This is a genomic window from Streptomyces sp. NPDC028419, from assembly GCF_055565515.1.
This window is the reverse complement of record NZ_JBVHUE010000012.1, coordinates 1-42913: the sequence shown is the minus strand read 5'-3', so window position 1 is coordinate 42913 and position 42913 is coordinate 1. Positions and strand designations below refer to the sequence as shown.

Here is a 42913-nt window from a genome sequence, read left to right as displayed (position 1 = left end):
CTCGGGTAGGGGGGGGATGGGTTCTATGCTTTTTCCCCTTTGTCTTTTCTCTCCCCCCCCCCCCCCCCCCCCCCCCCCCCCCCCCCCCCCCCCCCCCCGCCGTGGAGTTCCTCCCGGCGCAGCTGATGGGCGTCCTGCGGATCCGCCCCGTCCTGGAGGGCCGCTACGCCGACGCCGACTACCTCGTCCGCTTCGTCGACGCCGCGCTGCTCCCCGCCCTGGGCCTGGCTCCGGTCCCCTGAAGACCGGCGGGCGGCCGTCTTTCGATGACCGGACGGCCCGCCTGCCCGCGCTGCCTCGTGGGGACGGTGGCAGCGCACCCCGCGGACCGGGTGGCGGACGCTCCAACAGGAGCGGCCGCCACCCGGTCCGCGCTCGTTTCAGCCGCCGGCCCCGGGGGTGTCGCCCATGGTCCGGAGGTACTCCTCCGGACCGGCCGTCGAGCCGTGCACGGCCGCGTCCAGGGACCACGCGCCCCCCGCGTCCCGCGTGAACACCGCGACCGTGGCCGCCGTCGCGCCGGCCACGCCCGCGACCGGGCCCTCGGCGACGAGGTCGACGTACCCCTCGCGGATCCGCAGGGCCATGCCGCCGATGTCACCGAAGGTCTTCGAGCCGTCGTCGTCCTGGATGACCACGCCCACGACCACGCGGCGCAGCCGCTCCGACATCCGGTCGAGTTCGAGGGTCATCACCTCGTCGAAGCCGAACCCCTGGCCGGTGCGGCTGTCCCGGTTCAGGGTGACGGTGCCGTCGGGGGCCCGATGGTCGAAGTGGACGACGTACTCGGGCGTGCCCCGCAGGTCACCCTCCGCGTACACCGCCGCGATGATGTCGAGGTCGTTCGCGGGCTCACCGGACGCGCTGGGGTCCCATTTCAGCGCCACCTCCACCCGGGCCAGACTCTTGCGTACTCCACTCACCGAACTCCCCCTCCAGGTCATGTGCGTTGCCCCCGTACCCCTTCATGCTGTCACGGGGATCTTCGCGCCCGACCGGATCGTTATCCTCAAGTTTCGCTCAGATGTAGTGACGCTGTGCTCACGGGCTTTCTAGCTTCTCCAAGCAAGCCGTTACCATCGGAGAGAGTCCAGCATGAAGGTTTCCCAGGCCGGTGCGGTCGCCGCAACGATCGCCCTAGCCCTGACCACCTCCGGGTGCGGCGGGAACGACGACGCCAAACACACGATCCCGATCGGGATCAAGTTCGATCAGCCGGGCCTCGGGTACCGGGCGGCGGACGGTACGTTCTCCGGGTTCGACGTGGACGTCGCCCGCTACGTGGCCAAGGAGCTGGGCTACAAGCCCAGCGAGATCGAGTTCAAGCAGGTCTTCAGCGCCGACCGGGAACTGCTGATCCAGTTCAACGAGGTCAAGTTCGTCGCGGCGAGCTATTCGATCAACGACAAGCGCAAGGCCAAGGTCGACTTCGCCGGCCCGTACTTCCTGGCCCACCAGGACCTGCTGGTCCGCTCCTCCCAGGCCGACATCACCAAGGCCGAGGACCTCAACCACAAGAAGCTCTGCTCGGTGACCGGCTCCACCTCCGCCGAGAACATCAAGGGCAGCCTCGCCCCCAAGGCGGAGCTGCTGGAGCTGCCGGGCTACTCCGAGTGCCTCGTCGCCCTCCAGGACAGCCAGCTCGACGCGCTGACCACGGACAACACCATCCTCGCCGGCTACGCCGCGCAGGAGGGCAACCAGGGCAAGTTCAAGCTGGCCGGATTGAACCTGAGCAAGGAGAACTACGGTATCGGGATCAAGAAGGGCGACAAGGACCTCCAGAAGAAGATCAACGCCGCGCTGCGCAAGATGGAGCAGGACGGGTCCTGGGAGAAGTTCGTCAAGGCCAACTTCGGGGCGGCCAACTACAAGAACGAGCCCGCCCCGGCGATCACCGAAGGCAGCTGACCCGACCGTCGTCCCGATCGTCGCGACCGCCTAGGCGGTCGGGACCGGTCCCCGCATGTGCTGGCTGATCCACTGGATCAGGCCGCCGTCGTACATGCCGGGGACGTAGCTGTAGGCGTCGTGCCCGCCGCCCTCGTCGACCCGGAACTTCGTCCGGACCGGGCCGACCCCGTACTGCTTGATGAACTTCTCGATGGGCGGCCGGTTGCGGATGTCGCTGCCCTTGGTGCCGACCTGGAAGGCCAGGTAGACCTCGGGGCCCTGGCGGTCGAGCAGCTTCTGGGCGAGCTCCGGAGGGCTGTTCTGCGCCTTCTCCCGCGGGTGTCCGTTCCACAGTCGGGAGTCGGGAACGATGTCGGGTCCTCCAGCGATCACGGCCTTGAACTGGTCCGGCTTCTGCAGCACCGCCTTGAGCCCCGCGAAACCGCCCGAGGAACTGCCCATGAAGGCCCACCCGTCGCGCGAGGCGATGGTGCGGAAGGTGGCGCGGACCAGGTCCGGTACGTCCTCGGTCAGCCAGGTGCCCATCTTGGGCTGGCCGGGGATGTCGCTCCCGTCCCAGTAGAGGCCGTCCCTGTCGGTCTGCGGGTTCAGGACGGGCATGGCCAGGATGAAGGGCAGGCTGCTGCCCTCCCGCGACCACTTGGAGATGCTGGACTCCAGCTTGAGGTGCGGGTCCATCCAGTAGTTGTTCGGGTACCCGGGGCCGCCCGGCAGGGCGATCATCACGGGGAACCCGCTGTGCGCGTAACGGGGTTCCTTGTACTGCGGGGGCACCCACAGCCAGACCTTCCCGGTGAAACCGGACTTCTTCCCCTCCAAGGTCGTGACCATGACCTTGGTGCCGTCCTCGGGGACGGTGGCGGCGATCCGCAGCTCCGGTCGGGGTCCGGTCGGCATCAGGGTCAGCGGATCGGCGGGGGCGGCCGCCGGATTGCCGGCCCGGACCGGTGGCCGGCCCTGGGCCTGGCCTTGGTCCGGGCCCTGGCCCTCGCCCTGGTCCTGGTCGAAGCGGACGACGTCACCCGTGTCCGAGAACACGTCGTCGTACGCCAGCGCGCATCCGACCGCGCCGCCCACCAGCACGACCGCGGCCACGGCGCCGATCCAGCGACGCCGGAGCGTCCTGCGGGGCGACGGCTCCGGGGTCGGCTCCGGGTCCGGGTCCAGGTCCGGGGTCGGTGGTGTGCGGTGTTCCATGGGGCCGCTCCTGTTGCCTCGTCGCCGTGTTGGCTGCGTCGTCCGGTCCGGTCGTCACGGTAGGAGAGGCGGGGTCGAATGCCGCGGTTCGCCACCAACGGGTATGAACAGCGCGAACGGTGAGCCGTGTTCAGCCGGCAGGGCGTGCTCGAAGCTGCGCGATAATGCGTCACTTCGAGCATCTTCCTTCACGTGAACCTGTGGGCGCGCTATGTTGCCCGGTGCATGCCAAAGAGCTGTGTCCGTTTCCCGGACCGCACGAGGAGCTGCCCCATGAGACTCGCCCCCCACCTCCTGCCACCGCTCCCACCCCTGTTCCGGCGCTCCCGGCGCTCCGGCGGGACCCCGCCCCCGTCCCGGCGTCGCGCCCGCCTCGCCGCACTCCTGGCCGGCGCCCTCGCCGTGGCGGGCCTGGCCGCCGCGGGACCGGCGGCCTCCCTGGCGGAGGCCGCGCCCGCCGCCTCCGCCGCGGCCGCGTCCACGGCCGGCAACGCCACCGGAGTGAGCCAGTCCGCGAACACCTTCACCGTGACCTCCACCAGCGGCGCCAAGGTCCGCGTGGTGGTCGCGCGGGCCGATGTGTTCCGGCTCTGGCTCTCCCCGGACGGCGCCTTCACCAACGACCCCGCGGGCGCCGACCTGGCCCCCACCACCGACTTCGGCCCGGTGAACGCCGGATTCACCGACGCCGGCAGCTATTACAAGATCACCACGGGTTCCACCGCCGGCTCCGTCTCGATCCGCGTGAACAAGGCGCCGTTGCAGTTCTCCGTCTACCGGGCCGACAACGCCACCCTCGTCTGGCAGGAGTCCCAGCCGACCAGCTGGACCGCCGGTCAGACCACCCAGTACCTGGCCCGCGGCGCCGACGAGCAGTTCTACGGAACGGGCCTGCGGCTGGGGGAGTGGGCCCTGCGCGGCAAGACCGTGCCGGTGGCCGTGGACAACAAGTGGCGGGAGAACAACAACGCCAGCCCCGCCCCCTTCTACATGTCGACCAACAACTACGGCGTCATGCGCAACACCTGGGCCCCGGGCTCGTACGCCTTCAACGCCCCCAGCGCGCTGACCCACGACGAGAAGCGCTTCGACGCCTGGTACTTCACCGGCGATTCCCTCAAGTCCGTGCTCGACGCCTACACCGACGTCAGCGGCAAGCCGTTCATGGCCCCCCTGTGGGGCTTCGAACTCGGCAACGCCGACTGTTTCAACGCCTCCAACCCCGCATACCAAGGCGACCACGACCGGCTGCGCCACCAGACCACCCCGGACGTCGTCGGCTACGCGAGCGACGCCCGCGCCGCCGACATGCCCTCCGGCTGGTTCCTGCCCAACGACGGCTACGGCTGCGGCTACACCGCCCCCCTCAAGTCCACCGTCGACGCCCTGAAGGCCAAGGGCTTCCAGACCGGACTGTGGACCTCCACCGGCCTCGGCTCCATCAAGGACGAGGTGTCCGTGGCGGGCAGCCGGGGGGTCAAGACGGACGTCGCCTGGATCGGCGGCGGCTACAAGACCGCCTTCACCGGCGTCCAGCAGGCCGTCGACGGCATCGAGAAGAACTCCGACGCCCGCCGCTACGTGTGGACCGTCGACGGCTGGGCGGGCACCCAGCGCAACGCCGTCGTCTGGACCGGGGACACCAACGGCACCTGGGACGACATGCGCTGGCACGTCCCCGCCATCGCGGGCGCCGGCCTGTCCGGCCTGAACTACGCCTCGGGCGACATCGACGGCATCTTCGGCGGCAGCCCCAAGACCTACGCCCGCGACCTCCAGTGGAAGGCCTTCACCCCGGCCTTCATGACCATGTCCGGGTGGGGCGCGACCGGCCCGAGCGCCGGCTACCAGGACAAGCAGCCCTGGCGGTTCGCCGAGCCCTACCTGTCCATCAACCGCAAGTACCTCCAGCTCAAGATGCGACTGATGCCGTACCTCTACACGATGAGCTCCGTCGCCCACGACACCGGCGTCCCCAGCACCCGCGCCATGGTCCTGGACTATCCCGACGACCCGGTGGCCCGCGGCAACCTCACCAGCGGCCAGTTCATGGCGGGGGACTCCTTCCTCGTCGCCCCGGTCGTCTCCGACACCGCGGTCCGCGACGGGATCTACCTCCCCGCCGGGACCTGGACCGACTACTGGACGGGCAAGACCTACGCCGGACCGGGCTGGCTGAACGGCTACGCGGCCCCCCTCGACACCCTGCCCCTGTTCGTCAAGGGCGGAGCCATCGTGCCGATGTGGCCCCAGATGAACTACGCCGGCGAGAAGCCGGTCTCCACCCTCACCTACGACATCACCCCGCGCGGCGACTCCACCTTCTCCCTCTACGAGGACGACGGCCTCACCCGCGCCCACCAGAACGGCGCCTTCGCCCACCAGAAGGTCGACGTCAGCGCGCCGACCACCGGTTCCGGCACCGTCACGGTCTCCGTCGGCGCGCCCACCGGCAGCTACGCGGGCAAGCCCGCCTCCCGCGGCTACGAGTTCACCCTCCACGTCGCCTCGGCCCCCGCCACCGTCACCGCGGACGGCGCCGCCCTCACCCGCATCGGCTCCAAGAGCGCCTACGACGCGGCGACGACCGGATGGTTCTTCGACCCGGCGGACCGGGCGGGCGTGCTGTGGGTCAAGACCGGGACGAAGTCCGCGGCCTTCACCGTCTCCGCCACCGGTACGACGGTCCCCGCGGCCCAGCCGATCCCGACCACCGCCACCCCCGTCCCGCAGGCCGGCTGGTCCCTGGTCTCCGCGGACAGCCAGGAGACGAGCGGCGAGAACGGCGCCGCCACCAACGCCTTCGACGGCAACCCGGCCACCCTCTGGCACACCGCCTGGTCCTCCGGCACCCCGGCGGCGCTGCCGCACGAGATCAGCATCGACCTCGGCGCCCGCTACGCGGTGGACGGCCTCGGCTACCTGCCCCGCCAGGACGGCGGCAGCAACGGCCGGATCGGCGGCTACGAGGTGTACGTCTCCGACAGCACCACCGACTGGGGCTCCCCGGTGGCCACCGGGACGCTCGCCGACACCGCGGCGGCCAAGACCGTACCGCTGGCCGCGAAGACCGGCCGCTACCTGCGGCTGAAGGCGCTCACCGAAGCGGGCGGCCGCGGGCCCTGGACCAGTGCGGCCGAGATCACCCTCACCGGGCGGCCCGCGCCGCTGCCCACCGACGCCACCCTGGTCAACGGCGCCTCGGGCAGTTGCGCGGACCTGCCGCACAGCGCCACCGCACCGGGCACCGAACCCACGCTGTACACCTGCCACGGCGGGCCGAACCAACACTGGAGCCTGCAGGGCGACGGCCGGCTCACCGGGCTCGGCGGGGTCTGCCTCGACTCGACGGCCGGGGCCACCGGCGCCGTGACCGTACGGGCCTGCGCCCCCGCTCCGGTCCCGGCCGCGCAGAGCTGGCAACAGGGGCCGGACGGCAGCCTGCGCACCGCCGGTCAGTGCCTGGTCCCGACCGGCTCCGCCACGGCCAACGGGACCACGCTCCGGCTGGCCGCCTGCACGGGCGCCGCGGCGCAGCGCTGGACCTTCACCCCCTGACGGACACCGGGGCCGCCGCGGGGGGGGGGGGGGGCCCCCCCCCCCCCCCCCCCCCCCCCCCCCCCGCCCCCCCCCCCCCCCCCCCCCCCCACCCCTGTCCGCGCGGGCCTCGGCGACCAGCTCGGCGGTCAGCGCCTCGACGTAGGGCTGCGGCGCGCGCCAGCGCACCGCGATCACCCCGAGGTGCCGGGCGGGCCGCGGCGGTTCGACCTCGACCGCCACCGCTCCCGGCCCCGGGGCCAGCGACACCCGGGGCACGAGCGAGACTCCGACACCCGCCGTGACCAGCGACTGCGCGAAGAAGTAGTCGGTCGTGGAGGCGGCGACGCGCAGCTCGAAACCGGCCTGCGCCGCGTACCGCCGCAGGTACGCCTCCGTCTTCAGGCAGCCCAGCACCCACCGCTCGGCCGCCAGCTCGCCGAGCCCCAGCGAGCCCCGTTCCGCCAGCCGGTGGCCGCGCGGCAGCACCACCGACAGCGGATCGTCCATCAGCGGCGTCCAGTCCAGCGCGGGCCGGCTCCCGGGTCCCGATGGCCGGGGACCGTCGAAGTGGTAGGTCAGCGCCAGATCGGCCGTGCCCCGGCGGACCATCGTCAACGCCTCCTCCGGCTCGGCCTCCAGGACGGTCAGCTCGACCTCGGGGAGCACGGCCACGAAGCGCGCCAGCGCGCCGGGCAGCATGTGGCGGCCACCGCTGGTGAAGGTGGCCAGGGTCAGTCGGGGGCGCTCCGCGCCCAGCCGGTCGATCCGCCGCCGCACCCGATCGAGCTCGTCGGAGATCGACTCCGCCGCCTCGACCAGCAGCCGGCCGGGCTCGGTGAGGGTGACCCCGCGGGTGCTGCGCACCGCGACCGGGTGACCGAGCGTCCGTTCCAGCGCCGCGATGTGCTGCGAGACCGCCGACGGGGTGAGCAGCAGCGCCCCGGCGGCCCTGTTGAAGCTGCCGTGCTCGGCGACGGCCCGCAACACGCGCAGCCGCTGCACATCGATCATCAGTTTTCCTTCATACGGATTCAGTAAGTGGTCGGTTCCGCTGGGGACCGGCCGGCGGCAGAGTCGGGGGCATGCGAAACATATGCGTCATCGGCGGAAGCCGGTACTTCGGCAAGCACCTGGTCGCCCTGGAGCGGGACGCCGGCCATGCGGTCACCGTCATCAACCGCGGCTCCGCCGAGCCGCTGCCCGGCACCACCCGCCTCGTCGCCGACCGCGACGACGAGCGGCAGCTGCGCGAGGCCCTCGGCGAGCGCACCTTCGACGTGGTCATCGACCAGATCTGCTACACCCCGCGGCAGGCCGCCCTCGCCCGCCGGGTCTTCGCGGGTCGCACCGGGCGGTACGTCATGACCTCGACCATGGAGGTGTACGACCCCGCCACCTTCGCCGTCCCGCCCGCCCAGCCCGGCCCGACCGTCCCGAGCGCCGGCACGGACACGGGCGCCGTGCTCACCGAGGACCACCTCGACCTCGCCGCCCTGCCCCCGGCGCGGGGTGGCGGCGCGCCGGACCCCGCGACCGCCTACGCCGAGGGCAAGCGCCGGGCCGAAGCGGTGCTCCTGACCGACCCGGAGTTCGACACCGTGTCCGTCCGGACCGCCCACGTGCTCGGCGGCGGCGCCGCGGACTTCACCGGGCGGCTCGCCCACTACGTCGAGCGGATCGCCGCGGATCGCCCCCTGGACGTCCACCCCGACCCCCGCCCGACCTCCTTCGTGCACCACGAGGAGATCGCCCGCTTCCTGCACTGGGCGGCGGCCGGCACCTTCACCGGAGCCGTCAACGCCGCCTCCCACGGCGCGCTCGACGTGACCGGGCTGGCCGAGCTGATCGCCGCCGGGGGCGGCCCGCGCCCCCGCTACCGCACCGTGCGCGACGGCGCCGCCTCCCCGTTCTCCTTCGACCGTTCCTACGCGATGGACAACGGGCGGGCCGCCCGCCTCGGCTTCGCCTTCTCCCGGGTCGCCGACTGGCTGCCGGGGGCCGTCGCCGAGGCCCGTGCGCAGGCTGTCTGAAGAGGTGGTCCGACGGTCCGCTGCCGGCCACCCGGCAGCCCTCGTGACTGGGCCAATGGCCCAGTCGACGGAGGCTGAGTTGAGCCGTTGGGCCTCCGGGTGGTTATCTGTGCCGTATCCATGTACTTACGGCGCCGTGCAGCGCCGGACGGCGACGAGGCCGCTCCGGAGCACGGTGCCTTCGCCGTGTCCGCCCACGCCCACCACCCCGGGCCGTCGCGCGACCGGCGAGCGCAGCATCGCAAGGGGGGCGGCACACCGCCGTGAAGAGGATGTTCGTGGCTCCGGATCCGGGGCGTCTGAGACTGCGCAACTCACTGCGCGCCGTGGTCGGCATCGGCCTCGCCGTCACCGCTGCCGAACTGTGCGGCTTCTCCCTCACCGCCTCCATCACCGGAGGCCTGACCGCACTGCTCGCCCTGTTCACCGTGACGGACGCCAGCGTGCGCGCCCAGCGGGCGACCACCGCCCTGCTGCCGGTGGCCGGATTCCCGGTGCTGGCCCTGGCCACGTGCCTGCACGGCGTCCCGCTCGCCCGCGACGCGGCGTTCCTCGCCGTCGTCTTCTGCGGGGTCTACGCCCGCCGCTGGGGCCCGCGCGGCCATGCCCTCGGCATCTTCGCCTTCATGAGCTTCTTCGTCACCCAGTTCCTGCACGCCGTCCCCGCCCAGCTGCCCGAGCTCTACGCCGCCGTGGCGCTCGCCATGCTGGCCGCGGGCGCGGTGCGGTTCCTGCTGTGGCCCATCGAACGGCGCAACCCGCCCGCCGCCGTGCCCCCGGGGCTGCCCGGGCGCGGCTTCGCCCGGCCCACCACCCGCCAGGCGCTCCAGGCCACGGCCGCCTGCGCGGTCGCCCTGTCGCTGGGCCAGTTCTTCTCCGAGGACCGCTGGTACTGGGCCGTCGGCACCACGTGGTGGATCTTCGTCAACACCACCTCGCGGGGCGAGACGCTGGTCCGGGGCTTCCGCCGGGTGCTCGGTACGGTCATCGGCATCGTCGTCGGCCTGCTGATCGCGATCCCGCTGCACGGCGCGCCCGCGCCGACGGCCGCGCTGGTCGCCGTGTGCGTCTTCGGCATCTTCTACACCGCCCCCGTGTCCTACAGCTGGATGATGCTCGCCGTCACCGTGATGGCCGGGCTGCTCTACGGCCTCCTCGGCGTGCTGAACCCGGCTCTGCTGGTGCTGCGCCTGGTGGAGACCGGGGTCGGTGCGGTGTGCGCCGCGCTCGCCGTGGTCCTCGTCCTGCCCGTCACCACCCATGCCACCAACGACGCCTGGATCCAGCGCGCCCTGCGCTGCGTGCACGCCGCCACCGCGGCCGCCGCGGCCCGCCTCGCCGGCTCGCCGACCGCCGACCCGGCCCCGCACGCCGCGGAGCTGGAGCTGCTGCTGGCGCGCGTACGGATGGCGCTCGCGCCCCTCGTCCATCCGCTGAGCCCCTTCCGCGACCGCCGGGCCCGTGCCCGCCGGGTCATCGCGCTGCTGGACGACTGCGCCCGCGAGGTGCGCGGCCTCGCCGCCGTCGCGGCCGACCCCTCCGCCTCCCACGACGCCCGGCTCGCCGCCGCCTGCTGGCGGGTCGAGGCCGCCGTGGAGGCGCTGACCGCGCCCATCACCGACCTCGGTCAGGACCGGGAGCCCGCGGCCGCCGCCACGCCCCCGCCGCTGGCCGAGCCCGCGCTCGCCCACCTCCACGGCCTGGAGCGGGCGCTCTCCGAACTGGCGCACCCGCTGCGCTCGGACCGCCCCTCCCCGCTGGTCAGCGCTGGCTGAGGGGCGTCGTCCGGCGCGGCGCGGCGGCCCTGGCCGAAACCGGAATGCCCGAGGGGGGCGGCTGGACGCGCGCGGTGGTGCCCGTCGGGTCCGTCGACCACGCGCTCGGCACCTTGCCGGCCCTGGGCGCGGAGGTCGAAGCGCTCGCTCCGCCGGAGCGGCGGGCGAGGGGCGCCACCACCGTCGCGGAGCTGGTCCGGCGCTACGGAGCGTGGCCGAATACCGCTGGTTGAGCCTTCGTCGTGCCGCGGATCCTATGTCGGTGCCCCTGCTGGCGCAGCCATTCGCGCACATTTCACTCGAACGAGTGTTCCGGGGTCAGCTGTCTTACGTGGCTGACCTGCGGCCCGTACAAAGAGTGATGCCGCATCGCACATTCATCTGACATGTACAGGGTGGATCTGCCCGGACAGGGGGTAACCGCACGAAATGGAAATTCTGCATCAGACGCCGACGGCCCATCAGGTGTGGGAAGAGGCGCAGGAGTTCATCGAGCTGTTCCACCGGGAGAATCCGGAGGCGGGTGATCCGGCCAGGCGACTCGAAGCCGTACGGGCGGAGTTGGCGGAGACCGGAACCTACCGGCACACCCACGACGAGGTCGTCCACGGGGCCCGGGTCGCCTGGCGCAACAGTAATCGGTGCATAGGTCGGCTGTACTGGAACTCGCTGCGCGTGCGCGACCGCAGAGGGCTCACCGGGGCGGACGAGATAGCCGAGGAGTGCTTCGAGCACCTGCGGGACGCGACCAACGGCGGGCGGGTGCGCCCCACGATCACCGTCTTCGCCCCGGACGCCCCGCACCGCCCCGGGCCACGGATCTGGAGCGAGCAGCTGATCCGCTACGCCGGATACGGCGACGAGGACTCGATCCCGGTGGGCGACCCGCGCAACGCGTCCCTGACCCGGACCCTGTGCCGACTGGGCTGGACCGGCGCCCGCGGCGGCGCCTTCGACCTGCTGCCCCTCGTCGTGCAGGGCTGTGACGACAAGCCCCGCTGGTTCGAGCTCCCCGAGGACGCCGTGCTGGAGGTGCCCATCGAGCACCCGGAGGGCGACCACTGGGCGGACTGGGGGCTGCGCTGGCACGCGGTTCCGGCGATCTCCAACATGTGCCTGGAGATCGGCGGCATCCACTACCCGGCCGCCCCCTTCAACGGCTGGTACATGGGGACCGAGATCGGCTCCCGCAACCTCGGCGACGAGGACCGCTACAACCTGCTGCCCGAGGTGGCGCGCAGGATGCGTCTGGACACCTCCAGCGACCGCTCGCTGTGGAAGGACCGGGCGATGGTCGAGCTGAACCGGGCCGTGCTCGACTCCTTCGACCGCGCCGGGGTCACCATCGCCGACCACCACACCGAGTCCCGCCGCTTCCTCTCCCACATCGACCGGGAGGAGCGCAAGGGGCGCGAGGTGGGGGCGGACTGGTCCTGGATCGTGCCCCCGATGTCCGGCTCGGCGACCCCGGTCTTCCACCGCACCTACGAGGACCGCAAGCAGAGCCCGGCGTACGTCCAGCACGCCGGCGCGCGGGAACGCGCCCAAGGGCGAGATTTGGTCTAGACCCCTCTGTTACCGTCGGCCCCGGACGAACCGACGGAAAGGGGAAGACCGTGGGAAGTGCGGACCGGGGCGGCGAGCGGGCGGATGCGGGCGGGCACGGCGACGAGGGCGGGACGGCGGCCGGGCCCGCGGAGTCCGGGCCCGCGGAGTCCGGGCCCGCGGAGTCCGGGCCCGCGCGCGGACGGCGCGCGTACGTCGGCTCGTTCACCGCGACGGGCGGTCGCGGCATCACCACGGCGACCGTCGATCCGGTGAGCGGCGCCCTGACTCCGATCGCCACCACCGACGCCCTCGACGACCCCTCGTACCTGGTGCTCGGCGCGGGCGGTTCCGGCGCCGCGACGCTCTATGCGGTCAGCGAGACCAAGCGCGGCGCCGTCGGAGCCTTCCGGCCGACCGCCGCCGGGCTCGTGCCCCTGGGTTCCCCGGTCGCCGTGGACGCCTCCGGGCCCACGCACCTGAGCCTCGCCAGTGGCCACCTGGTCACCGCGAACTACACCTCGGGCAGCGTGAGTACGCTCGCCCGCGCCGCCGACGGGCGCCCGGTCGGCCCGGCTTCGGTGCTGCGCCACCACGGCTCCGGCCCCGACGCCGACCGGCAGCGGGAGCCGCACGCCCACCAGGTGCTGCCGGATCCGAGCGGGCGCTGGGTGCTCAGCGTGGACCTCGGCACCGACTCGGTCCGCGTGTGCGCCCTCGACCCGGCCACGGGCGCCCTGCGGGTGCACTCCGAAGCCCCGCTGACGCCGGGTCACGGTCCCCGGCACCTCGCCTTCCACCCCGGCGGAGCGCTGCTCTACGTACTGAACGAGCTGCGGCCGCTGCTGACCGTCTGCCGGTGGGACGCGACCGCCGGGACAGTGGAACCGGTCGCGGAGGTTCCGGTCGCCCCAGAGGGCGGCTCAGGGGTCGCACGGGCCTATCCCTCGGCCGTCGTCGTCTCGCCCGACGGCCGGTTCCTCTGGGCGGCCGTCCGCGGCATCGACGTGATCGCCGCCGTCGCCCTCCCCGGCGACGGCGCGCGCCCCCAGCTCACGGGCAGCGTGTCCTGCGGCGGTCGGTGGCCGCGCGACCTTGCCCTGGACCCGGCCGCGCGGCGGCTGTACGCCGCCAACGAGCACTCCGGGGACGTCACCTGGTTCGACGTGGACCCGCTGACCGGCTTGCCGCGGCGCGCGGGTTCCGTCCCGGTGCCCGCCGCCACCTGCGTCGTCTTCGACTGAGGGCCCGCCGGCGGGGTCCCGCACGCGAGAGGGCCCGCCCCCGGACCTGATGGTCCGGGGGCGGGCCCTCGTGCGGTGCGGGAACGGTTCAGTGCACCGGGGCGTCCAGGGCGATGCCGGCCGCGCGGCTGTACTGGGCGACGGCGAGCTTGCCGAGCGCCGGGTACGCGCCGAGGGCGTCGGCCGCGGCGCAGCCGGCCTCCTTGCACGCGGTGTCGACCAGACCGTCGGCGGCCTCCGGCCCGATCAGGTAGGGGGCCAGTGCCAGCTGGACGGCGCCGGAGGACTGGCGCAGCTCGTCGGCGACGGCGGCCACGGAACCCTCCTGGTCCAGGGCGGCGGCCATCACCGGCACCGCGAGGCGCGCGGCCAGCAGCATCCCGGTGATCCCGGCGGCCTGGACGGCCTCCGGGCCACCGGTGGTGGCCAGGATGATGCCGTCGGCGGCGGTGGTCACGGTGAACAGTCGGGCGCGGTCGGCACGGGCCAGGCCCGCCTCGGAGAGCCGTACGTGCACGGCCTCCGCCAGCAGCGGGTGCGGACCGAGCACGTCGGCCAGCTCGACGGCGGCGGCGCAGTCCATCATCGCCTGGCGGATCCGGCGCAGCAGGTCGCTGTCGGGGCCGACGAGCAGCGGGACCACCACGGCGTCCGGGCCGCTGGGCGGGGGCACCTCCTGGCCGCTCGCGCGGGCGAACTCGGCGCGCGCCGCGCGCTGGTGTCCGATCGCGGTCAGGACGCCCGACAGGGCGGGGAACTCGGCGCCCGGGGTGTCATCGCCGTCGAGGAAACCGATGTGCGCGTCCAGGCCGGGCAGCTCGGAGCGCCCGATGCTCAGGATCTCCTCCGCGTACCCCCGCGAGGCGGCCGAGGGCACACCGGGCACGGCGAGCACCAGCGCGGGAGCGCCCTCGGGCGCCACCGCGGGCTCGGGCCGGCGGTGCCGTCCGGTCTGGCGGGGTCGCGGCATTCGTACGGGCAGGCCATTCGCGGGCCCAGTGGGGGAGCTCATGGCGCCGCATGCTACTGGCTTTCCCGGACCGGGGGTTCGGGCAGGGCCCGGTCGAGCGGCATCTGTCCGTATTTATCCGGTGAAGTTCAGATACGATCAACTGACGGACGGCAAGCGCCAGTCCACTGGCTGTGACCCTTGGCGGACCAGCAGGTCGTTTGCCCTGCTGAAGGGCTTGGACCCGAAGAACCCGCGGTCCGCCGACATGGGGGAGGGGTGCGCCGCCTCCAGGGCCGGCAGCTCCCCCAGCAGGGGGCGCAGATTCCGGGCATCTCGGCCCCAGAGCACCGAAACCAGCGGCTTGCCGCGGGCCACCAGGGCCCGGATCGCCTGCTCCGTCACCGCTTCCCAGCCCTTGCCCCGATGGGCGGCGGGCTTGCGCGGGGCCGTCGTCAGGGCGCGGTTGAGCAGCAGGACGCCCTGGCGGGTCCAGGGGGTCAGGTCGCCGTTCGCGGGCCGGGGCACGCCGAGGTCGCTGTGCAGTTCCCGGAAGATGTTGTCGAGGCTGCCGGGCACCGGGCGCACGTCGGGGGCCACCGAGAAGGACAGCCCGACCGCGTGCCCCGGGGTGGGGTAGGGGTCCTGCCCGACGATGAGCACCTTCACCTCGTCGAAGGGCTGCTGGAAGGCGCGCAGGACGTTCGCCCCGCTCGGCAGGTACGTCCTGCCCGCCGCTATCTCGGCGCGCAGGAAGTCGCCCATCGCGGCGATCTGCTCCGCCACCGGTTCCAGAGCGCGGGCCCAGCCCGGCTCGACGATCTCGCTCAAAGGTCGTGCTGCCACGCTGCGCAACTGTAGTTGATGCGTGGCGGCGGTCGGTTCCCCGTCAGTCGATCACCGCGGCCCGTACGCACAGCACGTCGGGCAGGTGCCCGGCCAGCAGTCGCCAGGTGTCGCCGTCGTCGGCGCTGGCGTACAACTCGCCGTTGCGGTTGCCGAAGTAGATGCCCGCCGGGTCCGCGTCGTCCGTGCAGAGGGCGTCGCGCAGCACCGTTCCGTAGTGGTCGCCGGAGGGCAACCCGGCGCTGAGCGGCTCCCAGCTGGCCCCCGCGTCCCGGGTGCGGAAGACCCGGCAGCGGTGGTCGGCCGGGACCCGGTCGGAGTCGGCGTTGAGGGGGAAGACGTAGGCGGTGTCCGGCCGGTGGGGGTGGGCGGCCACCGCGAAACCGAAGTCGGACGGCAGGCCCGCGCCGATGTCCGTCCAGCGCGCCCCCGCGTCGTCGCTGCGGTAGACCCCCCAGTGGTTCTGCAGGTAGAGGCGGTCCCCGTCCCCCGCGTCCTGGGCGATCTTGTGGACGCACTGGCCGAACTCGGGCTGCGGATCGGGCAGGAAGACCGCGGAGACCCCCTGGTTGGAGGGGGCCCAGCTCGCCCCGCCGTCCTCCGTGCGGAAGACCCCGGCCGTGGAGACGGCGACGGTCACCGCCTCCGCGCGGGCCGGATCGGTGATCACGGTGTGCACGGCCTCCCCGCCGCCTCCGGGCACCCAGGCCGCGCGGGTGGGGTGCTCCCACAGCGGGCGCACCAGCTCGAAGGTCTCGCCCCGGTCGGCGGAGCGGAACAGTGCCGCCGGTTCGGTCCCGGCGTACACCACGCCCGGGGCCTCGGGGCCGGCCGGATGCAGTTGCCAGACCCGTTCCAGGGAGGCGCCGGTGTCCGGGGGGAACTTGACCGCGGGCGCGGCCGGCTCGTGCCAGGTCGCGCCGAGGTCGTCGGACCGGAAGACGGAGGGCCCCCAGTGCAGGCTGTCCGCGCCGACCAGCAGCCGGGGCGCGGGGCCGCGCCGGTCGATGGCCACGGCGTAGACCGCCTGCGCGTTGAAACGCGGTTCCTCGAACGCCCAGCGGTCGTCGGCCCCCCGGCGGCCGATGAAGAGCCCCTTGCGGGTTCCTGCGAGCAGTAGCACGTCGGACATGGCCGACACCTCCCGGACGTCGTTGTCCCTGGGACGATCCCTTCCGGCCAGTCTGCACCCGGCCACTGACAGTGACCCGGCAAGCACGCGGGGGAGCGCGGTCGCGCTGACCTGCTGATCGATCCTGATCGACAGATGGATCGAGCCAAGTGGTTACTTGATCGTACGGAGCCGGAAAGGGTTCACTTCTGCCTTCTGCTGACGTGTGAGAGGCGATCCGTGTCCACCGAGCACCTCCCCCCGCTCGACCTCGCCTTCTGGCGGATCGAATCCGCCTCCCATCCCATGCACCTCGGCGCCCTCGGCGTGTTCGAGGCCGCCGGTCCGGACGCGGCCGCCCGCGCCGCCGAGCTGATCGCCGAGCGCTGCGCCGACGTGCCCCGGCTGCGCCGCCGGATCCACGACGTCCTGCTGCCGGTGGGGGCGGCCGCCTGGTCGCCCGCCCGGGACTTCGACCCGGCCCGGCACGTGTCCCTCGTGCGGCACGCGCACGCGGACCCGCACGCCGCCGCCGGGCCGCTGATGGCCAGGCCGCTGGAGCGGGGGCTGCCGCCCTGGGAGGCCCACGTGCTGGCCGGGCCGGATCCGGCCACCTTCGCGGTGCTCTTCAAGTTCCACCACGCCCTCTCCGACGGGCTGGGCGTCCTCGCGCTGGCCGCCGGGCTGTTCGACGAGGGGCAGTCGGTACGGGGCTCCGCGCGCCCCCCGGGCCGCGCGGAGCGGCGGAGCGGCGACCGCCCGCCGGCCGGCTCCGGCTCGGCCCTGCGCCGGCTGCCCGGGGCGCTGGCGGCGCGGGTCCAGGACGTCGGACAGGCGCTGGAGATCGGCGCCGCGGTGGCCCGGTCGGGGTTGCCCTTCGGTGTGCCCGACGGGCTGAGCGCGGGCGGCGGCGCCGCGGCCGGCACCCGGGCGCTCGCCGGGGTCGCGCTCGACCTGGACGACGTGAACCGGATCCGCAAGGTCGCCGGGGGCACCGTCAACGACGTGCTCATCGCCCTGGTCGCGGGCGCCCTGCGGCGCTGGTTGCTCGGGCGCGGCGAACCTGTGCACGGCGGCAGCGGGCCGCGCGCCCTCATACCCGTCTCCCGCCGGCGCACCCGCGGCGGCTCCGACGGCGGGAACCGGCTCTCCGGTTACCTGCTGCGGCTCCCGGTCACCGAGGGGGAGCCGCTGCGGCGCTTGGACGCCGTGCGGGCGGACATGGACCGGAACAAGGAGGCCGGGCCGGCCCGGGGCGCGGGGGCGGTGGCGCTCCTCGCCGACCACGTGCACCCGCTCGGCCACCGGCTCGGCGGGCCGCTGCTGGCGCAGGCCGCGCGCCTGCTGTTCGACATCCTCGTCACCAGCGTGCCGCTGCCCGGGTTGGGCTTCTCGCTCGGCGGCAGCGCGGTCCGCGAGATCTACCCGCTGGCCCCGCTGGCCCAGGGGCACGCGTTGGCCGTCGCGGTCTCCAGCTATCGGGGGACGGTGCACTACGGCCTGGTGGCCGACGGGGCCGCGGTCCCGGACCTGGACGAGCTGGCGCTGGCGCTGCGGACCGAACTCGAAGAACTTGTACGAGAGGTCTCGTAGTACGAGGGATTCCGTAGTACGGTGTGTCTCGTACTTAGTCGTCGTGCCCGGCTCCCGCCGGCCGCATCCCGTGGAGAGTCCAGATGAGTACCACCCTGTTCGAGCCCTACACCCTCCGTTCTGTGACCGCGCCGAACCGCGTGTGGATGGCCCCGATGTGCCAGTACAGCGCGGAGCCCACGGGCCCGCGGGCGGGTGTGGCCCACGACTGGCACTTCGCGCACTACGCGGCCCGCGCGGTCGGGGGCACGGGGTTGATCCTCCAGGAGGCCACCGCCGTCTCCCCGGAGGGCCGGATCTCGCCCTACGACCTCGGCATCTGGAACGACACCCAGGTCGAGGCGCTGCGCCGGATCACCGACTTCCTCAAGGCCCAGGGCACCGTCCCCGGGATCCAGATCGCCCACGCGGGGCGCAAGGCGTCGACCGACGCGCCCTGGAAGGGCGGCGCCCCGATCGGCCCCGAGGGGCACGGCTGGCAGCCGAGCGCGCCGAGCGCGGTGCCCTTCGCCGAGGGTCACCCCGTGCCGCACGAGCTGACGGTGGAGGGGATCCAGGAGGTGGTCGAGCAGTTCGCGGCCGCCACCCGGCGCTCGCTGGCGGCCGGTTACCAGGTCGTGGAGATCCATGGCGCGCACGGCTATCTGATCGGGGAGTTCCTCTCCCCGCACAGCAACCGGCGCACCGACGAGTACGGCGGCTCCTTCGAGAACCGGATCCGCTTCCCCCTCGCCGTGGTGGATGCGGTGCGCGCCGAGTGGCCCGAGGAACTCCCGCTGTTCTTCCGGATCTCCGCCACCGACTGGCTCGAAGAGGGCGGGTGGACCGCCGATGAGACGGTCCGGCTGGCCGAGGTGCTCGAACGGCACGGGGTGGACCTGCTCGACGTCTCCACCGGTGGGCTCGCCCCGGACGTCCGCATACCCGTCGGCCCCGGCTACCAGGTGCCGTTCGCCGCGCGGGTCAAGGCGGAGGCCGGATTCCCGGCCGCGGCGGTGGGGTTGATCACCGAGCCGGCGCAGGCGGAGAAGATCGTGGCCAATGGCGAGGCGGATGCGGTGCTGCTCGGGCGTGAACTCCTGCGCGACCCGCACTGGGCGCGGCGCGCGGCGGGTGAGCTGGGGGCGGAGGTCCGTCGCCCGAACCAGTACCACCGCTCCTGACGGGGGTGCGTGCCGGGTCGCGGGTGTCGTCTTGCGCCGGATCCCCGGCGGGCGATGTACTACGATGGTTCTCGTACCATCGTGGTGTCCAGTGAGTGGAGGAGTACACATGACGGAGCCCAGCGCCACCGCCCGTTCCCTCGACCACCCGTCTCCCGCCGAGATCCGGTTGGAGAGCGTGCTGCACGCCCTCTCCGATCCGGTGCGGCTGTCCATCGTCCGCGAGTTGGCGGGCGGAGGCGGTGAACTGGCCTGCTCGTACTTCGAGTTGCCGGTGACCAAGTCGACGAGCACGCACCACTTCCGGGTGCTGCGCGAGAGCGGGGTCGTGCGCCAGACCTACCGCGGCACCACCAAGCTCAACGACCTGCGCCGGGATGACCTGGAAGCCCTCTTCCCGGGCCTCCTCGACGGCATCCTGACGGCCGCCTCCGCCGAGGCGGAGCGCGCGGCCGACTGACACGAAAGCCCGCCCGGGGGCGCCGCCCGCGCCCCCGTGGAGCCCCTCGGCGGGCCCTTCAGCGGCCGTGCGCGCGGGGGCCGGTCGGGGAGCGTCGGTCCTCGTGGCGCCGCTCGCCAGAGGGGCGGTCAGGGCTTCGGTGTACCCCGCCTGACCTGGCCTTTCGCCAAGATGCGGCCTAGGGTTTCCCTATAGGGGAAGGGGGCCGGATGGACCGGAACATCCGCACCATCGACGACGTACTCCAGCTCATGGACGGGCTGTTCGCGCCCGAAGCCGACCGCTGGACGGCCGGGGCGGCCGACTGGTGGGACGGCTTCTACGCGGACCGGAGCAGAGCCGTGCCGTTCTTCGTGGCGAAACCGGACGAGCACCTGGCCGAGGCGCTCGACCGGGGCGTGATCGCGCCGGGCCGCGCGCTCGAACTCGGCTGCGGGCCCGGCCGTAACGCCCTCCACCTCGCCTCGCTCGGCTTCGAGGTGGACGCGGTCGACCTGTCCCCGGCGGCCCTCGCCTGGGCGGGGGAGCGCGCGGCGGAAGCGGGCCTCGACGTCCGCTTCCACCACGGCGACATCTTCGACCCGGCCGCGGCGACGGCCTGGAGCGGCCCGTACGACCTCATCCTCGACTCCGGCTGCTTCCACCACCTGCCACCGCACCGCCGGATCAGCTACCTGGCCCTGCTGGAGCGGTCGTTGGCCCCCGGCGGCCACTTCTCGCTCACCTGCTTCGCGGCGGGGGAAGCGGGCATGGGCTCCGAGCTCCCCGACGCCGAGTTCTACGGCCAGGCGCGCCTCCACGGTGGCCTCGCCTACACGGCGCAGTCGCTCCGCGCGATCTTCGCCGACCTCACGGAGGTCGAACTCCGCCGCATGCGCGACGAACCGCCCGCTTCCCCGCGCTTCGGCGAACCTTTCCTCTGGGCCGGCCTGTTCCGCCGGCCTTAGGAACCAGACCCCGGCCCGAGACGGCCTACTCCCCGGTGGCCGCCGCGAGGAGGCCCGGCCAGTCCGGGATCTTCACCGAGCGGCGGCCCAGGGAGCGGCCCAGCGACGACTCCGCGGCCTCGATCGCCAGCCAGCCCGGCCACAGCACGGGGGTCAGGCCCGCCGCGCGCAGGGCGTCCAGGGGGTCACCGGGCAGCTCGCGCCGGGCCAGCGCGCCCGCGTCCTGCAGCAGCGAGGAGGCGGTCTCCTTCGCGCAGGGACGGTTGGTACCGATGACCCCGGTCGGGCCGCGCTTGATCCAGCCGGCCACGTACTCGCCGAGGGAGGCCCGGCCGTCCCGCAGGACCCGGCCCGCCGCGTGGGGGACCGTACCGCGCGCCGTGTCGAAGGGCAGCCCGGACAGCGGGACGCCCTGGTAGCCGACCGACCGCAGCACCAACTGGGCGTCGATGTCCTCGAACGTCCCGGTTCCCGACACGCCCCCGCGCCCGTCCGGGGCGGTGCGCTCGAAGCGCACCCCGCGCACCCGTCCGTCCGCCCCGCCCAGCACCTCGACGGGCCGCAGGAAGAACCGCAGGGTGATCCGCCGCGCCCCCGCGTCCGGCGGGTGCGCCGTCCAGTCCCGCAGCACCTCCACGTTGCGCCGGTTCACGGCGGGCAGCGCGGCCGCGGCCGCCGGGTCGGCGTAGGCGGGATCCCGTGTCAGCTCGTCGGGCAGGACCGTGGTGTCCACCCCGGGCAGGGTGGCGAGTTCGCGCAGCTCCTTGGTGGTGAACTTGCCCTGCGAGGGCCCGCGCCGGGCCACCATGGCCACCTCGCGGATCCCGCTGGCCGCCAGTGCCCCCAGGGCCGGTTCCGGCATGTCGGTGAGCCGGAGCTCCGGTGCGCCGCGGGCCAGGATCCGGGTCACGTCCACGGCGACGTTCCCCGCCCCGACCACCACCGCCGCCCGCACGTCGGTGAGGCCGAAGGCCGCCGCCGCCGCGTCCGGGTGCGCGCTGTACCAGGAGACGAAGGCGGTCGCCGAGTGCACCCCGGCCAGCTCCTCGCCCGGGATCCCCAGCATCCGGTCCCGTGCGGCGCCCACGCAGTACACCACCGCGTGGTACAGCTCCAGCAGCCGCCCGGTGGTCAGCGTCTCCCCGCCCACCTCGACATTGCCGAGGAAGCGGATCCGCTCGTCCTCCAGGACGCCGCGCAGGCTGCCCTGGAGCGATTTGATCTTCTCGTGGTCGGGGGCCACGCCGTAGCGCACGAGCCCGTAGGGGCAGGGCAGTCGGTCCAGTACGTCGACCCGCACGCCCGGCACCTCGCGCTGCTGGACCAAGGTTTGTGCGGCGTAGACCCCGCTCGGGCCCGAACCGACCACGGCGACACGAAGCACGGAGGGTCTCCTTCCGCAGAGGGATCCAGCATGGCACCGTCGTCCCGGACCGTCAGCCCATCGCGCGCATCCGGCGTACCTCGGCGCTCTGCTGGGCGACCACTTCGTTCGCCATCTCCTCCACAGCCCCGTTGTTCCCGCCCGCGAGGGCCTCGCCCGCCATCGTCACGGCCCCTTCGTGGTGGGCGATCATCAGACGGAGGAAGAGCCGGTCGAAGTCCGGGCCCGTGGCGGCCGTCAGCTCCGCCAGCTGCCGCGCGGTGGCCATCCCGGGCATGGCCGCCCCGCCGTGGTCGTGGGCCGCGGGACCTTCGGTGGCCCGGCCGCTCCCGCCCGTCGGGGCCGTGCCCGGGTCCGGGTGGTTGGCCAGCCAGCTCTCCATCACCGCGATCTCCGGCCGCTGGGCCGCCGCGATCCGTTCGGCCAGCCGCTTGACCGGCTCCGCCGAGGCGCGCTGGGGCGCCAGCGCGCTCATCGTCAGGGCCTGCCGGTGGTGCTCGGTCATCCGGCGCACGTAGCTCAGGTCGGCGGCGTTGGGGCTGTCGTCGGGCCGTTCCCGCGCGGCTTGACCGGGGGAGAGGGTGCGGGACCCCTCGCCCGGCCGGCCCGGGGCGATGACCACCGGCCCGGCGGCGGCCCCCTCGTCGTCACCGCCGACGCGGCAGGAGGTCAGCCCCAGAACACCGAGGGCGCCCGTGGCACCGATGACGCCGAGGACGAGGGCGGGGCGCAGGGCAGTCGCGATGCGCCGGCGGACCAGGCGTGCCGCGATGCGCGCTGTTGTCATGGCCATGCAAAGGAAGATACTGCGGGAGTCGGGGGTACTGGTTCCGTTCCCGTCGATAGGGCTCGGAACGCCCCCAAGGGAGGACACAATGACCTCGTCAGTCCCATCGGCCCCACAGCGCATCCCCAGAGCACGCACCCGGACCAGGACCCTGGCCGCGGCCGCGGCCGGAGCCGGACTCCTCGTGACGCTCCTCGCCGTCGCCGGCCCCGCTTCCGCCACCCCCGATCCGGGAGACCTGACTCCGTTAGGCACCGGCCGGAGCGCAGCCGGCCCTCCGGCCACCGGAACCATCTCCTCCGAGATCCCCGGCCAGGACGAGATCGTCCACAGCCGCAACATCACCCCCTTGGCCAACGTCCCGAGCGCCAACCCGGCCGTGATCAACTCCGACATCGCCTTCCAGGGCCGGTACGCCTACGCGGGCAGCTACGACGGCTTCACCATCTACGACATCGGCAACCCGAGCGCCCCCAAGACCGTCACCACCGTGCTCTGCCCCGGCGGCCAGAACGACGTCTCCGTCCTGGGCGATCTGCTCTTCCTCTCCACCGACTCCTCGCGCAGCGACGACTCCTGCAACAGCGTCTCGCAGCCCGCGACCGAGAAGTCGTCGTGGGAAGGCATCAAGATCTTCGACATCCGCGACAAGAAGAACCCCCAATACATCAAGTCGGTGGAGACGGCCTGCGGTTCGCACACCCACACCCTGGTGCCGGGCAAGCGGGGCGACGCCTACCTCTACGTCTCCTCGTACTCGCCGAGCGCGGCCTTCCCGGACTGCCAACCGCCGCACGACGGGATCTCGATCGTCAAGGTTCCGAAGAAGGACCCCCGGCAGGCGTCGGTCGTCGGTTTCCCGGTGCTCTTCCCCGACGGCGGCAACCCGGGCGCGCCCACCCACCCCGGGGTCTCCCAGACCACCGGCTGCCACGACATCACCGTGCTGCCCTCGAAGGACCTCGCCGCGGGCGCCTGCATGGGTGACGGCATCCTCTTCGACATCAGCGAGCCCGAGCGGCCGCGCGTCATCGACCGCGTGCAGGACAACGTCAACTTCGCCTTCTGGCACTCGGCGACCTTCAACGAACGTGCGGACAAGGTGGTGTTCACCGACGAGCTGGGCGGCGGTGGCGGCGCCACCTGCAACGAGGCCACCGGCCCCAGCCGCGGCGCCGACGGCATCTACGACATCACCGGCCGCGGCGACCAGCGCAAGCTCGTCTTCCGCGGCTACTACAAGATCCCGCGCCACCAGGCGGACACCGAGAACTGCGTCGCCCACAACGGCTCACTGGTGCCGGTGGGCGGCGGCCGCGACATCATGGTGCAAGCCTGGTACCAAGGCGGCGTGTCCGTCTGGGACTTCACCGACTCCACCCGGCCGAAGGAGATCGCCTACTTCGAGCGCGGCCCGCTCAGCACCGACAAGCTGACCCTGGGCGGGGCCTGGTCGGCGTACTACTACAACGGCCACATCTACGCGAACGACATCACCAAGGGCCTCGACGTGCTGCGCCTGGACGACTGGCGCACCGAGAGCGCGAAGTGGGTCTGGACGGACCGGTTGAACGTCCAGTCGCAGCCCGAATACCACTGAGAACGTCGGGCCCTTCTAGAGGAACGTTCCGTCGGGCGGCCCGCCGTCCGGCGGGACCCCCAGCTCCCAGTCGAGCCCGTAGCGCTGGAAGAGCTCTGCCCGCAGTCGGGCCGCCGCCATCGGCGCCCCGGGCAACAGGACGGCGAACACCGCGCCCATCAGCAGGGCCCGCAGCAGCGGGTAGTCCCGATCGGGGTCCACGTCCGGATCGTCCGCGCCGTGCCGGGCCACCGTCTCCCGCAGCAGCTCCGCCAGCCGCTGCTGCTCCGGGCACTGGACGAAGCCCTCGTTCGCGAGGATGCCCGCCATGTGCGTGCGCATCAGCAGCGGATGCTCCAGCGCCAGCCCGAGGACCGCGTCGATCGCCCGGGCCAGCAGCTCCCGCCCGGCGTCCGCTCCGGTGGGCCGGGGCTCGCGCTCCAGCGCTTCGTGCAGGGTGCGGAACATGAGGCGGTGCACCGCGGACTGCAACAGCTGGCGCTTGCCCGGGAAGTAGTAGGAGATCAGGCCGCGCGCCGCGCCCGCCCGGTCCGCGATGTCGCCGAGGGTCGTGGCCTCGTAACCGCGTTCGCCGACGAGTTCGACGGTGGCCTGGAGCAGCCGCTCCCGGGAACGTCTGCGCAATTCTTCATTGACCGACGGGCTGCGCGGGACCATGCTTGCTCCTGCGTTGACTGGCTCCGGGCCAATATACTCAGCGCGCGGGCCGACCGGTGGTGGGCGACGCGGGGGATCGCCCACCGCCGGCCGTTCCTGTCCGGATTTCGCCGCTCCGCGGCGCTCCCGCCCCACCGATCGCGAAGGCGGCCAGCGCCGCGCCCAGCAACCAGCCGCCGACCACGTCCGACGCCCAGTGCACACCCAGGTAGAGCCTGCTGAAGCCGGCCCCGAGGACGCAGACCAGGGCGCCGCCGAAAGCGGCGGTCCGCGCCCCGCGGGAGCGGGGGAGCAGCCACAGCAGCAGCCCGCACACCACCGTCGCCGTCAGCGCGTGCCCCGACGGATACGCCGCGAAGTGCGCGGAGTCCACCGGGTCCGGCCACACCGGCCGCTCGCGCCCCACCGCCGCCTTGAGTCCCTGCGACACCACGGACGCGGCGAGGACGGCGGCGCCGAACCGCCGCGCGAGGGCCCGCTCCCCGCGCCGCCACAGCCACAGGCAGGCGAGCGCCGCAGCCGCCCGCATGGTCCAGGGGTCCCACGGCCAGTCGGTGAGCACCCGCAGCAGCCGGGTGGGCGCCGGATGCGCGAGCGCGTACGCGTGCAGGGACCGCGCGACCCGGGCGTCGAAAGCGAGCAGCGGCGGCCATCGGACCACGACCAGGGCCGTGAGCACAGCGGCGAGCAGCACGCACCCGGTCGCGGTCCGTCGTACGAGAGCCCCGGTCATGCACCGATCCTCGCACCCGGCCCGCGCACCCGTCCCCCGCGCCCCTGCGGGCGAGGTCCCGCTACGTCAGGGTGCTGAGCCCGGGTACGAACGCCACCAGTACCGGGATCGCCGGCACCAGGGCCGCCAGCGCGGTCAGCCGCAGCCGGCGCACGGGGGAGAGCCGCGGCGCGGCCGAGAGCAGCCGGCGGACCCGCGCGGGGACGTGGGCGTGCGGGGTCGGGCAGGGCCCGAACACGCCGCGGTCCTCGTTCAGCCCGACCAGCGCCAGCGCCACGGTGAGGCGCCCGTACCGCCGCGAGGCCACGTCGTCGGCGGCCAGCTCGACCAGCCGGTGCATCTCCGCCTCGAACGCGGCGAACACCGGGACCTGCCCGAAGGCCCCCGACAGCGCGCGCGAGCAGTGCAGCAGCCAGTCGTGCCGGGCCGCCGCGTGCCCCTGCTCGTGTGCGAGCACGGCGTCCAGCTGCTGGCCCTTGAGCCGCCCGAGCGCACCCGTGGTGACCACCAGCTGCGGAGCGGCGCCCGGCAGCCACCACGCGTCGGGCCGCCGCCCCTCCAGGACGACCAGGCGGCCGCGGTCGGGCTCCTCGCCCGGCAGCAACGGCGCCCGCACCAGGAGTTCGGCCCGCTCGGCGCGCCGGCGCGAGCGCGCCCGCAGCACCTCCGCGGCCAGCATCGCCCCCGTCCACAGCCCGCCGCCCGCGAGCACCAGCGCGGTCCCGGCGGCCCAGGGACCGGAGCCCGAGCCCAGCGCGTACGCGTCGACCACCCCGCGCGGCGCCGAAGCGAAGAGCGGACCGCGCACCGCCAGCCAGGCGGCGGCCGCGCTGAGCAGCATCGACAGGGCGAAGCACAGGAGCACCGCGGCCACCACGCACTGCCACACCCACAGGGCCACCACGGGCTCGCGCTCGGGCCACTCGGCACGGGCCAGCAGTCGGGGGGCGAGGAGCGAGGTCAGGGCGCCGAGCAGCAGGAGAACGGCGGGGACCATCATGGGCGCATTTTAGGAGGGCGGAGCTGCCCACGGGTATGGACACCGTCCATTGGTGACGCACGACACGTCACCCCCGGCCGCCCCCGCGCGCGGCACCTCACATGGTGAGCAGCATGGCCAACATCCCCATTCCCATGGCCAGTCGGCACGCCCGCGTCACCTCGGCGGCCCCGCGCCCGAGCCCCACCGGGGCGCCCGGCACCAGGGCGAGCGCCGGCGCGCCGGCCGTCGTCACCAGTCGCGCCCCGCCGAGCAGCACGTACCCCGCGAAGTAGAGGAGCAGGGCCCCGGTCACCAACGGCAGCCCCGGGGCCAGCCCCTCGCCGTGGCTCCCGCCGTGGCCCCCGGCGTGTGCGCCGCCCGCCCCCGCGGCCGTCGCCGCCCCCATCGTCACCGTCATGTAGACCATGGCCAGCGACCCCACCAGGTGGTGGACGTGGTGGATGCCGCCCCGCAGCAACCACACCGCGTGCAGCGACGCCGCGCAGAAGACCGCGAGCAGCACCCCGGACCCCCACGCCCCGGTCCCCGTCGGCGCGGCCATCGCCGCCATCCCGAAGCCCATCAGCGCCTCGCCGCCCGCCGCCCCCCGAGCGGCCCGCTCCGCTCTGCGCGCCCGCAGCAGGCAGTACGCACCGCTCAGGGCGCACAGCGCCACCAGCAGCCAGCCGGACACGGTGGCGGCGGTGGAGGTGGGAAAGGACATCGCGGGACCGTGCACGGCGGAACCCCCCGGTTCGTCGGCGTCACCGGAAGAGATGCCCGCCCCAGGGGGGCCGCACGCCGACCGGGTTAGGCTCTCCTGGGCCGCACCAGGCTTGTCATATGCCAGTTTTTCCGAACGGAGCCGCACCGATGTCGACCGCCGAGCCCACCCGCACCACGGCCCTCAGCTTCCGCGACGCCGACGACTCGGACGTACCGGCTCTGGTGGCGCTCGTGGAGTCGGCGTACCGCGGCGACGCCAGCCGGGGCGGCTGGACGACCGAAGCGGACTACCTCGACGGGCAGCGGACCGACGAGCGGGGCGTGCGCGAGGTGATCGCGACCCCCGACAGCATCCTGCTGGTGGTCGAGCGCGACGGCGAACTCGTCGCCTGCTGCCACCTCGAACACCGCGGTGACCACGCCTACTTCGGGATGTTCGCGGTCCGCCCCGCACTCCAGGGCGCCGGCCTCGGCAAGGAGATCATGGCCGAGGCCGAACGCCGGGTGCGCGAGGAGTGGGACGCCAAGGAGATGCGCATGACCGTGGTGAACGTGCGCGAGGAACTCATCGCCTACTACGTGCGCCGCGGCTACCGGCGCACCGGCGAGCTGAGCCCCTTCCCGTACGGCGACGAGCGCTTCGGCATCCCGCGCCGCGCCGACCTGGCCTTCGAGCTGCTCGTCAAGCAGCTCTGAGCCGGGCGGGCGCGACGGGGGACCGGCCCGTGGCGGGGCGGATCAGGCGGTGAAGCGGCCCGTGCGCCGGATCTCCGGCAGGTCCGTCACCGCGGCGTCCAGCTCCAACGCCCGCGCCAGCTTCAGCCGTTCCAGCGTGTTGACCGTCCAGCCCGTCACCCGCAGCCCGGCCGCGTGCGCCGACTCGACGGTCTCCAGGGTGAGCCGCCGGATGTCCAGCGCGAGCGTCCGCGCGCCGACGGCCAGCGCCCGCTCCACGACGTCCGTGCCGTAGTCGCGCGCGCTCAGCACGGTCCGCACCCCCGGCACCAGCTCGGCGATCCCGGCGAGCACCGCGTCCTCCTCCGAGCAGACCTCGACCCGGCCGGTCAGGTCCCGCCGCAGCATCACCTCCGCCAGCACCCGGGCGCAGCCGAGGTCCCGCACCGTGGCCAACAGCGGCGCGGCGACCGCGTCCAGCACCTCCTCGAAGACCGGCACCCGCTCGCCGTGACCGGCGTCGAGTCCGCGCAGTTCCGCGAGGGTCAGATCGGCGACGGCTCCCGAGCCGTCCGTGGTCCGGTCGACCTCGGGATCGTGCAGGGCGACGAGTGCGCCGTCCTTGCTGAGCCGCAGGTCCAGCATGATCGCGTCCATGCCGCTGCGCTGCGCGCGGACGAACGACCGGAGGGTGTTCTCCGGTTCCACACCCATGACCCCGCGGTGACCGATGGTGAGGAAAGTCAAGGTTCTCTCGCTTCCGTCGACGGCGGCTCCCCACGCGGCCGCGGTGTCCCGACCGCCCGCGTGGTGAGGACGCATGCTAGTGCGCCGACGGTGCGATGGGACCGCCCGTGCAGCGCTCCGGCAGGACCCTCCGGCCGGTTCCCGCCAAGGGTTGTGCACGGCGGCCGTCGTCGTCCGGCGTCACCCTGCCGTGGGCGCGTCCCCATCGCCTTGACCCCGACCCTCGACCTCAGGTCCAGGGTGACTCCCGGTGCCGCCCGCGACCGGCGCCGGGAGCTCCGCGAGGTCCGCGAGAAGGGCCCCGGTCAGCTCCAGTTCGGCCAGGTGCTGTCGCTCGCTCCAGCGCAGCGCCAGCCGGGGGAAGGCCCAGCCCGGTTCGTCCGCGGCCGCGAGGGCCGCCCGTACGGAGTCCAGCTCGCCCCGGGTGCGCTCCAGGTGCTCCATGACCAGGGCCCGTAGCCGCTCCGGCTCGGCCAGGTGCCCCAGCCAGACCCGGAGCAGCAGCCCGTGCTTGAGCACCGGGGGCCCGGCCTCGGCGGTGTCCGAGGCCCAACCCGCCAGGGCCGCGCGCCCGGCGGCGGTGATCGCGTACCGCCGTTTGGCGCGGACCTCCTCGGGCCCCGAGCGGGTGGAGGCGGCGTATCCGAGCTCCTCCAGGCGCCGCAGCTCGGCGTAGATCTGGCTGATCGCGGGCGACCAGTAGAAGAAGCGGAGCGAGGAGTCCGCCCACTTCTTCAGCTCGTACCCGGTCCGCTCGCCGGGGAAGGACAGCAGGCCGAGCACCGCCCACGCGGTCGGCGGCAGTTCGCCCCGTGCCTCTTGCTTCTTCGAGGTCTGACTACTAGTCATATTCCGAATTGAAGTGAGACCGGGCGCAGGACGCAACCCTGGAGGCATCGTGAAGTTCTCCGTCATCTTCGAGGCGCAGCTCGCCGACCCGACCGTGGAGCGGGAGCACCAGGTCATCCGGGACTGCGTCGAGCAGGCCGTCCTGGCCGAACGGATGGGTTTCGACCGGATCTGGGCCGTCGAGCACCACTCCTTGAAGTGGTACGCCCACATGAGCGCTCCGGAGGTGTTCCTGACGTGGGTCGCGGCCAAGACGCACACCATACGCATCGGGCACGGCGTGGTGTGCATGCCCTTCCACTTCAACCATCCCGTCCGGGTCGCGGAGCGCGCCGCGATGCTCGACCTGCTCTCCGGCGGGCGGCTCGACCTGGGGGCGGGCCGCGGCGGCACCGAGCAGGAGACCTCGCTGTGCGGGGTGGACCGCGACCGCACGACCCAGGAGGTCGAGGAGGCGCTGCGGATCATCGGCAAGGCCTGGCAGGAGGACGAGCTGGAGTACCACGGCGAGCTGATCGACATCGATCCGCACCCGATCCTGCCCCGGCCCCGGCAGACCCCGCACCCGCCCCTGTTCCTCGCGTGCAGCCGCGCCGACACCCTGCGCCAAGCCGCCGAACTGGGCGTCGGCGCCCTGGTGATGGGCTTCGCCGGACCGGAGTCGATCGCCGCGATGCGCGCCGCGTACGACGCGGCGATCGCCGGACGCGACGGTTCCCGGTTCGTGTCGAGCGTGGTCAACGACCACTTCTCGGTGCTCTGCCCGACCATCGTGCTCGACGATCCGGAGCGGGCCCGCCGGATCGGGATCCGGGGCCAGCGCTTCTTCGCCCAGTCCATCGGCCACTGGTACGGCGGCGCGGGCGTCCCCGACGAGGCGGTGGTCGCCGGCGCGGACGAGGGGGCGGAGCTGCGCCGGGCCGCCGAGCAGGTGGTGGCGCGTCTGCACGAGCTGGACATCCCGGTCCGGCCCGGCGCGAGCGCCACCTTCCACGCGGACCACGCCTACGGCGGCGCCGACGACGCGATCGCCTACGTCGAACGGCTGCGGGAGGCCGGGGCGGACGAGGTGATGTGCCTGATCCAGATGGGAACCGTGCCGCAGGAGGCCTGCCTGGAGACGCTGCGGCAGTGGGGGGAGAAGGTCATCCCTTCCTTCCGGGAGGTGTGAGAGGGGCGTCACGGCGGTAGTGACCGATGCGCGACACGCGATCCGAGACCCCTGCCGGAGGTACCTCCGATGCCGTCCACGCCCTCCACGCCCTCTCCTCCCGCCGAGCCCTTCGCTCCCGACCCCGACCGGCTCGATCCGGGGGTGCGCCCCTTCGCCGACGCCCTGGCCGATGCCTTCCCCGACGTCGGCGGCCGGGTCACCGACGCCGCCACGGCCCGCCGGATCCTCGCGGCGCTCCCGGTGTCACCGATCCCGTCGCCCGCCGTCGCCGGCGTCGAGGACCGGGCGGTGCCCGGGCCCGCCGGGGCGCCGCCGCTGCCCGTGCGCGTGTACCGGCCCGACCCGGAGCGGTGGCCCGGGCCCCGGCCGACCGTGGTGTTCTGCCACGGCGGCGGGTGGGTGCTGTGCGATCTGGACACGCACGATGCCACCGCGCGGCACCTGTGCCGGTCCGCCGGTGCGGTGGTGGTGTCCGTGGACTACCGGCTGGCTCCGGAGGCCCCCTTCCCGGCCGCCGTCCACGATGCCCACGCCGCCCTGTGCTGGGCGGCCGGGCAGGTGGCCGAGCTCGGGGGCGACCCCGGGGCGCTGGTGATCGCCGGGGACAGCGCGGGCGGCAACCTGGCGGCCGCCGCGCTGCTGCTCGCCCGCGAGCGGGGCGGGCCGGCGGTCGCCCTCCAGGTCCTCGTCTACCCCGCCCTGGACGCCGCCCAGGACACCGCTTCGGTGCGGCGCAACGCCGAGGGGTACTTCCTGACCGCCACGCACCTGCGCTGGTTCTGGGAGCAGTACCTCGGGCCCGGCGGCGACGGCGCGGACCCGCTGGCCTCGCCCCTGCGCGCGGACCTCACGGGGCTGCCGCCCGCCCACGTGGTCACCGCGGGCTGCGATCCGCTGTGCGACGAGGGGGCTGCGTACGTTCGCGCGCTCCGCGAGGCGGGCACGAGCGCCCACGAGGACCATCATCCGGGGATGTTCCACGGATTCCTGGGGTTGGTCGACTTCCTGCCGTCGGCCCGCCGTGCCCTGGACGGCGTAGGCGAAGCGATCGCGCGAACGGTGTCGAGCGGGAAGAATTGCGGCGTCGATGGGGGTGATGCCGGATAATTTCCGGCTTCACCTCTTGAGCAGGAGAGCCTCGCATGCATACGCTGTCTTAACGTGAGGTTCTCCTGTGGAGGAAGTGACATGACGGAAACTCTTGTGCCGGGACCGGTCGGTGCCGTGATAACCGCCGGAGCACGGGTGGTGGACCACCCGGCGTGGCCCCAGCTCAAGGCCGCCGTGGAGGAGATCCGTCCTTGGCAGGCCAAGGACGGATCGATCGACTTCGAGGTCGCGGGTGCGCCCACGCGCCTGGAAGCCGAGGCCGTCGTCGAGCAGATGATCGACGCCGTCCAGCAGCTGTCGCCGCTGCTCCCGCACGCCCTGGAGTACCACCGCGCCCTCGTCGCGGACCTGCGCAAGTGGGTCGCCGACGGCTTCGCCGTGCCGGACTTCCTCGACTCGCTGCTCGCCTTCCACCCGGCCGCCGAGCGCGCCGACGGGCTGCAGCACCTCGTCGTGTTCCCCATGTACACGCAGAACGGGAACCCGGACCGCAATTTCGAGGCCGTCGCGCTCAAGATGGTGTGGCCCGAGTGGCTCGCCGAGCTGGAGCGCACCCGGTACGACAACCCGCTCTTCCTCGGCATCACCTTCGAGGACTTCACCGCGGGCTACGACACCCACTCGGCCGTGCTCTTCCCGGAGACCATCGCGGTCCGCGAGGCCCCCGAGCGCTTCACCTGGGGCGGCATCTTCTGCGACCGCGAGGCCGCGCGCTTCCGCAAGGTCACCGAGGCGGCCGTGGACATCCTCGGCGTCACCCTGCCCGCCGACATCGCCGCCATGGTCACCGACCAGGAGCGCTGCGAGAAGGCCTTCGTCCTGTGGGACATGGTCCACGACCGCACCCACAGCCACGGCGACCTGCCGTTCGACCCCTTCATGATCAAGCAGCGCCAGCCGTTCTGGATGTACGGCCTGGAAGAGCTGCGCTGCGACCTCACCGCCTTCAAGGAGGCCGTGAAGCTGGAGTCCGAGGGCAACGAGCACGGTCGTGACGTGCAGTACGCCGTCCTCTTCGACCGGATGTTCCGCTTCCCCGTCTCCGGTGACCGCACCCGCAACTACGACGGCCTCGGCGGCCAGCTGCTCTTCGCGTACCTCCACAAGCACGACGTCGTGCGCTGGACGGACAACACGCTGAAGATCGACTGGATGCGCGCCCCGCAGGTCACCAACCAGCTGTGCGCCGAGATCGAGGACCTCTACCGGGCGGGCATCGACCGCCCCAAGCTGGTTCACTGGTTCAAGGCCTACGAGCTGGTCGCGACCTACCTCGCACCGCACCCGGGCTCCCGCTGGGCCAAGGGCCCGGACGCCCTGGACCTGACGCAGCCGCCGCGCAAGCTCGTGGACGACGTGCTTGCGGACGAGTTCCCCCTCAGCATGTTCTTTGAGGCCCTCGCCAAGAAGCTCAAGGGCGTCATCGCCTCGACCAAGGGGATCACGGCGCTCAACGCCGAGGACCGTCGCCAGGAAGAGCGGGTCGCCGCGTGAGCGATCGCGCGGAGGAGGCAGCACCGATGAACGGCTCCGGGAACGGAAACGGAAAGCTCAGCGGAGCGGTCGTGGCGGTGGCGGGGGCCGGCGGGCCCGCCGGCCGCGCCACGCTGATCCGCCTCGCCGAGGCGGGTGCCACGGTGATAGCGGCCGACGCGGACGCGGCGCGCCTCGCGGAAGCGGTGGACGCCGCCCGCTACGCCCACGGCGGGGCCACCGTCACCGGTGACACCGTCGACCTGCTCGACCTGGACGCCACCAAGGAGTGGGCCGCCCGGACCGAGAAGGAGTTCGGCTCGGTCGACGGCGTCGTCCACCTCGTCGGCGGCTGGCGCGGCAGCACCTCCTTCACCGAGACGGACCTCGCGGACTGGGACTTCCTGGAGAAGCTCCTCATCCGCACCGTCCAGCACACCTCGCTCGCCTTCCACGACGGCCTGCTGCGCAGCGGCCGCGGTCGCTACGTCCTGGTGAGCCAGTCCGGCGCGCACAAGCCGGTCGCCAACAACGCCGCGTACAACGCGGGCAAGGCGGCGGCCGAGGCGTGGACCTTGGCGCTCGCCGACTCCTTCCGCAAGGCGGGAGGTGAGGACGGCCCGGGCGCCGCAGCTGCGATCCTGGTCATCAAGGCACTGGTGCACGACGCGATGCGCGCCGAGCGACCCACTGCGAAGTTCGCGGGCTTCACCGACGTGAAGGAGCTGGCCGAGGCCATCACCGGCGTCTGGGAGCGGCCCGCCACCGAAGTGAACGGACAGCGTCTGTGGCTGACCCCGCAACCCTGAGGACCGACGCCCGCCGGCACCACGACCCGGCGGTGCGCGGTTTCGCGAGCGACAACTACGCGGGAGCGCATCCCGAGGTCCTGGCCGCGATAGCCCTCGCCAACGGCGGCCACCAGGTCGCCTACGGCGACGACGAGTACACCGCGCACCTCCAGAAGGTCATCCGCAGCCACTTCGGCCCGTACGCCGAGGCCTACCCGGTCTTCAACGGCACCGGCGCCAACGTGACCGCGCTGCAGGCCCTGACCGACCGCTGGGGCGCGGTGGTGTGCGCCGAGTCTGCCCACATCAACGTCGACGAGGGCGGCGCGCCCGAGCGCATGGCGGGCCTCAAGCTGCTCACCGTGGCGACGCCGGACGGCAAGCTCACGCCCGAGCTGATCGACCGGCAGGCCTGGGGCTGGGAGGACGAGCACCGGGCGATGCCGCAGGTCGTGTCCATCACCCAGAACACCGAACTGGGCACGGTCTACACCCCGGACGAGATCCGGGCCATCTGCGAGCACGCGCACGGGCTGGGCATGAAGGTCCACCTCGACGGGGCCCGGATATCCAATGCGGCGGCGTCGCTGGACGTGCCGATGCGCGCGTTCACCAACGCGGTCGGGGTCGACGTGCTCTCGTACGGCGGCACGAAGAACGGCATGCTCTTCGGCGAGGCCGTCGTGGTGCTCAACCCGGACGCCGTCCGGCAGATGAAGCACATCCGCAAGATGTCGATGCAGCTGGCCTCCAAGATGCGGTTCGTCTCGGTGCAGCTCGAAGCGCTGCTCGCGAAGGACCTGTGGTTGCGCAACGCCCGGCACGCGAACGCGATGGCGCAGCGGCTGGCGGCGGGCGTGCGGGAGCTGGACGGGGTGGAGATCCTCTACCCGGTGCAGGCCAACGCGGTGTTCGCGCGGCTGCCGCACGAGGTGTCGCGCCGCCTGCAGAAGCGTTTCCGCTTCTACTTCTGGGACGAGGTGGCGGGCGACGTGCGCTGGATGTGCGGCTTCGACACCGAGGAGGAGGACGTCGACGTCTTCCTCCAGGCGCTGAAGGAAGAGCTGGCGCGCTGACGGCCCCACCGTCCGACGGCCCGGTCGTTTGACGCGCGGGCCGCGACAACCGCATGCATGAACATGCCCCGCACCGTAAATCTATAGACTTACGGTGCGGGGTATACCTATGCTCCCGATCATGGAACCCATCCCGGAGCATCCCGACCTCCCGCCCTATCTAGCGGCTGACGAGGTCATAGATCACGGCCACCCGCTCGTACAGGAGACCGCCGCGGCCCTCTGGGCCGATACCGGCGATGCATATTCATACGCCGAGGCCGCCTTCGTATTCGTCCGCGACACCATCCCGCACTCGAACGACGTCGACGATCCGCGCGTCACCTGGCGGGCCTCCGACGTCCTGCGCCTGCGCACCGGCATCTGCTACGCCAAGGCCCACGCCCTGACCGCGCTGCTGCGCGCCCGGGACGTCCCGACCGGGCTCTGCTACCAGCTCCTGGCGGAGGACGACGGCTCGGGCGCGGCCGTCCACGGCCTGGTGGCCCTGCGGCTGCCCGGCCGGTCCGGCTGGTCCCGGATCGACCCGCGCGGCAACAAGCCGGGGGTGGACGCCCGGTTCTCGCTGGACGTCGAGCGGCTGGCCTTCCCGGTCCGTCCGGAGCTGGGCGAGGTCGACTACCCGACCCTGTACGCCGCCCCGCCCGCGCCGGTGCTCGACGCCCTGCGCGCGGCCACCGACCGCAAGGCCCTGTGGGACCTGCTGCCGACGGGGCTGTAGCGGGCCGCCGCTACGGACCGGCGGGGGCGTCCTGCGGGGCCTCCCGCGGCGCGACGGGTGCGGGCGGCAGGGGGGTGGGCGCGGCGGCCGGCCGGGCGGGGCCCGCGGCCGCCCGGTGCACGACCACGGCGGCGAGCTGGAGCGCCGCGATGCCCAGGACCAGCATCCAGGGCGGCCGCCCCGCCGCGAGGCCCACCAGGGCCGCCCCGGCGGCCGCCGCCGTGACCTTGAGCCCGGCGCCCAGGGTGAACACCTGGGCCCGTACCGCGTCCGGCGCGTGCTCGGCCCGGATCCGCAGCGTCGCCGTCAGCAGGGGCCCGTCGCACAGCCCCGCCAGCGCGAAGCCGGCCGCGGCCAGCGGTACGGTCGGCGCGAACGCGACCGCGACCAGCGCGACCCCGGTGCCGCCCAGCGCCCAGCGCGCCAGCAGTCCGGGATCGTCCGCGCGCCCGGAGGCCCGCCGCCGGGCCAGCAGCACGGATCCCGACAGTGCGCCCACGGCGAAGGCCGTCATCAAGGCGCCCCCGGCGCCGGGGGCGCCGAGGCCGCGGGTGAGCAGGACCGCCGTGGTGCTCAGCGCGCCGATGCCGACGAAGGCCAAGGTGGTCGCCGCGGAGATCGCCCGCAGCTCGCGGACCCGCCACAGGGCGGCGAACCCGCCGCCCGCGGTGGGTCGGGGCGCCGCTTCCCGTTGGCGGGCGCGGGGGTCCTCGTAGGGGAGCAGGGCGGCCAGGACGGCGGCCAGCGCGCCCGAGCAGGCCAGTACGGCCATCGCCGGGCCCGCCGAACCGAGCGCGGCGACCAGGCCCACCACGGCCGGGGCGGTGACGCCCGCCGCGTTGTAGGTCGCCGCGTCCCAGGCGTAGGCCTGGTCGCGCCCGGCGCCCGCCGGGACCAGCGAGGCCACCAGGCTGGACAGCCCGCCCGTCACCATCGGTCCGCAGCTGCCGCCGGCCACCGCCACCGCGATCACCACGGGCACCGGGGCCCGGCCCACCAGCACCGACAGGGCCGCCACGGCGAGCGTGAAGCAGACGAGGGCGCCCACGTGGAAGAGCCGGGGGCGGGAGGTCCGCGCGGCGGCGGCTCCCGCGAGCGGGGCCGCCAACACGTGCGGCGCCAACCAGGCCGTCAGCACGAAGGCGCCGTTCGCAGCGCTCCCGGTCCGCTCCAGCGCCAGCAGCACCAGCGCGATCCCCATCCCCTCGGACGCGAACCGGCCGGCCAGCGCCGCGGCCAGGTACCGCTTGAACCCGCGCATAGGACCACCACCCCCCGGGTCGAGACGGTACTCCGCGGGGGTGGAGGGGGGATAGAGACGGCCGCCCGGACGGGCCGGGTCGTCAGCCCGCTTCGCGGACCTGGGCGGGGGTGGGCGCCGTACCGCCGAGGTGCGCCGGCAGCCACCACGCGTCGTCCGTGCCCTTCGGCTTCGCCGGGTACGCCCGCTGCGCCGCCTCCAGGAGCTCCTGCACCCGCTCGCGCAGCCGCCGCGTGATCGCGCCGGCGAACTGGTCGGTCGGTGCCTCCATGGGCTCGCCGACGCGCATCGTCACGGGGATGTGGCTGCGCCGCAGGTCCTTCGGGTGGCCCTTGGTCCACATCCGCTGGGTGCCCCACAGCGCCACCGGGATCAGCGGGACCCCGGCCTCCTGCGCCATCCGCGCCGCACCGGACTTGAAGCTCTTCAGCGTGAAGGACTGCGAGATCGTCGCCTCGGGGAACACCCCGATGATCTCGCCGCCGCGCAGCGAGTCGAGGGCGAGCTGGTAGGCGGACTCGCCCTGCGCGCGGTCGACCGGGATGTGCTTCATCGCGCGCATCAGCGGGCCGGACACCTTGTGTCGGAACACCGACTCCTTGGCCATGAAGCGGACGAGCCGCTTGGACGGCCGCGCCGTGAGCCCGGCGAAGATGAAGTCCAGGTAACCGACGTGGTTGGAGACGAGCACCGCACCGCCCTTGCGGGGGATGTTCTCGGTGCCCTTCATGTCGATGCGGACGTCCAGCGCCTTGAAGAGCGTGTGCGCCGCGCCGATCACCGGGGGGTAGACGAACTCAGCCATGTGGGGAGACCCCGCTTTCTGCCTGGGGAGGTACTCCCGGCCGTAAGTTACGCCATCGTAGGTACGTAGCCATGGGGATCGTGCCCCATACCTGCCCCGGTGGCCAGTCCAGATGCCCCGACCAGGAGAGATTCTTGTCACGCCGGGAATGCGGCGCGCCGGGCGGGCGCTCGGACGACCGTACGGACGGACGGGCCGCGACGATGGGAGAACAGGTGCGGGACCAGGGCGGGGAGCCGGCGCGGGAGCCGGTGCGGGAGCACGGAGGCGCGCGGCGGCTGGGGCGCGCGGAGCTGGGCGCCGAGCCGGGGGAGCGGGCCACGCTGGTCCAGTTCTCCAGCGCGTTCTGCCAGCCCTGCCGGGCCACCCGCCGGATCCTGGCCGAGGTGGCGGCCATGGTCGAGGGCGTCGCGCACATCGAGATCGACGCCGAGGAGCACCTCGCGCTGGTCCGCGAGCTGGGAGTGCGCAAGACCCCGACGGTGCTGGTCCTGGACGCGGCGGGCCGGATCGTGCGCCGGGCGGCCGGGATGCCCCGCAAGGCGGACGTGATCGCGGCCCTCGGCGCGGCGCTCTGAACCGGCGCTCGCGCCACGGAGGGTGACGCACCTGACAATGTGCAGGCTGCCGCTTGACTGTGCGCGCCGGTGATCGCCAGTCTTTCGGCATGCGGTACGAACTCCTGCTTTACGGACGGGTCCGCCTCGACCCGGTCCGGTACGCGAGCGTGCGCTGTCGGGGTCACTGATCGCCCCCACCTCCTCCGGCGACCCGGCCGGGACAGACGACGCTGCAGAAGGAAGAGACATTTCGATGACGGCGCTGACCGCCACCACCGCCCCGGCCGCCAGCCGCGCGGCCGCCCGCCCCACGGACCCCGAGTCCGTCCTCCCCGGTTCGCCCGACCTGCTGCGCTCCGTCTTCCGGCAGCACGCCGCCGGGGTCGCGGTGATCACCTCCGCGAGCGACGGCCGGCCGGTGGGCTTCACGGCCACCTCCCTCAACTCCGTCTCCGCCGACCCTCCGTTGCTCTCCTTCACCATCGGCACCGGGTCCTCCAGCTGGCCCGGGATACGCGACAGCGAACACCTCGGGGTCCACATACTCGGCGAGCACCAGCGGGAGCTGGCCGGGCTGTTCGCCCGGAGCGGGGCCGACCGCTTCGGTCCGGCCACCGACTGGACCGAGGGCCCGCACGGGGTCCCGCTGCTGGACGGCGTGCTGGCCTGGCTGGTCTGCCGGATCGTGGCCCGCGTTCCGGCGGGCGCGCACCGGGTGGTCATCGCGGAGGCGGTTGCCGGGGGCTCCGTCGGGGAAGGTCGTCCCCTGCTCTACCACCAGGGGCGCTTCAACGCGTTGCGCGACTGAATCGTCCCTGCTGGGGCGGGTCCGTCCGGCGTTGGCAAGGTCACAGTTCGCCGGCCTTGCACCCGGAGGGGACCCGGGGTGTACTGGCGAGTAACATTCCCTTCGGAGCGCGGGCCGCCCCGACCGGGATCGGGCCGACAAGGCGCCTATGCTGCCTGCATCAAGGCAGCACCAGTAAAGACGATGCAGTAGGAGAGCCGGCGTGAGCTTGAGGATCGTTGTCTGTGTGAAGTACGTGCCCGACGCCACCGGCGACCGGCACTTCGCCGATGACCTGACCGTCGACCGCGACGACGTCGACGGCCTGCTGTCGGAGCTCGACGAGTACGCCGTCGAGCAGGCGCTGCAGATCGCCGACGAGGCCGACGACGCGGAGATCACCGTCCTGACGGTGGGCCCCGAGGACGCCAAGGACGCGCTGCGCAAGGCGCTGTCCATGGGCGCCGACAAGGCGATCCACGTCGAGGACGACGACCTGCACGGCACCGACGTCATGGGCACCTCGCTGGTGCTCGCCAAGGCCATCGAGAAGGCCGGCTACGACCTGGTCATCACCGGCATGGCCTCGACCGACGGCACCATGGCCGTCCTCCCGGCGATCCTGGCCGAGCGCCTGGGCGTCCCGCAGGTCACCCTGCTCTCGGAGGTCAAGGTCGAGGACGGCACCGTCAAGGGCCGCCGTGACGGCGACACCGCCAGCGAGCAGCTGGAGGCTTCCCTGCCGGCCCTCGTGTCCGTGACGGACCAGTCGGGCGAGGCCCGCTACCCGTCCTTCAAGGGCATCATGGCCGCGAAGAAGAAGCCGGTCGAGGCCTGGGACCTGTCCGACCTGGAGATCGACGCGGACGAGGTCGGCCTCGAGGGCTCCTGGACCGCGGTCGACTCCGCGGCGCAGCGCCCGGCCCGCACCGCCGGCACGATCGTCAAGGACGAGGGCGAGGGCGGCAAGCAGCTGGCCGAGTTCCTGGCCGGCCAGAAGTTCATCTGAGGACTTCGGCCGCACACACGGTCACGCCCCACCTCCCCTGACTACTTCGCTTTCGCAGGAGCATTCCCATGGCTGAAGTCCTCGTCTACGTCGACCACGTGGACGGCGCCGTCCGCAAGCCCACCCTTGAGCTGCTGACCCTCGCCCGCCGCATCGGCGAGCCCGTCGCCGTCGCCCTGGGCGCCGGCGCGGCCGACACCGCCGCCGTGCTCGCCGAGCACGGCGCGGTCAAGGTGCTCACCGCCGACGCCCCCGAGTTCACCGAGTACCTCGTCGTGCCGAAGGTGGACGCCCTCCAGGCCGCCTACGACGCGGTGTCCCCGGCGGCGGTCCTCGTCCCCTCCTCCGCCGAGGGCAAGGAGATCGCGGCCCGCCTGGCCGTCCGCATCGGCTCCGGCATCATCACGGACGCCGTCGACCTGGAGGCGGGTGACGAGGGTCCGGTCGCGACGCAGGCCGCCTTCGCCGCGTCCTTCACCACCAAGTCCCGCGTCTCCAAGGGCACCCCGGTCATCACCGTCAAGCCGAACTCGGCTCCGGTCGAGGCCGCCCCGGCCGCGGGCGCCGTCGAGGCGCTCGCCGTCACCTTCGGCGCGCTGGCCACCGGCACCAAGGTCGTCTCCCGCACCCCGCGCGAGTCGACCGGTCGCCCGGAGCTGACCGAGGCCGCGATCGTGGTCTCCGGCGGTCGCGGCGTCAACGGCGCCGAGAACTTCCACATCATCGAGTCGCTCGCCGACTCGCTCGGTGCGGCCGTCGGCGCTTCCCGCGCCGCCGTGGACGCCGGTTGGTACCCGCACTCCAACCAGGTCGGCCAGACCGGCAAGTCGGTCTCCCCGCAGCTCTACATCGCCTCGGGCATCTCCGGCGCGATCCAGCACCGCGCGGGCATGCAGACCTCGAAGACCATCGTGGCCATCAACAAGGACTCCGAGGCCCCGATCTTCGACCTGGTCGACTACGGCGTGGTCGGCGACCTCTTCGCGGTCGTCCCGCAGCTGACCGAAGAGATCCAGGCCCGCAAGGGCTGAGCTCGGGTCCCGGTCACCGACCGGACCTGACCTGCGTAGACGCTGTGCCCCGGGGCCGCGTGGTGACTCTCGCCACGCGGCCCCGTGCTGTTTCGGGCAACCATTGACGCCAGCGGAATGCGCTGACTAAATTCTGCTATGCGGATCAATGCTTCCGTGTAGCGGAAAAGAGGAGAGTGCACGATGGGTCAGCAGGAGAAGGTGGCGACAAGCCTCGCAGGTGCGGTCAGCGAGGGCATCAGCGCCTCCCTCGCACCGGTGGACGCGGAACTCGCGCGCCACTACCCCGGCGACCCCGGCACCCGCCAGCCCATCCACACGGTCTACGTCCCCGGTGACGTCTTCGCCGCGGACACCATCCGCTCCTGGGGCGACCAGGCGCTGGCCGCGCTCGACGAGCACGCCCCGGACGCGGCCACCTTCGCCAAGGTACTCGGCATCAGCGACGAACTGGCGGTGCCGGTCTACGACCGCGTGCGCGCCAAGCTCCTCAGCGAGCCGATCGAGGACCTCCGCGTCGACTTCGAGGACGGCTTCGGCGTCCGCTCCGACGAGGAGGAGGACCAGGCCGCGGCCCGCGCCGCCCGCCTCGTCTCGGAGGCCTTCTCCAACGGCACCAACGCCCCGTACATGGGCATCCGGATGAAGTGCATGGAGTCCAACGTCCGCGACCGCGGCATCCGCACCACGGACGTCTTCCTCTCCGGCCTGCTGGAGCACGGCGGTCTGCCCGAGGGCCTCGTCCTGACCCTGCCCAAGGTGACCTACGCCGAGCAGGTCAGCGCCTTCGTCGAGCTGCTGGAGGCCTTCGAGACCACCCGCGGCCTGCGCCCGGGCCGGATCGGCTTCGAGATTCAGATCGAGACCAGCCAGTCCATCGTGGCCTCCGACGGCACCGCCACCGTGGCCCGGATGATCGAGGCCTCCAAGGGCCGGGCCACCGGCCTGCACTACGGCACCTTCGACTACAGCGCCTGCGTCGGCGTCTCGGCCGCCTACCAGTCCAGCGACCACCCGGCCGCCGACCACGCCAAGGCGATCATGCAGGTCGCGGCCGCGGGCACCGGCGTACGCGTCTCCGACGGCTCGACCAACGTCAAGCCCGTCGGCACCACCGAGCAGGTCCACGAGGCGTGGAAGCTGCACTACGGCCTCACCCGCCGCGCCCTGGCCCGCGCCTACTACCAGGGCTGGGACATGCACCCGGCGCACCTGCCGACCCGTTACGCGGCCGTCTTCGTCTTCTACCGCGAGGGTCTGGAAGCCGCCGCCGCGCGCCTGAAGGCCTACGTCGCCAAGATCGAGGGCGACGTGATGGACGAGCCCGCCACCGCCAAGGCCCTGGCCGGCTACCTGGTCCGCGGCCTGGACTGCGGCGCGGTCGGCGCCGACGAGGTCGCCGCGCTCACCGGGCTGACCCGCGCCGAGCTGGACTCCTTCGCGATCCCGCGCCGCTCGGCCACCCTGCACGCCTGAGCCACGAGCCCGGGGGGGGGGGGGGGGGGGGGGGGGGGGGGGGGGGGGGGGGGGGGGGGGGGGGGGGGGGGGGGGGGGGGGGGAGGGGGGGGGGGGGGGGGGGGTGGGGGGGGGGGGGGGGGGGGGGGGGGGGGGGGGGGGGGGGAAGAAGGGGAGGGGGGGGGGGGGGGAGGCGTGGGGGGGGA

The 42913-nt window shown here is 73.2% G+C and carries 39 protein-coding genes and 2 pseudogenes; 25 read left to right on the top strand and 16 right to left on the bottom strand.

The genetic code is table 11. From position 1 onward, the window contains the following. Positions 1–92 precede the first annotated feature (92 nt). Positions 93–242 (top strand): annotated as a pseudogene (locus tag ACZ4UB_RS16190) (TetR family transcriptional regulator); the annotation flags it as partial. A 138-nt stretch (positions 243–380) separates the two neighbouring features. Here the strand turns inward: ACZ4UB_RS16190 and ACZ4UB_RS16185 are convergent. After that, the gene (locus ACZ4UB_RS16185) at positions 381–923 is read right to left on the bottom strand and encodes a TerD family protein (RefSeq protein WP_468070648.1); all 543 of its coding nucleotides are present in this window, start codon (positions 921–923) and stop codon (positions 381–383) included. A 172-nt stretch (positions 924–1095) separates the two neighbouring features. On the opposite strand from ACZ4UB_RS16185, the gene ACZ4UB_RS16180 reads away from it, so the two are divergent. After that, positions 1096–1911, top strand: coding sequence for a glutamate ABC transporter substrate-binding protein (locus ACZ4UB_RS16180; RefSeq protein WP_468070647.1), 816 nt, complete (start codon positions 1096–1098; stop codon positions 1909–1911). A 30-nt stretch (positions 1912–1941) separates the two neighbouring features. Here the strand turns inward: ACZ4UB_RS16180 and ACZ4UB_RS16175 are convergent, their stop codons facing one another. Beyond that, entirely contained in the window at positions 1942–3111 is a 1170-nt protein-coding gene (locus ACZ4UB_RS16175; protein WP_468070646.1) for an alpha/beta hydrolase, read from the bottom strand. Between the two features lie 273 nt (positions 3112–3384). On the opposite strand from ACZ4UB_RS16175, the gene ACZ4UB_RS16170 reads away from it, so the two are divergent. Further along, positions 3385–6669 carry a TIM-barrel domain-containing protein gene (locus ACZ4UB_RS16170; RefSeq protein ID WP_468070645.1) on the top strand — a complete coding sequence of 1095 codons (3285 nt, stop codon included), beginning with the start codon at positions 3385–3387 and terminating at the stop codon, positions 6667–6669. A gap of 168 nt (positions 6670–6837) precedes the next feature. On the opposite strand, the pseudogene ACZ4UB_RS16165 reads toward ACZ4UB_RS16170, so the two are convergent. Further along, positions 6838–7662 (bottom strand): annotated as a pseudogene (locus ACZ4UB_RS16165) (LysR family transcriptional regulator); the annotation flags it as partial. Positions 7663–7733: 71 nt separating this feature from the next. Here ACZ4UB_RS16165 and ACZ4UB_RS16160 point away from each other — a divergent pair. The 5 genes from ACZ4UB_RS16160 to ACZ4UB_RS16140 all read left to right on the top strand — a co-directional run bounded on the left by ACZ4UB_RS16160 (position 7734) and on the right by ACZ4UB_RS16140 (position 13245). Beyond that, positions 7734–8681 carry a Rossmann-fold NAD(P)-binding domain-containing protein gene (locus ACZ4UB_RS16160; protein ID WP_468070644.1) on the top strand — a complete coding sequence of 316 codons (948 nt, stop codon included), beginning with the start codon at positions 7734–7736 and terminating at the stop codon, positions 8679–8681. A 272-nt stretch (positions 8682–8953) separates the two neighbouring features. Further along, positions 8954–10456, top strand: a complete 1503-nt coding sequence (locus tag ACZ4UB_RS16155) for an FUSC family protein (protein WP_468070855.1) — start codon at positions 8954–8956, stop codon at positions 10454–10456. Continuing rightward, positions 10453–10689, top strand: a complete 237-nt coding sequence (locus tag ACZ4UB_RS16150) for a WCX domain-containing protein (RefSeq protein ID WP_468070853.1) — start codon at positions 10453–10455, stop codon at positions 10687–10689. The genes ACZ4UB_RS16155 and ACZ4UB_RS16150 overlap by 4 nt, the downstream gene beginning before the upstream one ends. Before the next feature lie 196 nt (positions 10690–10885). Beyond that, entirely contained in the window at positions 10886–12022 is a 1137-nt protein-coding gene (locus ACZ4UB_RS16145; RefSeq protein WP_468070643.1) for a nitric oxide synthase oxygenase, read from the top strand. A 50-nt stretch (positions 12023–12072) separates the two neighbouring features. Then, positions 12073–13245, top strand: coding sequence for a lactonase family protein (locus tag ACZ4UB_RS16140; protein ID WP_468070642.1), 1173 nt, complete (start codon positions 12073–12075; stop codon positions 13243–13245). Between the two features lie 88 nt (positions 13246–13333). Here the strand turns inward: ACZ4UB_RS16140 and ACZ4UB_RS16135 are convergent, their stop codons facing one another. The 3 genes from ACZ4UB_RS16135 to ACZ4UB_RS16125 all read right to left on the bottom strand — a co-directional run bounded on the left by ACZ4UB_RS16135 (position 13334) and on the right by ACZ4UB_RS16125 (position 16172). Further along, positions 13334–14257, bottom strand: coding sequence for a sirohydrochlorin chelatase (locus ACZ4UB_RS16135; RefSeq protein WP_354379386.1), 924 nt, complete (start codon positions 14255–14257; stop codon positions 13334–13336). Positions 14258–14353: 96 nt separating this feature from the next. Then, the gene (locus ACZ4UB_RS16130) at positions 14354–15040 is read right to left on the bottom strand and encodes a uracil-DNA glycosylase (protein WP_468070641.1); all 687 of its coding nucleotides are present in this window, start codon (positions 15038–15040) and stop codon (positions 14354–14356) included. 43 nt (positions 15041–15083) lie between these two features. Then, positions 15084–16172, bottom strand: a complete 1089-nt coding sequence (locus ACZ4UB_RS16125; protein WP_468070640.1) for a WD40/YVTN/BNR-like repeat-containing protein — start codon at positions 16170–16172, stop codon at positions 15084–15086. A gap of 219 nt (positions 16173–16391) precedes the next feature. Between ACZ4UB_RS16125 and ACZ4UB_RS16120 the strand changes: the two genes are divergently transcribed. The 4 genes from ACZ4UB_RS16120 to ACZ4UB_RS16105 all read left to right on the top strand — a co-directional run bounded on the left by ACZ4UB_RS16120 (position 16392) and on the right by ACZ4UB_RS16105 (position 20314). After that, a complete protein-coding gene (locus tag ACZ4UB_RS16120) occupies positions 16392–17744 on the top strand; it encodes a wax ester/triacylglycerol synthase family O-acyltransferase (protein WP_468070639.1) in 1353 nt (450 codons plus the stop codon). An 83-nt stretch (positions 17745–17827) separates the two neighbouring features. Then, a complete protein-coding gene (locus tag ACZ4UB_RS16115) occupies positions 17828–18907 on the top strand; it encodes an NADH:flavin oxidoreductase/NADH oxidase (RefSeq protein WP_468070638.1) in 1080 nt (359 codons plus the stop codon). Positions 18908–19016: 109 nt separating this feature from the next. Next, the gene (locus tag ACZ4UB_RS16110; RefSeq protein ID WP_354379391.1) at positions 19017–19367 is read left to right on the top strand and encodes an ArsR/SmtB family transcription factor; all 351 of its coding nucleotides are present in this window, start codon (positions 19017–19019) and stop codon (positions 19365–19367) included. 209 nt (positions 19368–19576) lie between these two features. Beyond that, positions 19577–20314 carry a class I SAM-dependent methyltransferase gene (locus tag ACZ4UB_RS16105; RefSeq protein ID WP_468070637.1) on the top strand — a complete coding sequence of 246 codons (738 nt, stop codon included), beginning with the start codon at positions 19577–19579 and terminating at the stop codon, positions 20312–20314. Between the two features lie 25 nt (positions 20315–20339). Here ACZ4UB_RS16105 and ACZ4UB_RS16100 read toward each other — a convergent pair whose 3' ends face one another. Together ACZ4UB_RS16100 and ACZ4UB_RS16095 are read right to left on the bottom strand one after the other, a co-directional pair. Continuing rightward, positions 20340–21698, bottom strand: a complete 1359-nt coding sequence (locus ACZ4UB_RS16100) for an FAD-dependent oxidoreductase (RefSeq protein WP_468070636.1) — start codon at positions 21696–21698, stop codon at positions 20340–20342. A 52-nt stretch (positions 21699–21750) separates the two neighbouring features. Further along, positions 21751–22491, bottom strand: coding sequence for a DUF305 domain-containing protein (locus tag ACZ4UB_RS16095; protein ID WP_468070635.1), 741 nt, complete (start codon positions 22489–22491; stop codon positions 21751–21753). Between the two features lie 82 nt (positions 22492–22573). Here ACZ4UB_RS16095 and ACZ4UB_RS16090 point away from each other — a divergent pair, with 82 nt between their 5' ends. After that, positions 22574–24085: an LVIVD repeat-containing protein gene (locus ACZ4UB_RS16090; protein ID WP_468070634.1), complete on the top strand. Its 1512-nt coding sequence runs from the start codon at positions 22574–22576 to the stop codon at positions 24083–24085. Between the two features lie 15 nt (positions 24086–24100). On the opposite strand, the gene ACZ4UB_RS16085 is transcribed toward ACZ4UB_RS16090, so the two are convergent. The 4 genes from ACZ4UB_RS16085 to ACZ4UB_RS16070 all read right to left on the bottom strand — a co-directional run bounded on the left by ACZ4UB_RS16085 (position 24101) and on the right by ACZ4UB_RS16070 (position 27181). Next, positions 24101–24742 carry a TetR/AcrR family transcriptional regulator gene (locus ACZ4UB_RS16085; RefSeq protein WP_468070633.1) on the bottom strand — a complete coding sequence of 214 codons (642 nt, stop codon included), beginning with the start codon at positions 24740–24742 and terminating at the stop codon, positions 24101–24103. 37 nt (positions 24743–24779) lie between these two features. Beyond that, positions 24780–25475: a phosphatase PAP2 family protein gene (locus ACZ4UB_RS16080; protein ID WP_468070632.1), complete on the bottom strand. Its 696-nt coding sequence runs from the start codon at positions 25473–25475 to the stop codon at positions 24780–24782. Between the two features lie 61 nt (positions 25476–25536). Then, complete coding sequence (locus ACZ4UB_RS16075) at positions 25537–26475, bottom strand: M56 family metallopeptidase (RefSeq protein WP_468070631.1); 939 nt, start codon at positions 26473–26475, stop codon at positions 25537–25539. A 97-nt stretch (positions 26476–26572) separates the two neighbouring features. After that, positions 26573–27181, bottom strand: a complete 609-nt coding sequence (locus ACZ4UB_RS16070; RefSeq protein WP_468070630.1) for a DUF5134 domain-containing protein — start codon at positions 27179–27181, stop codon at positions 26573–26575. A gap of 149 nt (positions 27182–27330) precedes the next feature. On the opposite strand from ACZ4UB_RS16070, the gene ACZ4UB_RS16065 reads away from it, so the two are divergent. Then, on the top strand, positions 27331–27879 hold the full coding sequence (locus tag ACZ4UB_RS16065) for a GNAT family N-acetyltransferase (RefSeq protein WP_354379400.1): 549 nt from the start codon (positions 27331–27333) through the stop codon (positions 27877–27879). 42 nt (positions 27880–27921) lie between these two features. Here ACZ4UB_RS16065 and ACZ4UB_RS16060 read toward each other — a convergent pair whose 3' ends face one another. Both ACZ4UB_RS16060 and ACZ4UB_RS16055 read right to left on the bottom strand, forming a co-directional pair. Next, positions 27922–28605, bottom strand: coding sequence for a glycerophosphodiester phosphodiesterase (locus tag ACZ4UB_RS16060; protein ID WP_468070629.1), 684 nt, complete (start codon positions 28603–28605; stop codon positions 27922–27924). A gap of 180 nt (positions 28606–28785) precedes the next feature. After that, positions 28786–29454, bottom strand: coding sequence for a helix-turn-helix transcriptional regulator (locus ACZ4UB_RS16055; RefSeq protein WP_468070628.1), 669 nt, complete (start codon positions 29452–29454; stop codon positions 28786–28788). A gap of 49 nt (positions 29455–29503) precedes the next feature. Here ACZ4UB_RS16055 and ACZ4UB_RS16050 point away from each other — a divergent pair, with 49 nt between their 5' ends. From ACZ4UB_RS16050 to ACZ4UB_RS16025, 6 genes are all read left to right on the top strand, one after another. Continuing rightward, positions 29504–30625: an LLM class flavin-dependent oxidoreductase gene (locus ACZ4UB_RS16050; RefSeq protein WP_468070627.1), complete on the top strand. Its 1122-nt coding sequence runs from the start codon at positions 29504–29506 to the stop codon at positions 30623–30625. 69 nt (positions 30626–30694) lie between these two features. Continuing rightward, positions 30695–31735, top strand: coding sequence for an alpha/beta hydrolase (locus tag ACZ4UB_RS16045; RefSeq protein ID WP_468070626.1), 1041 nt, complete (start codon positions 30695–30697; stop codon positions 31733–31735). An 81-nt stretch (positions 31736–31816) separates the two neighbouring features. Continuing rightward, positions 31817–33232, top strand: a complete 1416-nt coding sequence (locus tag ACZ4UB_RS16040) for a DUF6421 family protein (RefSeq protein ID WP_468070625.1) — start codon at positions 31817–31819, stop codon at positions 33230–33232. A gap of 26 nt (positions 33233–33258) precedes the next feature. After that, on the top strand, positions 33259–34020 hold the full coding sequence (locus ACZ4UB_RS16035) for an SDR family NAD(P)-dependent oxidoreductase (RefSeq protein WP_354379406.1): 762 nt from the start codon (positions 33259–33261) through the stop codon (positions 34018–34020). Further along, on the top strand, positions 34017–35078 hold the full coding sequence (locus ACZ4UB_RS16030) for a threonine aldolase family protein (protein ID WP_467966451.1): 1062 nt from the start codon (positions 34017–34019) through the stop codon (positions 35076–35078). The genes ACZ4UB_RS16035 and ACZ4UB_RS16030 overlap by 4 nt, the downstream gene beginning before the upstream one ends. 121 nt (positions 35079–35199) lie before the next feature. After that, complete coding sequence (locus ACZ4UB_RS16025; RefSeq protein ID WP_468070624.1) at positions 35200–35799, top strand: transglutaminase-like domain-containing protein; 600 nt, start codon at positions 35200–35202, stop codon at positions 35797–35799. Between the two features lie 10 nt (positions 35800–35809). On the opposite strand, the gene ACZ4UB_RS16020 is transcribed toward ACZ4UB_RS16025, so the two are convergent. Both ACZ4UB_RS16020 and ACZ4UB_RS16015 read right to left on the bottom strand, forming a co-directional pair. Then, positions 35810–37060: an MFS transporter gene (locus tag ACZ4UB_RS16020; protein ID WP_468070623.1), complete on the bottom strand. Its 1251-nt coding sequence runs from the start codon at positions 37058–37060 to the stop codon at positions 35810–35812. 82 nt (positions 37061–37142) lie between these two features. Then, a complete protein-coding gene (locus tag ACZ4UB_RS16015; protein ID WP_354379409.1) occupies positions 37143–37865 on the bottom strand; it encodes a lysophospholipid acyltransferase family protein in 723 nt (240 codons plus the stop codon). A gap of 203 nt (positions 37866–38068) precedes the next feature. Between ACZ4UB_RS16015 and ACZ4UB_RS16010 the strand changes: the two genes are divergently transcribed. From ACZ4UB_RS16010 to ACZ4UB_RS15990, 5 genes are all read left to right on the top strand, one after another. Further along, complete coding sequence (locus ACZ4UB_RS16010; protein ID WP_468070851.1) at positions 38069–38443, top strand: TlpA family protein disulfide reductase; 375 nt, start codon at positions 38069–38071, stop codon at positions 38441–38443. Between the two features lie 244 nt (positions 38444–38687). Beyond that, positions 38688–39233, top strand: coding sequence for a flavin reductase family protein (locus ACZ4UB_RS16005; RefSeq protein WP_468070849.1), 546 nt, complete (start codon positions 38688–38690; stop codon positions 39231–39233). 202 nt (positions 39234–39435) lie between these two features. After that, positions 39436–40221, top strand: coding sequence for an electron transfer flavoprotein subunit beta/FixA family protein (locus ACZ4UB_RS16000; RefSeq protein ID WP_354379410.1), 786 nt, complete (start codon positions 39436–39438; stop codon positions 40219–40221). A 68-nt stretch (positions 40222–40289) separates the two neighbouring features. Further along, positions 40290–41252, top strand: a complete 963-nt coding sequence (locus tag ACZ4UB_RS15995; protein ID WP_354379411.1) for an electron transfer flavoprotein subunit alpha/FixB family protein — start codon at positions 40290–40292, stop codon at positions 41250–41252. Between the two features lie 183 nt (positions 41253–41435). Beyond that, on the top strand, positions 41436–42728 hold the full coding sequence (locus ACZ4UB_RS15990; RefSeq protein ID WP_468070622.1) for a DUF6986 family protein: 1293 nt from the start codon (positions 41436–41438) through the stop codon (positions 42726–42728). Positions 42729–42913 lie beyond the last annotated feature (185 nt).

What these genes read in the sequence shown, in the direction of transcription:
- ACZ4UB_RS16180 (WP_468070647.1), top strand. Translation starts at nt 1,096, where the DNA reads ATGAAGGTTTCCCAGGCCGGTGCGGTCGCCGCAACGATCGCCCTAGCC.
- ACZ4UB_RS16175 (WP_468070646.1), bottom strand. Translation starts at nt 3,111, where the DNA reads ATGGAACACCGCACACCACCGACCCCGGACCTGGACCCGGACCCGGAG.
- ACZ4UB_RS16170 (WP_468070645.1), top strand. Translation starts at nt 3,385, where the DNA reads ATGAGACTCGCCCCCCACCTCCTGCCACCGCTCCCACCCCTGTTCCGG.
- ACZ4UB_RS16160 (WP_468070644.1), top strand. Translation starts at nt 7,734, where the DNA reads ATGCGAAACATATGCGTCATCGGCGGAAGCCGGTACTTCGGCAAGCAC.
- ACZ4UB_RS16155 (WP_468070855.1), top strand. Translation starts at nt 8,954, where the DNA reads ATGTTCGTGGCTCCGGATCCGGGGCGTCTGAGACTGCGCAACTCACTG.
- ACZ4UB_RS16145 (WP_468070643.1), top strand. Translation starts at nt 10,886, where the DNA reads ATGGAAATTCTGCATCAGACGCCGACGGCCCATCAGGTGTGGGAAGAG.
- ACZ4UB_RS16135 (WP_354379386.1), bottom strand. Translation starts at nt 14,257, where the DNA reads ATGAGCTCCCCCACTGGGCCCGCGAATGGCCTGCCCGTACGAATGCCG.
- ACZ4UB_RS16125 (WP_468070640.1), bottom strand. Translation starts at nt 16,172, where the DNA reads ATGTCCGACGTGCTACTGCTCGCAGGAACCCGCAAGGGGCTCTTCATC.
- ACZ4UB_RS16115 (WP_468070638.1), top strand. Translation starts at nt 17,828, where the DNA reads ATGAGTACCACCCTGTTCGAGCCCTACACCCTCCGTTCTGTGACCGCG.
- ACZ4UB_RS16110 (WP_354379391.1), top strand. Translation starts at nt 19,017, where the DNA reads ATGACGGAGCCCAGCGCCACCGCCCGTTCCCTCGACCACCCGTCTCCC.
- ACZ4UB_RS16105 (WP_468070637.1), top strand. Translation starts at nt 19,577, where the DNA reads ATGGACCGGAACATCCGCACCATCGACGACGTACTCCAGCTCATGGAC.
- ACZ4UB_RS16095 (WP_468070635.1), bottom strand. Translation starts at nt 22,491, where the DNA reads ATGGCCATGACAACAGCGCGCATCGCGGCACGCCTGGTCCGCCGGCGC.
- ACZ4UB_RS16090 (WP_468070634.1), top strand. Translation starts at nt 22,574, where the DNA reads ATGACCTCGTCAGTCCCATCGGCCCCACAGCGCATCCCCAGAGCACGC.
- ACZ4UB_RS16085 (WP_468070633.1), bottom strand. Translation starts at nt 24,742, where the DNA reads ATGGTCCCGCGCAGCCCGTCGGTCAATGAAGAATTGCGCAGACGTTCC.
- ACZ4UB_RS16080 (WP_468070632.1), bottom strand. Translation starts at nt 25,475, where the DNA reads ATGACCGGGGCTCTCGTACGACGGACCGCGACCGGGTGCGTGCTGCTC.
- ACZ4UB_RS16075 (WP_468070631.1), bottom strand. Translation starts at nt 26,475, where the DNA reads ATGATGGTCCCCGCCGTTCTCCTGCTGCTCGGCGCCCTGACCTCGCTC.
- ACZ4UB_RS16070 (WP_468070630.1), bottom strand. Translation starts at nt 27,181, where the DNA reads ATGTCCTTTCCCACCTCCACCGCCGCCACCGTGTCCGGCTGGCTGCTG.
- ACZ4UB_RS16065 (WP_354379400.1), top strand. Translation starts at nt 27,331, where the DNA reads ATGTCGACCGCCGAGCCCACCCGCACCACGGCCCTCAGCTTCCGCGAC.
- ACZ4UB_RS16055 (WP_468070628.1), bottom strand. Translation starts at nt 29,454, where the DNA reads ATGACTAGTAGTCAGACCTCGAAGAAGCAAGAGGCACGGGGCGAACTG.
- ACZ4UB_RS16045 (WP_468070626.1), top strand. Translation starts at nt 30,695, where the DNA reads ATGCCGTCCACGCCCTCCACGCCCTCTCCTCCCGCCGAGCCCTTCGCT.
- ACZ4UB_RS16040 (WP_468070625.1), top strand. Translation starts at nt 31,817, where the DNA reads ATGACGGAAACTCTTGTGCCGGGACCGGTCGGTGCCGTGATAACCGCC.
- ACZ4UB_RS16035 (WP_354379406.1), top strand. Translation starts at nt 33,259, where the DNA reads ATGAACGGCTCCGGGAACGGAAACGGAAAGCTCAGCGGAGCGGTCGTG.
- ACZ4UB_RS16025 (WP_468070624.1), top strand. Translation starts at nt 35,200, where the DNA reads ATGGAACCCATCCCGGAGCATCCCGACCTCCCGCCCTATCTAGCGGCT.
- ACZ4UB_RS16020 (WP_468070623.1), bottom strand. Translation starts at nt 37,060, where the DNA reads ATGCGCGGGTTCAAGCGGTACCTGGCCGCGGCGCTGGCCGGCCGGTTC.
- ACZ4UB_RS16015 (WP_354379409.1), bottom strand. Translation starts at nt 37,865, where the DNA reads ATGGCTGAGTTCGTCTACCCCCCGGTGATCGGCGCGGCGCACACGCTC.
- ACZ4UB_RS16010 (WP_468070851.1), top strand. Translation starts at nt 38,069, where the DNA reads ATGGGAGAACAGGTGCGGGACCAGGGCGGGGAGCCGGCGCGGGAGCCG.
- ACZ4UB_RS15995 (WP_354379411.1), top strand. Translation starts at nt 40,290, where the DNA reads ATGGCTGAAGTCCTCGTCTACGTCGACCACGTGGACGGCGCCGTCCGC.
- ACZ4UB_RS15990 (WP_468070622.1), top strand. Translation starts at nt 41,436, where the DNA reads ATGGGTCAGCAGGAGAAGGTGGCGACAAGCCTCGCAGGTGCGGTCAGC.